This is a genomic window from Variovorax sp. GW823-FHT04B03 (genome assembly GCF_058796495.1).
On record NZ_JBXAIT010000004.1, the window covers coordinates 559,950 to 614,667 of the forward strand.

The 54,718-nt window shown below is 64.5% G+C and carries 57 protein-coding genes, 3 tRNA genes and 2 pseudogenes (2 of these 62 only partly in view); 34 read left to right on the forward strand and 28 right to left on the reverse strand.

Annotated features, from left to right (window positions below; translation table 11 throughout):
• The 4 genes and pseudogenes from AC1RAD_RS19860 to AC1RAD_RS19875 all read left to right on the forward strand — a co-directional run.
• Window positions 1–657, forward strand: the 3' portion of a protein-coding gene (locus tag AC1RAD_RS19860; RefSeq protein WP_070059271.1) for an alpha/beta fold hydrolase. 147 nt of this gene lie to the left of the window's left edge; 657 of the gene's 804 nt are visible here — the last part of the coding sequence; its start codon lies beyond the left edge, outside the window; it ends in the stop codon at window positions 655–657.
• Between the two features lie 227 nt (window positions 658–884).
• Entirely contained in the window at window positions 885–1,193 is a 309-nt protein-coding gene (locus AC1RAD_RS19865) for a hypothetical protein (RefSeq protein WP_492699159.1), read from the forward strand.
• Between the two features lie 10 nt (window positions 1,194–1,203).
• On the forward strand, window positions 1,204–1,476 hold the full coding sequence (locus tag AC1RAD_RS19870) for a hypothetical protein (RefSeq protein WP_095744407.1): 273 nt from the start codon (window positions 1,204–1,206) through the stop codon (window positions 1,474–1,476).
• Window positions 1,477–1,557: 81 nt separating this feature from the next.
• A pseudogene (locus AC1RAD_RS19875) lies at window positions 1,558–1,704 on the forward strand (IS3 family transposase); the annotation flags it as partial.
• 198 nt (window positions 1,705–1,902) lie between these two features.
• Here AC1RAD_RS19875 and AC1RAD_RS19880 read toward each other — a convergent pair.
• The 3 genes from AC1RAD_RS19880 to AC1RAD_RS19890 all read right to left on the reverse strand — a co-directional run bounded on the left by AC1RAD_RS19880 (window position 1,903) and on the right by AC1RAD_RS19890 (window position 3,152).
• Entirely contained in the window at window positions 1,903–2,265 is a 363-nt protein-coding gene (locus AC1RAD_RS19880) for an Hsp20/alpha crystallin family protein (RefSeq protein WP_070059545.1), read from the reverse strand.
• A 63-nt stretch (window positions 2,266–2,328) separates the two neighbouring features.
• Complete coding sequence (locus AC1RAD_RS19885) at window positions 2,329–2,766, reverse strand: Hsp20/alpha crystallin family protein (RefSeq protein ID WP_062472360.1); 438 nt, start codon at window positions 2,764–2,766, stop codon at window positions 2,329–2,331.
• A 50-nt stretch (window positions 2,767–2,816) separates the two neighbouring features.
• Window positions 2,817–3,152 (reverse strand): hypothetical protein, encoded by a 336-nt coding sequence (locus AC1RAD_RS19890; protein ID WP_095744406.1) that lies wholly within the window; start codon window positions 3,150–3,152, stop codon window positions 2,817–2,819.
• Window positions 3,153–3,943: 791 nt separating this feature from the next.
• On the opposite strand from AC1RAD_RS19890, the gene AC1RAD_RS19895 reads away from it, so the two are divergent.
• From AC1RAD_RS19895 to AC1RAD_RS19925, 7 genes are read left to right on the forward strand one after another with little or no spacing between them, the layout of a single operon-like run.
• A complete protein-coding gene (locus tag AC1RAD_RS19895; protein WP_062472365.1) occupies window positions 3,944–4,564 on the forward strand; it encodes a carboxymuconolactone decarboxylase family protein in 621 nt (206 codons plus the stop codon).
• Entirely contained in the window at window positions 4,561–5,613 is a 1,053-nt protein-coding gene (locus AC1RAD_RS19900; RefSeq protein ID WP_070059276.1) for a LacI family DNA-binding transcriptional regulator, read from the forward strand. The genes AC1RAD_RS19895 and AC1RAD_RS19900 overlap by 4 nt, the downstream gene beginning before the upstream one ends.
• Window positions 5,610–6,392 carry an SDR family NAD(P)-dependent oxidoreductase gene (locus tag AC1RAD_RS19905; protein ID WP_070059277.1) on the forward strand — a complete coding sequence of 261 codons (783 nt, stop codon included), beginning with the start codon at window positions 5,610–5,612 and terminating at the stop codon, window positions 6,390–6,392. Before AC1RAD_RS19900 ends, AC1RAD_RS19905 begins: the two co-directional genes overlap by 4 nt.
• A 37-nt stretch (window positions 6,393–6,429) precedes the next feature.
• Window positions 6,430–7,401, forward strand: a complete 972-nt coding sequence (locus AC1RAD_RS19910) for a Bug family tripartite tricarboxylate transporter substrate binding protein (protein ID WP_095744404.1) — start codon at window positions 6,430–6,432, stop codon at window positions 7,399–7,401.
• On the forward strand, window positions 7,394–8,161 hold the full coding sequence (locus AC1RAD_RS19915; RefSeq protein WP_095744403.1) for an SDR family NAD(P)-dependent oxidoreductase: 768 nt from the start codon (window positions 7,394–7,396) through the stop codon (window positions 8,159–8,161). The genes AC1RAD_RS19910 and AC1RAD_RS19915 overlap by 8 nt, the downstream gene beginning before the upstream one ends.
• A 23-nt stretch (window positions 8,162–8,184) precedes the next feature.
• Entirely contained in the window at window positions 8,185–8,739 is a 555-nt protein-coding gene (locus AC1RAD_RS19920) for a VOC family protein (protein ID WP_062472379.1), read from the forward strand.
• A gap of 41 nt (window positions 8,740–8,780) precedes the next feature.
• Window positions 8,781–9,218, forward strand: coding sequence for an ester cyclase (locus AC1RAD_RS19925; RefSeq protein WP_235926634.1), 438 nt, complete (start codon window positions 8,781–8,783; stop codon window positions 9,216–9,218).
• 142 nt (window positions 9,219–9,360) lie between these two features.
• Here the strand turns inward: AC1RAD_RS19925 and AC1RAD_RS19930 are convergent, their stop codons facing one another.
• Window positions 9,361–9,579 carry a hypothetical protein gene (locus AC1RAD_RS19930; protein ID WP_062472384.1) on the reverse strand — a complete coding sequence of 73 codons (219 nt, stop codon included), beginning with the start codon at window positions 9,577–9,579 and terminating at the stop codon, window positions 9,361–9,363.
• 233 nt (window positions 9,580–9,812) lie between these two features.
• Between AC1RAD_RS19930 and AC1RAD_RS19935 the strand changes: the two genes are divergently transcribed.
• The 3 genes and pseudogenes from AC1RAD_RS19935 to AC1RAD_RS19945 all read left to right on the forward strand — a co-directional run.
• Window positions 9,813–10,301 carry a hemerythrin domain-containing protein gene (locus AC1RAD_RS19935; RefSeq protein ID WP_139701815.1) on the forward strand — a complete coding sequence of 163 codons (489 nt, stop codon included), beginning with the start codon at window positions 9,813–9,815 and terminating at the stop codon, window positions 10,299–10,301.
• A gap of 684 nt (window positions 10,302–10,985) precedes the next feature.
• Window positions 10,986–11,267: an HU family DNA-binding protein gene (locus tag AC1RAD_RS19940; protein ID WP_492699153.1), complete on the forward strand. Its 282-nt coding sequence runs from the start codon at window positions 10,986–10,988 to the stop codon at window positions 11,265–11,267.
• A gap of 1,073 nt (window positions 11,268–12,340) precedes the next feature.
• Window positions 12,341–12,535, forward strand: a pseudogene (locus AC1RAD_RS19945) (class I SAM-dependent methyltransferase); the annotation flags it as partial.
• A 64-nt stretch (window positions 12,536–12,599) separates the two neighbouring features.
• Here AC1RAD_RS19945 and AC1RAD_RS19950 read toward each other — a convergent pair.
• Both AC1RAD_RS19950 and AC1RAD_RS19955 read right to left on the reverse strand, forming a co-directional pair.
• The gene (locus AC1RAD_RS19950; RefSeq protein WP_492699151.1) at window positions 12,600–13,199 is read right to left on the reverse strand and encodes an NADPH-dependent F420 reductase; all 600 of its coding nucleotides are present in this window, start codon (window positions 13,197–13,199) and stop codon (window positions 12,600–12,602) included.
• 32 nt (window positions 13,200–13,231) lie between these two features.
• On the reverse strand, window positions 13,232–14,017 hold the full coding sequence (locus AC1RAD_RS19955) for a 3-oxoacyl-ACP reductase family protein (protein WP_492699149.1): 786 nt from the start codon (window positions 14,015–14,017) through the stop codon (window positions 13,232–13,234).
• A gap of 115 nt (window positions 14,018–14,132) precedes the next feature.
• Here AC1RAD_RS19955 and AC1RAD_RS19960 point away from each other — a divergent pair, with 115 nt between their 5' ends.
• Window positions 14,133–15,056 (forward strand): LysR family transcriptional regulator, encoded by a 924-nt coding sequence (locus AC1RAD_RS19960; protein WP_159270757.1) that lies wholly within the window; start codon window positions 14,133–14,135, stop codon window positions 15,054–15,056.
• A gap of 902 nt (window positions 15,057–15,958) precedes the next feature.
• Here the strand turns inward: AC1RAD_RS19960 and AC1RAD_RS19965 are convergent.
• Window positions 15,959–16,231: a hypothetical protein gene (locus AC1RAD_RS19965; RefSeq protein ID WP_492699147.1), complete on the reverse strand. Its 273-nt coding sequence runs from the start codon at window positions 16,229–16,231 to the stop codon at window positions 15,959–15,961.
• Between the two features lie 218 nt (window positions 16,232–16,449).
• Between AC1RAD_RS19965 and AC1RAD_RS19970 the strand changes: the two genes are divergently transcribed.
• Window positions 16,450–18,189, forward strand: a complete 1,740-nt coding sequence (locus tag AC1RAD_RS19970) for an MORN repeat-containing protein (protein WP_492699145.1) — start codon at window positions 16,450–16,452, stop codon at window positions 18,187–18,189.
• A 429-nt stretch (window positions 18,190–18,618) separates the two neighbouring features.
• Here the strand turns inward: AC1RAD_RS19970 and AC1RAD_RS19975 are convergent, their stop codons facing one another.
• The gene (locus AC1RAD_RS19975; protein WP_159275339.1) at window positions 18,619–19,608 is read right to left on the reverse strand and encodes a Bug family tripartite tricarboxylate transporter substrate binding protein; all 990 of its coding nucleotides are present in this window, start codon (window positions 19,606–19,608) and stop codon (window positions 18,619–18,621) included.
• 148 nt (window positions 19,609–19,756) lie between these two features.
• On the opposite strand from AC1RAD_RS19975, the gene AC1RAD_RS19980 reads away from it, so the two are divergent.
• The 5 genes from AC1RAD_RS19980 to AC1RAD_RS20000 are packed head-to-tail and all read left to right on the forward strand — an operon-like array spanning window position 19,757 to window position 23,838.
• The gene (locus tag AC1RAD_RS19980) at window positions 19,757–20,314 is read left to right on the forward strand and encodes a VOC family protein (RefSeq protein WP_159275338.1); all 558 of its coding nucleotides are present in this window, start codon (window positions 19,757–19,759) and stop codon (window positions 20,312–20,314) included.
• Window positions 20,307–21,806: a bifunctional 3-(3-hydroxy-phenyl)propionate/3-hydroxycinnamic acid hydroxylase MhpA gene (gene mhpA, locus AC1RAD_RS19985; RefSeq protein WP_492699143.1), complete on the forward strand. Its 1,500-nt coding sequence runs from the start codon at window positions 20,307–20,309 to the stop codon at window positions 21,804–21,806. The genes AC1RAD_RS19980 and mhpA (AC1RAD_RS19985) overlap by 8 nt, the downstream gene beginning before the upstream one ends.
• A gap of 21 nt (window positions 21,807–21,827) precedes the next feature.
• Window positions 21,828–22,580: an IclR family transcriptional regulator gene (locus tag AC1RAD_RS19990; RefSeq protein ID WP_235944342.1), complete on the forward strand. Its 753-nt coding sequence runs from the start codon at window positions 21,828–21,830 to the stop codon at window positions 22,578–22,580.
• A gap of 31 nt (window positions 22,581–22,611) precedes the next feature.
• A complete protein-coding gene (locus AC1RAD_RS19995) occupies window positions 22,612–23,460 on the forward strand; it encodes a fumarylacetoacetate hydrolase family protein (protein ID WP_159275336.1) in 849 nt (282 codons plus the stop codon).
• Window positions 23,461–23,463: 3 nt separating this feature from the next.
• The gene (locus AC1RAD_RS20000) at window positions 23,464–23,838 is read left to right on the forward strand and encodes a nuclear transport factor 2 family protein (RefSeq protein ID WP_159275335.1); all 375 of its coding nucleotides are present in this window, start codon (window positions 23,464–23,466) and stop codon (window positions 23,836–23,838) included.
• 368 nt (window positions 23,839–24,206) lie between these two features.
• Here AC1RAD_RS20000 and AC1RAD_RS20005 read toward each other — a convergent pair whose 3' ends face one another.
• Window positions 24,207–27,170: an NACHT domain-containing protein gene (locus tag AC1RAD_RS20005; protein ID WP_492699139.1), complete on the reverse strand. Its 2,964-nt coding sequence runs from the start codon at window positions 27,168–27,170 to the stop codon at window positions 24,207–24,209.
• Window positions 27,171–27,747: 577 nt separating this feature from the next.
• Window positions 27,748–28,680, reverse strand: coding sequence for a LysR family transcriptional regulator (locus AC1RAD_RS20010; RefSeq protein WP_492699137.1), 933 nt, complete (start codon window positions 28,678–28,680; stop codon window positions 27,748–27,750).
• 122 nt (window positions 28,681–28,802) lie between these two features.
• Between AC1RAD_RS20010 and AC1RAD_RS20015 the strand changes: the two genes are divergently transcribed.
• The 6 genes from AC1RAD_RS20015 to AC1RAD_RS20040 all read left to right on the forward strand — a co-directional run bounded on the left by AC1RAD_RS20015 (window position 28,803) and on the right by AC1RAD_RS20040 (window position 34,452).
• Window positions 28,803–29,687, forward strand: coding sequence for an intradiol ring-cleavage dioxygenase (locus AC1RAD_RS20015; RefSeq protein WP_492736768.1), 885 nt, complete (start codon window positions 28,803–28,805; stop codon window positions 29,685–29,687).
• Window positions 29,684–29,983: a Dabb family protein gene (locus AC1RAD_RS20020; protein WP_492736770.1), complete on the forward strand. Its 300-nt coding sequence runs from the start codon at window positions 29,684–29,686 to the stop codon at window positions 29,981–29,983. Before AC1RAD_RS20015 ends, AC1RAD_RS20020 begins: the two co-directional genes overlap by 4 nt.
• Before the next feature lie 14 nt (window positions 29,984–29,997).
• Window positions 29,998–31,062: a maleylacetate reductase gene (locus AC1RAD_RS20025; protein ID WP_492736772.1), complete on the forward strand. Its 1,065-nt coding sequence runs from the start codon at window positions 29,998–30,000 to the stop codon at window positions 31,060–31,062.
• A 79-nt stretch (window positions 31,063–31,141) separates the two neighbouring features.
• The gene (mhpA, locus tag AC1RAD_RS20030) at window positions 31,142–32,824 is read left to right on the forward strand and encodes a bifunctional 3-(3-hydroxy-phenyl)propionate/3-hydroxycinnamic acid hydroxylase MhpA (protein ID WP_492736774.1); all 1,683 of its coding nucleotides are present in this window, start codon (window positions 31,142–31,144) and stop codon (window positions 32,822–32,824) included.
• Window positions 32,821–33,903, forward strand: coding sequence for an alpha/beta hydrolase family protein (locus AC1RAD_RS20035; RefSeq protein WP_492699127.1), 1,083 nt, complete (start codon window positions 32,821–32,823; stop codon window positions 33,901–33,903). Before mhpA (AC1RAD_RS20030) ends, AC1RAD_RS20035 begins: the two co-directional genes overlap by 4 nt.
• Before the next feature lie 276 nt (window positions 33,904–34,179).
• Complete coding sequence (locus tag AC1RAD_RS20040; protein ID WP_492699125.1) at window positions 34,180–34,452, forward strand: hypothetical protein; 273 nt, start codon at window positions 34,180–34,182, stop codon at window positions 34,450–34,452.
• 722 nt (window positions 34,453–35,174) lie between these two features.
• Here AC1RAD_RS20040 and AC1RAD_RS20045 read toward each other — a convergent pair.
• From AC1RAD_RS20045 to AC1RAD_RS20055, 3 genes are all read right to left on the reverse strand, one after another.
• Window positions 35,175–36,170 (reverse strand): site-specific integrase, encoded by a 996-nt coding sequence (locus AC1RAD_RS20045; protein ID WP_492699123.1) that lies wholly within the window; start codon window positions 36,168–36,170, stop codon window positions 35,175–35,177.
• Window positions 36,171–36,293: 123 nt separating this feature from the next.
• A complete protein-coding gene (locus AC1RAD_RS20050; protein ID WP_492699121.1) occupies window positions 36,294–37,172 on the reverse strand; it encodes a hypothetical protein in 879 nt (292 codons plus the stop codon).
• 144 nt (window positions 37,173–37,316) lie between these two features.
• On the reverse strand, window positions 37,317–38,735 hold the full coding sequence (locus AC1RAD_RS20055) for a hypothetical protein (RefSeq protein ID WP_492699119.1): 1,419 nt from the start codon (window positions 38,733–38,735) through the stop codon (window positions 37,317–37,319).
• A 144-nt stretch (window positions 38,736–38,879) separates the two neighbouring features.
• On the opposite strand from AC1RAD_RS20055, the gene AC1RAD_RS20060 reads away from it, so the two are divergent.
• Window positions 38,880–39,125, forward strand: coding sequence for a helix-turn-helix domain-containing protein (locus tag AC1RAD_RS20060; protein ID WP_235944340.1), 246 nt, complete (start codon window positions 38,880–38,882; stop codon window positions 39,123–39,125).
• 19 nt (window positions 39,126–39,144) lie between these two features.
• Here the strand turns inward: AC1RAD_RS20060 and AC1RAD_RS20065 are convergent, their stop codons facing one another.
• The 10 genes from AC1RAD_RS20065 to folC all read right to left on the reverse strand — a co-directional run bounded on the left by AC1RAD_RS20065 (window position 39,145) and on the right by folC (window position 47,386).
• Window positions 39,145–39,510 carry a type I restriction endonuclease subunit M gene (locus AC1RAD_RS20065; protein ID WP_235944339.1) on the reverse strand — a complete coding sequence of 122 codons (366 nt, stop codon included), beginning with the start codon at window positions 39,508–39,510 and terminating at the stop codon, window positions 39,145–39,147.
• A 554-nt stretch (window positions 39,511–40,064) separates the two neighbouring features.
• A tRNA-Asp gene (locus AC1RAD_RS20070) sits at window positions 40,065–40,141 on the reverse strand.
• Window positions 40,142–40,210: 69 nt separating this feature from the next.
• Window positions 40,211–40,286 (reverse strand) — tRNA-Glu (locus tag AC1RAD_RS20075).
• A 51-nt stretch (window positions 40,287–40,337) separates the two neighbouring features.
• Window positions 40,338–40,413, reverse strand: a tRNA-Ala gene (locus AC1RAD_RS20080).
• A gap of 36 nt (window positions 40,414–40,449) precedes the next feature.
• Entirely contained in the window at window positions 40,450–41,838 is a 1,389-nt protein-coding gene (gene gltX, locus AC1RAD_RS20085; RefSeq protein WP_492736776.1) for a glutamate--tRNA ligase, read from the reverse strand.
• 11 nt (window positions 41,839–41,849) lie between these two features.
• Complete coding sequence (locus AC1RAD_RS20090; RefSeq protein WP_070062416.1) at window positions 41,850–43,073, reverse strand: O-succinylhomoserine sulfhydrylase; 1,224 nt, start codon at window positions 43,071–43,073, stop codon at window positions 41,850–41,852.
• A gap of 21 nt (window positions 43,074–43,094) precedes the next feature.
• Entirely contained in the window at window positions 43,095–44,597 is a 1,503-nt protein-coding gene (gene purF, locus AC1RAD_RS20095; RefSeq protein WP_062469951.1) for an amidophosphoribosyltransferase, read from the reverse strand.
• A gap of 12 nt (window positions 44,598–44,609) precedes the next feature.
• Window positions 44,610–45,095, reverse strand: a complete 486-nt coding sequence (locus AC1RAD_RS20100; protein ID WP_447777055.1) for a CvpA family protein — start codon at window positions 45,093–45,095, stop codon at window positions 44,610–44,612.
• A gap of 35 nt (window positions 45,096–45,130) precedes the next feature.
• A complete protein-coding gene (locus AC1RAD_RS20105) occupies window positions 45,131–46,006 on the reverse strand; it encodes an SPOR domain-containing protein (RefSeq protein ID WP_492736778.1) in 876 nt (291 codons plus the stop codon).
• Between the two features lie 72 nt (window positions 46,007–46,078).
• On the reverse strand, window positions 46,079–47,386 hold the full coding sequence (folC, locus tag AC1RAD_RS20110; RefSeq protein WP_492736780.1) for a bifunctional tetrahydrofolate synthase/dihydrofolate synthase: 1,308 nt from the start codon (window positions 47,384–47,386) through the stop codon (window positions 46,079–46,081).
• Between the two features lie 36 nt (window positions 47,387–47,422).
• Here folC and AC1RAD_RS20115 point away from each other — a divergent pair, with 36 nt between their 5' ends.
• The 4 genes from AC1RAD_RS20115 to argG all read left to right on the forward strand — a co-directional run bounded on the left by AC1RAD_RS20115 (window position 47,423) and on the right by argG (window position 50,289).
• Entirely contained in the window at window positions 47,423–47,776 is a 354-nt protein-coding gene (locus AC1RAD_RS20115) for an ArsC family reductase (protein WP_062469960.1), read from the forward strand.
• 58 nt (window positions 47,777–47,834) lie between these two features.
• Entirely contained in the window at window positions 47,835–48,482 is a 648-nt protein-coding gene (locus AC1RAD_RS20120) for a hypothetical protein (RefSeq protein WP_492736781.1), read from the forward strand.
• A gap of 127 nt (window positions 48,483–48,609) precedes the next feature.
• On the forward strand, window positions 48,610–48,933 hold the full coding sequence (gene ppnP / locus AC1RAD_RS20125) for a pyrimidine/purine nucleoside phosphorylase (protein ID WP_492736783.1): 324 nt from the start codon (window positions 48,610–48,612) through the stop codon (window positions 48,931–48,933).
• Window positions 48,934–48,948: 15 nt separating this feature from the next.
• Window positions 48,949–50,289 (forward strand): argininosuccinate synthase, encoded by a 1,341-nt coding sequence (argG, locus tag AC1RAD_RS20130; RefSeq protein ID WP_062469963.1) that lies wholly within the window; start codon window positions 48,949–48,951, stop codon window positions 50,287–50,289.
• A 93-nt stretch (window positions 50,290–50,382) separates the two neighbouring features.
• Here argG and AC1RAD_RS20135 read toward each other — a convergent pair whose 3' ends face one another.
• Together AC1RAD_RS20135 and murB are read right to left on the reverse strand one after the other, a co-directional pair.
• Window positions 50,383–51,216: a glycine-rich domain-containing protein gene (locus AC1RAD_RS20135; RefSeq protein ID WP_492736785.1), complete on the reverse strand. Its 834-nt coding sequence runs from the start codon at window positions 51,214–51,216 to the stop codon at window positions 50,383–50,385.
• Window positions 51,217–51,220: 4 nt separating this feature from the next.
• Window positions 51,221–52,273 (reverse strand): UDP-N-acetylmuramate dehydrogenase, encoded by a 1,053-nt coding sequence (murB, locus tag AC1RAD_RS20140; RefSeq protein WP_492736787.1) that lies wholly within the window; start codon window positions 52,271–52,273, stop codon window positions 51,221–51,223.
• 43 nt (window positions 52,274–52,316) lie between these two features.
• Here murB and AC1RAD_RS20145 point away from each other — a divergent pair, with 43 nt between their 5' ends.
• Both AC1RAD_RS20145 and AC1RAD_RS20150 read left to right on the forward strand, forming a co-directional pair.
• Window positions 52,317–52,802 carry a YajQ family cyclic di-GMP-binding protein gene (locus tag AC1RAD_RS20145; protein WP_492736789.1) on the forward strand — a complete coding sequence of 162 codons (486 nt, stop codon included), beginning with the start codon at window positions 52,317–52,319 and terminating at the stop codon, window positions 52,800–52,802.
• Between the two features lie 7 nt (window positions 52,803–52,809).
• A complete protein-coding gene (locus tag AC1RAD_RS20150; protein WP_062469972.1) occupies window positions 52,810–53,454 on the forward strand; it encodes a retropepsin-like aspartic protease family protein in 645 nt (214 codons plus the stop codon).
• Window positions 53,455–53,469: 15 nt separating this feature from the next.
• Here AC1RAD_RS20150 and AC1RAD_RS20155 read toward each other — a convergent pair whose 3' ends face one another.
• From AC1RAD_RS20155 to ybaK, 3 genes are all read right to left on the reverse strand, one after another.
• Complete coding sequence (locus tag AC1RAD_RS20155; protein WP_070062404.1) at window positions 53,470–53,823, reverse strand: RidA family protein; 354 nt, start codon at window positions 53,821–53,823, stop codon at window positions 53,470–53,472.
• A gap of 7 nt (window positions 53,824–53,830) precedes the next feature.
• Complete coding sequence (gene plsY / locus AC1RAD_RS20160) at window positions 53,831–54,466, reverse strand: glycerol-3-phosphate 1-O-acyltransferase PlsY (RefSeq protein ID WP_062469978.1); 636 nt, start codon at window positions 54,464–54,466, stop codon at window positions 53,831–53,833.
• 74 nt (window positions 54,467–54,540) lie between these two features.
• A protein-coding gene (gene ybaK, locus AC1RAD_RS20165) for a Cys-tRNA(Pro) deacylase (protein ID WP_139702042.1) crosses the window boundary here: on the reverse strand, window positions 54,541–54,718 show its final stretch. The gene runs 314 nt beyond the window's last position; only the last 178 of its 492 coding nucleotides appear in the window; its start codon lies beyond the right edge, outside the window — the gene reads right to left on this strand; its stop codon occupies window positions 54,541–54,543.

Sequence of the window (54,718 nt, forward strand, 5' to 3'; positions counted from 1 at the left end):
ACGATGGACATCCGCTGCTTCGGTCGTTCGGTGGCGCCGCCGGAGGAGTTCTCGCTGGAGCTCTTTGTCGGCGATGCCTTGGCGGTACTGGCGCGCGAAGGCATCGAGCGTGCGACGGTCGTCGGCCAATCGCTTGGCGGGATGATCGGGCTGCGGCTCGCGCTGCGCCATCCCGAGCGCGTCGCCGCGTTCGTCGCTTGCGACACGTCGCTGGCCATCGACCACCCGACGCTGGTCGACAGCATCGAGCGGCGCTTTAAGACAGTTTCCGCGGTAAGCATCGAGCAGCGCTCGCTGGGCGCCTGGTTCTTGAAGGCGCAGCCCGCGCTTGCAGCGCTTTACGCGCAGATCAACCACTTCAACCCGAGCGCTCACAGTATTGAGCCCGAAGCCTGGCGCGAGGCCGTACTGCGTCTGAACCAGCCCGAGAACCTGCTTGCCGTCGCTGAGATCGACCAGCTGGCTTGCCCGACGATGTTTCTCGTTGGCGCCGAAGACCCGATTGTTCCGCCGGCGGTCATGCGCGAACTCGGCCAGCGCCTGCCAGGAAGCGAGGTCGTTGTCGTCGAGGAGGCCGCGCATTCTGCGTACTTCGAGAAGCCGCTGGAGTTCAATCAGACGGTGTTCGACTTCTTGAGACGACGCGCCGACTCCTAGGTCTGCTGTGCAGCGACTTCTGAATCTCGGAGCTTGCCTCCATGCAAAAGCGCGCTCACGACCCGGCCCACGCTGGCGAGCAGCTCGGAGCTCTTCTCTCGCCTGTGCTCGAAAGCTCCGATACATTCTGTTGCCTTGCGCTCCGCAACCGCCCCTTGAAGACGCTGCTGAGACGTCCTATTTTTCTCCCGTTCCAAGTTGGTCGTAGAGAAATGGAGGACAAAGCCATGGCCATGGACATGCTCAAACAACTTGCCGGTTCCCCCTTGCCGGCGACCTTCCGGACCCGGGCGGAGATCGACCAGATCAAGCTGCTGCGGGCCGCCGGCCTCGTGATCGCGCTGACGCCCGCGCCGTCGGATCCCCCCACCCTCTCGGGCAGCCCCGACGCCGCCCAGGTGCTCGCCATCACCGAAAAAGGCCGCGCCGAACTCGAACGCATCCACTACCCCGTGGCCGCACAGGGCCCGTGGCGCGGTGCCGCGTCGCGGTGGCGCGCGAAGCTGCCCCACGCAATCCGCACCCGCCTGATGTAGGGAGGCCGCCATGCGTTCGAAGACGTCCAGCCGCATCCCCTACCGGGGCTTCAATATCGCGATCCAGGTCGACCGCGCCGGCGACCAGATCTTCGGCCACGCGGACTTGTTCGCCGACGACGAGTTCAAGGCCCGGCTCGCCGTCGGCACCCAGGGCCGCCGTACCAAGGAAGTCCGCGACCGGCTGAGACGCCTCGCAAAATCCAAGGTCGACGTGTGGGCGATCACGGGGTCCGCGCGGAGCGCTGCCGCGCCCGGCGATGCACGGCCGAGTCCGGGGTGATGCGCGGGTGAGCTACGGCCGGCGCGCAGCGCTGCTTAATTGAACAACTGGATTCCTTTGATTGGCGGTCGGCGCCGACCGTCCGCTGTTACCAGCGAGCACTTCCAGGAGCTGCTCAAGGAACCAAGTATTTCCTGCAGTATGAGCCGTGCGGGCGAGGTCTGGGGCAGCTCGGCCATGGAGAGCTTCTTCAGTTCACTGAAGACTAAGCGCACGGCCAGAAAGGTAACCGGGTCAGCGAGCAGGCTCGCGCCACCATGCCCGCTGTCGGGTCGGGGGCGGTCAGCAATCACGATGGAGCTGAACGGCGTCCGTCTGGACTGACGCTCCTTCGCGGGCGGCCGGCGAGCGCAAGCGCTGCACATTTGCCGCCCACGCGGGTTGACGCTCTCTTGAGGGCGCCCGCGGGCGCCCTCGCCTTACGACTCATCCGACCTCGACATTGATTCGCCGCGGCTTGGCATGCTCGGCCTTGGGGATACGCAGTTTCAACACGCCCTGCGCCAGCTCGGCGGACACCTTCTCGGTGTCCAGCTCCTTGCTGAGCGTGAAGACGCGGCGAAACCGGCCCAGGCCGACCTCGGTGTGGCTGGTCTTCAGGTCATCCGGCACGCTCAGGCCCGACTCCGCCTCGATGGTCAAGGTCTCCGCTTCGACATGAAGATTCAGCTTGTCGCGCGACACGCCGGGCAGATCGGCGTAGAGCGTGATGCCCCCGGCGTCTTCCACCACGTCGACAGGCGGTGTGAGGGCCGCGCCCTGATAGCGTGGCGCCTGCCCACGATCCATGGGTTCCGGCGCGCTGGGCGATGCGGTCTGTACGTCATTGCTCATGATGTTCACCTCCTTGTTTCACAGGACAGCGATGCGCCGCGGCTGTGCCGAGGCCCGGCGGCGGACCGTGATGCGCAGTACACCGTCGCGCAGCCGGGCCTCGACGGCCTCTGGATCGGCATCGTCCGGCAGAGTGAGGACGCGGCGAAACGGCCCCTCGAAGCGCTCGTTGATGTGCACGGCCGCCTTGGCCTGCGCATCGGGAAGCAGGCTCTTGCGCTCACCCGCGATGGTCATGAGACCACGCTCGAGGTTGATCTCCAGCGTGGCCGGGTCGACGCCGGGGGCGAACGCGAAGATCTCCAGCGCCTGCGGTGTGGCGCCCACGTTCAACGCGGGAAATCCGTTGCTGCCGTAACCGCGAATGGTGGGTGACAGATCGAACGCCTGCTGCATGTCCCGTTGCAGGCGATCCATCTCGGCCAGCATGTCGCGCGGGAAGAAAGATCGGTACATGGGAAACCTCCTGTCAAATCAATTGAACCTGAACAGAATCGAGCCGCCCCTCACTGGGGCAGGCCGTGCGTGCCCGTCGGCCGCGCAGCGCCATCGCTGTCCGCGCGGTGCCGTGCAAAGATCCTGGAGGGTCGCTGTCGCCAGCGCGCGGTGCGCGACTGCGGGTACGAGAATTTCGCCAACTCCTCGCGCCCCTTCTGCGTGATGGCCAGCACCTGGGCGGCCGAAGGGGAGCCAGACAGAGCGAGCGAGTTCGAGGGCGCGGGGATCAGGGCAACGACGAGCCCGGCGGCCCGAAGCACCCGCACCTGATCGATGTCCGCGGTGCGATAGAACGAGACAGGCAAGCGAGAGCCGGCAATTTGCTTGAGCAAGTTCATGGCCATTGAATACCTCCTTTTCGGTTGACCAATTTCCGACGCAAGCGAACATAGGAGCCTCCGAATCGATTTTCAAGAGGCGGTTTTCGACACCCGCGCGAGACGCAGGCCGACACGAAAAAAAGCCCGGCCGCACGCGACCGGGCTGAGGTTTACAGCAAGTCCGCGGTGGTGCCGCGGAGACAAAAATCTACCGCGCCGCGCCGACGCAGGCATGTCAGACAACTTCTGATTCTTGAACGCCAGCGCAATGGCCGGACCGACGCGCTAACGCGCCTGGGCGCGTCGATTCTGCAGGGCGTATTCGGGCAACATCCCTCTCAAGTTGAAGGCATCCTAGACCGTGCCGTTGCGAGAGGGTCAAGCACTTTCCAGGGGCCGCGGTCGCTGCGTCAGCCGTTTTTCGACGGGCACCCTCTGCCTGCAGCAGGCTGCGCCAGGTGTGCGGACATCAAGAGCTTCGGCCCAACCCGGAAAACGAAAGCGGTTGCTGGCCGGAGACTGACATGCGTCGCGTCCAGCGCAGCTCATCCGATGCTGGCCGAGCGCGCAACGGCCATCTGCAAACAGCTTGAGCCGGCCCTTGACGTCACGCGGCGTCGCAGGGATTCCCATCGCCGGACCACGTCTGCTTCCGGGACGAAGGCCATCCGGCTGAAGTCGATCCTAAGGTGGTGGAAAGATGTGGAACCGTTTTCATTCGTTCGGCACTTCTTTCTCCTTCGTAATTTCCTTCGTTTTGGGAATTCAGGGTTATCACTGTAGAAACGTTTCCACGCCCACCGCAAACTGCAGTCATGACCGGTTCTGCATCGCCCTTTCTCGCACCCTCCACACGCTTGCCACTGCGGCCGCCCCCCTACGAACCCGAGGTGGCAGCAGCCGTGCAGAGCACCGCCTTCAAGGGCCTGTCACCCCTGAACCTTCGACTGGCGCTCGCGAATCACAGCAAGCTCGGCCCGGCCTTCCAGGCCATGGCACATGTGGTGCTGTTCCAGTGCGCGCTGCCCGAACGGGACCGCGAGATCGCGATCATCCGCACCGGCGCGCTCACGCGGTCCGAGTACGAATGGGGCATGCACATCAGCATCTACGCGGACAGGTGCGGCCTGGATGCCGCGCAGGTGCGCGAGCTCACCGGCAGTGCCGACTGGCATGCGCTGTCGCCAGGCCTGTGGAGCGACAGGGAACGCCTGATCGTGCGCATGGTGGATGAGCTGCACCACCACTGCACGGTGTCCGATCAGACCTGGCAGTCCCTTGGCGCGGGCTGGCCGCAGGAGCAGGTGATCGAGCTGATCTTCGCGTCGAGCTTCTATCACATGGCCGCGCTGTTCCTGAACAGCGCGGCCGTGCCGCTCGAGCCCGGTGCCGAGCGTTTCCCTGCCCCGCTTGCACAGGCGAAAGTGCCGGCATGAAGGCCAAGATCACCATCCGCGAAGTGGCCAAGGCCGCCGGCGTTGCGATTGGAACGGCCTCGCGGGCCCTGAACCGCAGCGGGCGCGTTAGCGAGCAGGCCATCGCAGCGGTCACCAAGGCGGCGCGCGAGCTCGGCTACACGCCGGATTCGGTGGCGCAGAGCATGCGCACCCGCTCGACAGGCGTGGTCGGGTTACTGGTGTCGGATCTGGCCAACCCCTTGTACGCGCGGATCATCACGGCGGTCGAATCGCGCCTGCTGGCGGCGGGCTATGCGCTGCTGGTGGCCAGCACCCACAACGACGACCAGCGCGAGAAAACCCTGATCGACCTGTTCCGGCGCCGGCGCGTGGACGGGCTCATCCTCGGTCCCTGCCAGGCCGAGACCCCGGCCTACCTCGACCAGCTGGCGGCGCACGGCCCGGTGATCGCGCTCGATCGCGACTTCCAGGGCAACAACGCGGGCGTGCACGTTGACCACTACCACGGCGCGCTTCAGGCCACGCGCTACCTGCTGAACCTCGGTCACACGCGCATCGCACTGCTGACGCCCGGCAGCGTGTTGCGTCCGGGTCGCGAGCGCATCATGGGCTACAGGGACGCCTATCTGGAGCGTGGTCTGCAGCCTGACCCCAAGCTGATCCGCGCCGAGAAGTCGGCGATGGACTTCGCCTTCAGCGAGGCCCTCTCGCTGCTGGGCTCCCCCACGGCGCCCACGGCCTTCCTGTGCCTGGGCACCCGCATCCTGTCGGGCGTGCTGCAGGCACTGCGTCACTCGGGCCGTTTGGCGCCCGATGACGTCAGTGTCGTCAGCATCGGCGACACCGACCTGTCGCAGCTTTTCAGTCCCGCCATCACCTCGCTGACCTGGGACCTGGAAGCGGTCGGCACCGCCGTGGCCGAGCTGCTGCTGCGGCGGCTGGACAGCACAGCCCCCCTTGAGCAGGAGCGCATCCTGCTCACCACCCAGATGGTGCTGCGCGAATCCTGCGGTCCGGTCGCCAAGGCACCCGCTGCCGTCCGCAAGAAAACGAGAGCGGCCTCATGACGCAGCGTCTCAAGGACAAGGTGGCCATCGTGGTCGGCGCCGGCTCCATCGGCACCGACATCAGCAACGGCGCCGCCTGCGCCGTCACCTTCGCCCGCGAAGGCGCGACGGTGATCTGCGTCGACCGGTCGCCCGAAGCTGCGGCGACGTCGGTGCGTCGCATTCATGACATCGGCGGCATCGCCGAGGCCTTCGAGGCCGATGTGCGCAGCAGCGAGCAGATCGAGCGGATGGTGAACCACTGCCTGGCACGCTTCGGCCGCATCGACGTGCTGCACCACAACGTCGGCATCGAGGAATTCGGCGAGCTGATCGAAGTGACGGAGGAGTCCTGGGACCGCGTGCACGCCATCAACCTCAAGGGCCCCATGCTCACGGCGCGCGCCGTGGTGCCTCACATGATCCGACAAGGCGGCGGCGCCATCATCAACGTCTCCTCCATCGCGAGCCGCAAGTGGAGCCCGATGCAGTTCCTGTCGTACAGCACCTCCAAGGCGGCACTGAACCACATGACGCGCGTCGTGGCGCGCCAGTACGCGCAGCACCAGGTGCGCTGCAACGTGATCGTGCCGGGCCTGATCGACACGCCGCATGCCGCGGCCCTTTTCAAGAGCGAACAAGAGGCGCAGGCCGGCCGACAGGCACGCAACGCGCGCTGCCCCATGGGCCGCCAGGGCTCGGCCTGGGACGTGGCCAACGCGGCGCTGTTCCTCGCCTCCGACGAATCGAGCTACGTGACGGGCCTGGAGCTTGTGGTCGACGGCGGACTGTCCCTGTAGACGGGTATTCGAGCATCAACGACAAGGAGACAACACCATGCGCAAACTGTGGATTGCCGCGCTCGCGGGCCTCGCATTCGCCGCCCATGCCCAGGCGCCCTCGGACTATCCGTCGCGGCCGATCCGCTTCGTCCTGATCTCGGCCGCAGGCAGTGGCGGCGACGCGCTCGGCCGGCTCCTGGCCGACAAGATGGCGCCCCTGGTCAAGGGCGTGTTCGTGATGGACAACAAGCCGGGCGCCAGCGGTGCCATTGCCACCGACTTCGTCGCCAAGGCGCCGGCCGACGGCTACACGATCGGACTGGGCGGCGCGACCACGCACGTGCTGCTGCCCGCGAGCAATCCCAAGCTCTCGTACGACTCGGTCAAGGACTTCGCACCCATCGGGCAGGTCGGCACCGCCTCTATCCTGCTTATCGCGACCAACGACTTCCCGGCAAACAACGCCAAGGAGCTCATTGCGCTGGCCAGGAAGTCGCCCGGCAGCGTGCAATACGCGAGCTGGGGCATCGCCTCGACCGGTCACTTTTGCGGGGAGCTCTTCAATCTGCGCACGCAGGCACAGATGAGCCACATCCCCTACAAATCGGTGGTGCAGATCCAGACCGACATGCTGGGCGGCCACGTCAAGCTGGCCTACGTGGACATGGCATCGGGCTCGCCGATGGTCAAGTCCGGCAAGGTCAAGGCGATCACCGCCTGCACCTCGCGCTCGCCCAGTCTGCCCGACGTCTCGAGCTACGACGACGAAGGCATCGATTTCGCGGGCAAGCGCATGGGCGCGCTGCGCTGGGCGCTGTACGCACCCGCGGGCACCCCCAAGCCGATCGTCGCCAAGCTCTCCGCCGCGCTGAAGCAGGTCGTCGAGATGCCGGACGTGAAGGCGCGTCTTCTGGACCTGGGCATCACCGCCGCGTTCGTCGGTGGCGACGAACTGCGCGCCATGACCGCCGCAGACATCGAGGGCTGGCGGCAGATCGCCAAGGCCGCGAACATCAGCAATGAGTGACGCGGCCCTTCCCCTGCTGCAGGGCCGCGTGGCCTTGATCACCGGTGCGTCCCGTGCGCGCGGTATCGGCCTGGCGACCGCACGGCTGTTCGCCCGCCACGGTGCCCGGGTGGCGCTGCTCGACCTCGACGAAGGGCAGGCACAGGTCGCTGCCGAATCCCTCGGCGCCGAGCACATCGGCATCGGCTGCGATGTGCGCGATGCCGGCGCCTGCAAGGCGGCCGTGGCGCGCGTGCTGCAATGGGCGGGCCGCATCGACGTGCTGGTGAACAACGCTGCCATCACACAAAAACGCGGTGTGCTGGACGTGAGCGCCGAGGACTTCGAGCAGGTCGTGGGCATTACCCTTCGCGGCACCCTCCAAATGTCGCAGTGCGTGATCCCCACCATGATCGAACAACGCAGCGGCTCGATCATCTGCATCTCGTCGATGTCCGCGCAGCAAGGCGGTGGCGTGTTCGGCGGCAGCCACTACTGCGCCGCCAAGGCCGGCGTGCTGGGCCTCATGCGCGCCATGGCCAAGGAACTGGGCCCCCAAGGCATTCGCGCCAACGCCATCACGCCGGGCTTGATCATGACGGACTTCTCGCGCGGCGCGAACTCCGACGACAACAAGCACGCGCTGGGCAAGACCTTTCCACTGAGCCGTGTCGGCCAGCCCGAAGACATCGCGGGCGCGTGCCTGTACCTGGCAAGCGACCTGTCGTCCTTCGTGACCGGCGCAACGCTCGACGTCAACGGCGGCGCGTACATGCGCTGACCACGCCCCAAGGAGTCCATTCAATGAGCATGCTGTTCGGCGGCGCCCGCCAGGTCGGCTATGTCGTTCACGACATCGAGAAGGCGATGGCCCACTGGTCGCGCACGCTGGGCGTGGGCCCATGGTTCTACAAGGAAGAGGTCGGCACGACCGAGTTCAACTACTACGGCAAGCCGTCGCGCCTGCCTCGGCTGTCCATCGCGCTGGCCAACTCCGGCAACCTGCAGATCGAGCTGATCCAGCAGCGCGACGACGCCCCCTCGCTCTACCTCGATTCGCTGCGCCGCGGCGGCGAGGGCGCCCAGCACCTGGCCTACTGGAGCGACGATGGCTTCGACGACGCCGTGCGACACCTGCGCTCGACGGGTTACGTCGAGGGCCACAGTGGCCGCATGGGCATGCGCGGGCGCTTCGCCTACTTCGTGCATCCCGACCTGCCCAGCGGCATGTTCGAGATCTCCGAGATGGCCGGCGGCAAGGGCGAGTACTTCCGCGACATCCGGCACGCGGCCGAAGGATGGGACGGCAAGGACCCGATCCGCCGCATGGGCGCGAACGCCATCGCCCCGGTGCCATGACGGCTCCCGACCACCCCGTTCACCAACCAGCAGGAGATTCCGTGCAGACCACAACCCTTCAAGCGGCACGCATCAAGACGGTACGCGATCACATGGCGCTCGAGTGCACGCAGGAGTGGGATGCGGTGATCGACACCTTCGAGCATCCCCGCTACGAGATGCACGGCAGCGGCGTGGTGTTCGACGGCGAGGAAGAAGTGCGCGGCTATTTCCGCAGCTCGCGCACGCCCTTTCCCGACCTGGCCAACGAGATCATCGCCATCGCCGCCGACCAGGACACGGTACTGGTCGAGTTCTGGCTCAGCGGAACGCACCTCGGGCCGCTGCATGCCAACGACAAGGTGTTCGATGCCACAGGCCGGAAATTCCGGATCCGCCTGGCGGCAAGTTTCGAGTTCGCACCAGGCTCCGACAAGATCGTGTGCGAGCGGCCCTACTCCGCACCCGATGCGAAGCTGCGCGCGCTCGGGTTGATCTGACGACCCTCCCGCGCTTCGCCTCGGCTGCGCGCGTCGAGAGGAGGCGGGAAGCTACCCAACCTCCTGCTCACTGGCTGTGCGCTATCGTCTTGGCGGCTTGCACTCAACACCGAGTGATGTTTCTCCTGCGCTGCGCAGGCTCTCACAGCGGCCTGTCGCGCATCCGCTCAAGCTCGCCCCGGCCATGAGGCGTGATTCGCAGAACAACCGCTGGCAGGTCATGGGCTTCAGCCTCTTCTGGAAGGATCGCCTCGACAAGCCCCGCGGCAACCAGCACCGCGACGTTGCGGATGTCCATGGGGTCGGTCACGGTCAGCGGCAACGTTTCGTGTTCGACCTTCTTGAGGAAATCCATCGGCATGAAGCGCTCCCTTTCTCGAAGCGGCTCAGTTTAGGTCAAAGGACCTCCCTCAATCCCCGCAAGGCCCTTCTCTCTTCCATGAGCAGAACGGACTTCTCCCGCTCCTGGGGCTGAGCCCACAGTTCACGCACCGGAGAGCCTCAGCACATTGACGGCTTCCCGCAGCGACGCCGTCCTACGCCCACAAGCACCCACCCCTGAGATGTTGGGGACCCACCGACCAGGAGACCCCGATGACAGCCAAGCGCCATGAACCCGATGCATGCTCGCTACTCGACACCGATCACAAGAACGTCAAGAAGATGTTCGCCGCCTACGAGGAGCTTGCCAGCTCAAAAGCTGCCAGCGCCTCGGAGAAGAAGCGAGATCTTGCACTGCAGATCTGCATGGAGTTGACCGTTCACACGCAACTCGAAGAAGAGATCCTCTATCCAGCAGTGCGCGAAGCCATCAAGGAAACTGAACTGCTCGACGAAGCCGAGGTTGAACATGCGAGCGCCAAAGACTTAATTGCGCAGATCCAGGATTCGACCGAAGTCGATGAGATGTTCGATGCGAAGGTGAAGGTCCTGGGCGAGTACATCGACCACCACGTCAAGGAAGAGCGCAACGAGATGTTCCCCAAAGCGCGTGCCGCGCGGGGACTCGACCTGGTTGCCATGCGCGAGCAACTCACCACTCGCAAAGAAGAATTGATGGCGGACATGGCCCTCACGGCCTAGACTGCCCCTAGGCCCCTTCCTGGAAGCGTTCCGCCGCCCCTTCGCAAAGACGCAGCCGTCAATGCTGGCCCTCACCAAGCCGCAACTTCGCAATTCCGCAGGAATGTTGCGCCCACCCGGTATCGCGATGAAGCTTCCGTACTTTGCATGCTCGTGCAACATCAAGCATCTGGAAAATGTCCCGGGGCAGGCATGGCTTCGCCTGTTACCCCGGGTTCAGATGTATCGCTGCATGAACTGCGGGCAATCGCAAGTGTTTTCGCGGCGCTCCATCGATCGAGCCCTGGCCCTTCAAGACTCTCAACTGGCCAGCTCCAAGGAGCCGGATAGGACGCGCCATAGTCCACCGCACTGATGCTCCGGGCGCCTCGAAGGACCGAGACCGAAGGGAACGATCGGTGTCTTGCTCAGTACGTTGACCCTGTTCGACCTGTCTTTTTCGTATCGGGCGCTCTGCATCCACCAAATGCGCATCGCACGAGTTCGGCAGCCGCTTCAGCAACGCCTTGCCGGATGGCAACGAGCCCTTCGTCTATTGAATCAAGCACACGCGAGATTGATCACGATGTTTCAAGTTTGAATCACTTCGATCACGTGACTTGGTCCTCGCGGACCGTAGACTGAATCCGGCGCGCATTCGCACCGCCGATCACCCGTTCACATCCCATTGAAAGAGTTCCTACTTTGAACAAGACCGACCTCGTCGCGGCCATCGCTGCAGATACCGACCTCAGCAAGGCAGATGTTGCTCGAGCACTCGATTCCGTCATCGAAAATCTCTCACGCGCGCTGGCACGCGGTGACGCCGTTCAGTTGACTGGCTTTGGCACGTTCTCGGTGTCGAATCGCTCAGAACGCACTGGCCGAAACCCGTCGACTGGCGAACCAATCCTCATCAAGGCCAGCAAGGCGCCCAAGTTTTCTCCAGGCAAGGCCTTGAAGGACGCAGTCAATGCCGTGAGCTGAGAGAGCTCTCTACGCCGGGTCGGGCACGCACCGAAATCAGATCGAACTCGACACGGTGCAGCGGGCCAGTTCAATCGACGCTCGGTTGATCCAATTCGTACTCATCACGATCGTCAGCCACATTGACCAAGTCGTTTCGTTGCTTGCATCCGGAGCACAAAAAGAAGACGCCATCGCCATCGATCTTGGGCTCCGCGGATCGAGGCATGACCTCGAGACTGCAGTTTCTGCATTTCCACATGGTCACGCTCCTAAAACGTAGCCCGTCGCGCCGGGCAGCGAGCCGCGTCCGCGCGTCGGACGAATGACATCAATTTGTACTGATGGCACATGTGACAGCGGTTTTCACCGCCCAAAGAAAACGTCCTCAGCCTTGGACGTTGCGCTTTCGGCCTGCTGAATCCAAGCGAGGCATCTCTGCTTGAGCGATTCGACGCCCGCGCTATCCGTCGAATCGGGAAGATTCAATGCAAGCTTGCATTGCTGCTCCCCCCTAAAACTTATGTCCGCAGTTGCATAGAACGCGCCGTCAACGCGGGTCCGGCAAATGGTGTAAACCCAAAGGCCCGACCTCCCACTGTATAGGAATGCTTCGCCATCCATGTGGAACCCCGCGGTACTCAGTACAAGCGTGGTACCAGGATCGATGATTGGCGCGAGCAACAAGCGTTTTCACCGTAGCACGAACAGGCTACTCTCACAATCGGACCAGAGACCGCCTTAGGGCCATGTTGAGCTGGATGCCAGGTCGACTTCTTTCCCGCTTTGCCGACCTGCCGAGTCCCAAAAACCCCATGTGCTTTTCTGGCATTCGTACCGATGTCAATCTTCCCCCGACTGCCAGGCTGCGGCTCGCGAGGCCGCCGAGCAGGCAACGCTCGCGGCGGAGCCCGAGAACGGGCGAAAGCGCGCGGACGCTGCACGCGCAAAGCAGCAGTCCCAGGCCAGACTTCAGCCTAGGAACGCCCAACAGTTGTTCGCAGGCGCCGACGAACTGATGGCCCAAGGAAGCCCCCCCCGTGCCCGTGAAGTGCAGAGCGCCTTGACGAGCCGCTTCCCGCTGCTTCGGCAAGGACTACGCGCGAACCCTGGCAGAGTGGCGTCGCCGGTTCCTCGCCGCCTGGCCGCAGACCGAGCCACTCGGCTTCGACGCCGCGTTCAAGCGCTTGTGGACCTACTACCTCTCCTACTGCGAGGCCGGTTTCCGCGCGGGGCTCGTCGACGTCGGCCTCTACCGGTTGCGCGTGGCTGAAGTCGGACCCGCCTGATCGGTCGACATAGCCTGAGCCGCACGCTTGGCGCCCGGAGATCCTGGGCATCATTCCCGTCCGGCTACGCTTGCCTGACAAGGTTCAGCGCTGGTAGAGGTCCGCCCGGGAACTGCTGCATCGCGCCGCCCGTAGCGAGCCCGCCCAAATCCACCACCGCAAAGCCCAGCGATTCGAAGAGCCTCACCACTTCGGCTTTGGCCTGCGCGTCGTCGCCCGACATGAAGAGCACACGGCGCCCGCCGTTCGTGCGCGGATCGGCCGCGAGCAGGGGCGGCGGTAGCGTGTTTGCGATCTTCACCACGCGCGCACCCGGCACGTGGTCGGCCACCACCTGGCTCGACGTGCGGCCGCCGAGTTCGGCGAGGCGAAAGCCTGGCATCTCGACCGGGTTCATGGTGTCGATCACGATGCGGCCGTCCAGTGGGGGCAGACCAGCAGTGGCGCTTCCCAAGTGCTGCCAGGGCACCGAGAGAACGAGCATGTCGGCCTGCGCCGCTTCGGCGCGCGTGCCGGCGCGGGTCTTGCCGCCGGTGCTGCGTACCGGGTCGGCGAGCGATTCGGGGCCTCGGCTGTTCGACAGCACGATGTCGTGGCCGGCGTTGGAGAACTGCTTGGCGAGCGCGAGGCCGATGCTGCCGGCGCCGATGAATCCGATCTTCATGGTGAAGCTCCTTGTGTGGATGAACGAGGGGGTCAGGCCGAATAGCCGCCGTCAACCGCGATGCTCGCGCCGGTCACGAAGCTCGCTGCGGGGCTGGCGAGCCAGGCCACCGCGTTGGCGATCTCGTCCACGTGTGCGTAGCGGCCCAGCGCGATGTAGGTGCGCGCCTGCTGCGCGAAGTCGCTGGTCGCGGGATTCATGTCGGTATCGGTCGGGCCGGGCATCACGTTGTTGACCGTGATGCCACGCGGGCCGAGGTCGCGAGCCAGCGCCTTGGTCAGACCGGCCACGGCGGCCTTGGTCATCACGTAGAGAGCCCCGCCGGCGTAAGGCACGTACTGGCTGTTGATGCTGCCGATGTTCACCACCCGGCCGCCCTCGCTCATGTGCTTGAGCGCTTCCTGCGTGGCAACGAACAGGCCCTTGAGGTTGACGTCCACCATGCGGTCGAAGTCGTCAAGGCCGATGTCCTGCACGGGCTTGCCGATAGCGATGGCGGCGTTGTTCACGAGGATGTCCAGGCGCCCGAAGGTAGCGACGGCCTGCGCCACCGCAGCACGCACTTCGTCGGGCCGGCTGGCATCGGCGGCGATGGCGAGCGCCTTGCCGCCCGCGGCTTCGATGGCGGCGACCACGGCTTGCGCCGGTTCGGGTGAGGCGACATAGGTGATGGCGACCGCTGCACCGTCGGCGGCCAGCCGGCGGGCGATGCCGGCGCCCATGCCGCGCGAGGCGCCGGTCACGAGAGCCACCTTGCCGGACAGCGGCAGCGTGGCGGTGGAAAGAGAAGAGACGGAAGAAGAAGACGAGGAGGTCATGGTGTTTCCTTGGTGGAAGGGGTTGGACATGGCGCAATGGTCGGCCCGGGACTCATTTCGCGGTAGCCGGTAATGGTTGGAATCTTTTTCAAGCAATGCTTGAAAATAAGAGGCCATGGAAACACTCGCCAATCTCGAATCCTTCGTTCGCAGCGCCGAGTCGGGCAGCTTCTCCGAGGCGGCGCGCCGGCTGGGTCTGACGCCCGCAGCCGTGAGCCGCAACGTGGCGAGGCTTGAGGCCAACCTCGGCGTGCGGCTGTTTCAGCGCAGCACACGACGCCTCACCCTCACCGAGGCGGGCGAGCGCTTCTTGCAGTCGGTGTCGGGCGGACTGGAGGACATTCAGACCGCCATTGCGGGCGTCTCGACCGAGGCCGGGCAGCCGGCCGGCGTCCTCAAGGTGAGCATGGCGCCAGGCTTCGGCGTGGACTATGTGGTGCCGCTGCTGCCGGCATTCATGCAGCGCCACCCGGCCGTGCGCCCCGACTGGCATTTCGACAACCGGCACGTGGACCTGATCGCGGAGGGCTACGACGCGGCCATTGGCGGCGGTACCGAACTCACGCCCGGCGTCGTGGCGCGTGAATTGGCACGTGCGCACATTGTCGCGGTGGCATCGCCAACCTACATGGCGGGGCGCAAGGCACCACGCGAGCCGGCCGACCTAGCGACGCTCGACGGCATCGTGATGCGCTCGGTACACAGCGGCCGGCTGCGCGACCGCATGATGCGGGACAGTGCCGGCGCACAGGCTCCTGTCGAGCTGCAACCGCGTATCGTGCTCAGTGACCCAGACGCGTTGTGTCGGGCAGCGCTGCTCGGCCTGGGCGTCGCATTGGTTGCGATGCCGCATGCGCTGCCACATCTCGAAAGCGGCGCGCTGCTGCGCGTGCTGCCACGCTGGTATGCCGACGGCGGGCCCATCTCGCTCTACTTCGCTGGCGGGCGGCTGCTACCGGCCAAGACTCGGGCCTTCGTCGACTTCGTGGTCGAGGCCTTCGAGCGGGAAAGGTTGGCGGAGCGCTTCTCGGCAGTCTGAAAACGTCGTGAGCTGGGGAGGCGGCATCCTTGGCTCACGATCGCAGATTCGGTGCCCGCACTGATCGACTCGCAGCTGCTCGCCAGAACCAGCCAGCACTCAACCGCCAATAACGGGGCATTTAAGAGGGCTAGCTTTTGGCGCACAGACGGGGCTGCCCCACGCCGCCGACGGATACTTGCGCAGCTTACGGCAACAACAGCCCCAGAGCACCCAACGGACCGTCATCGTCGTCTGGCCTGCATCGACCTCTGTAGCTTGCGTGGCATGGCCGTCTAGACCTTCATGTAGATTTGTTCCTCACGCCTGCGCTCCTCAATCGCTTTGCCGCATTGGGCCATCGCATAGAGGCTTAGACCCCAGCCTTCGATCATCCCTGTCGTCTGAGGATTTCGCGTTGGGGACTGTACTTTTTCCTCACGGTGATCATAGGCAGGGAGCGTTGTTGCGACTCGGCTCGGCACTGTAGACCGAGGGCTGGTCGATGTGAAATTGCACATGAGCAGAAAGCGAGAAGTAGCATCCGCCCATGTGGAAGCCTGCCAACCTCATCGTGATCGCCGGCCGCACCCTGACCGATCAGGAGGCGTGGTGGCACGAATTTAAGAAAGAGCTGCACGACCAGTGCAACGGCAAGCTCGACGGTGACTGGCTCACCATGGTGTGCCGCGTTGTCTACTCCATCGCCTTCAACGATGACCCGCGCCACATCGCGAGACTGGCGCATGCTGTCTTTAGGCTCCAGAGGCCAAAACTCGGCGGTGCGGCGCACAGAATACATATGCGCCGGCCACGGTCAAATCAGTGCAGGGGCGCTTCTCGGCCTCGGCGATAGAGGTCGCTTCGCATCGGCGCTGCTTGTCATTCAACACTGACCTCGTGAACGAAGTCCAGAGCGATCGCTAAACGCCGCTTGCCACCCTATCCATGTGCGGCGGAAATGTCCAAATCACCGCCCCTAGGCTCAGAATCGTTTCGACGTTGGACTCGTAGCAGCTACTGCTCGGGTTCAGTTCACCGATCATCTGCAAGACTTGCGAAACGGCATCGTCCGGCAGTTTGGCCAGGTCCAGGTCAGTCAACTCGGAGAGACGCAGCGCCACATCCGTGCGGGTCATCTCTGCACCCGATGCGGTCGGAGGAAACAGCCGGCGGCTTCGCACATCGTCGAACATTAGTAATTTGCATTACTCTTGTCAACAATTAGCTCCTTGGACTTCGTCTAGCTCCCCATCTGAACCGCCTCCCGAGGCGCCCTTGCCCGCCTTCGTGCGGGCTTTTTCTTGACCCGAGCACTGTGGTCACCGGGTTCCGTGGGCTCCCACAAATGCGGTATTTGGTCTACAAATTGCACGACTAGACTTTTGGCCGTCCGGATCGAGGAGACGCCCCAATGATGAAGACAACCGCGCTGGGCCTTGCCTTCTGGGCAAGCGTTCTGGCCATCCCCCTAAGCGCCCACGCACAGCCCCTGCCTGAGTTGAAGTGCGAGGAGTTGAAGGAAGAGACCGTTGCGCCCATTGCGGCGCTCTGCAAAGCGCATATTGGCTGCGGCTATGTCCTGAACAGCCATCGCCGCTGCGCCGATGCCAAAGGTTATCTGGAGCGCTTGCAGCCGCTTATCGGCGAGGGAACGAAAACGCTTTTTGGCATCCGCAAGGAGGTCACGCCGGACGCAGTGTTCACCGCCGTTTTGGGAGGCGAGGCCTACGCGAACGCGCGCGACTTGGAGGAGCGCTCCCCAGAAGCCAGAGAAACGATCCGAAAAATCGGCGACGTGGTTCGCGCGGTCGGAGCAGGCGAGGTGTTGACCGGCCGGTGGAAAACCAACGTCCAGTGGGTCTATTACGGACAGGTACGCGACGGCAAAAGCCAAGGCGTTGGCACGTTGATCTCGGAGTATGGCTCGATCGAGCGCGGAACATTCGGCGATAACGGCCTGAAGGGCGACGGAGACGCACCAAGGAAGACGACGCCCAACCCGATGACCGGGAGAAAGTCCATCGACGGGCCTGCCCGCACGGTCGGAAGATTTATCGATGGACACTTTTTTCGGGGGCAAATCCTCAGTATCAGCGGCGACGAGTTGTACCTGCTCGATGGAGCTTGGTCTTACGACAACGGCAAACAAACTTTCACCGGAATCAAGACTTATGCCGACGGCCGGCGCTTTGAAGGACGTATCGTCAGCAGTCTGCATGACGCGGGGCGGTTGTTGCGTGCAGACGGCACATTGGCGGAAGCGGGCAACTACGAAAAAGGCAAGCTATCGGTGGGCAGACAATACGACGGATCAGGCAAGACCGTTATCGCTGAGATTGATCTTCCGGCCGAACGCAAGGCTGCCGAGGCGAAGGCGGAGCAAGACAAGCTGTTGCAGGCACAAGAGCAGGAACGACGTAAGCAGGAGGTTGCCGCACAGGCCGAGCAGCAATTCCGTGCCAGCTTGCAGGCGATGAATGCCGGCCAACTCTTCGCGCGAGCCGACGAACTGAACGTTCAGGGCGACCGCACCCGCGCCCGGGAAGTGCAGCGCGTACTGATGAGCCGCTTCCCCGACCATCCGCTGACGGCCACGACGGCGCGGCAGATAACAGGTGAGTCCGGTGGCAGCACGGCAGCGGGCGGAGGTTCGTCGCCAGCGGGTACGGCAAACGCAGCCGGCCGCCCCGCAGGAACGCGCCTTTCCAGCCAGACCTGCGAAGCCATGAAGCAAACTGTCATGACGACCAGGGTGCCGCCCAATGCATCGGTGACCGCTAGGACGGAAACGGTGATGTTCATGACAAAGACGGTGCTGGACATGATTGCCGGCGGCTGTCCGACGGACGGCACCACACCGGCACAGATCGAGGCGGAGCGACAAGAGCGCCAACGACAGTACGCAGCGGCCGAAAGCGCCTGCAACCAAGTGCAGTCTGGCGGGCGTCGCTGCGTGCCGCAGGCTCATTCATCAGCAGGAGCGGTGAGCAAACCTCCAGTCGCATCAGCAGCAAACAATGCGCGGCAGTCCGCGGTCGGCTATGACCCTGTGACTGGTCGTTGCTTGCCGATTGATTCGTGTGAATGCCAGCAGACCTGTGGCGTGCCCCGCAGTTCTTCAGGCGGCGGGGGTATCCGAACGGCGCGCTGACCAGGCAGGTTTTTAATCTCGCCTCAAAGAGGTGCGCCAACGGTGATCTGCTTTTGGGCCACCTGTCAGCACGCTAGCAGCCCGCTCTAGTGCCGTAAGCGTCGCTTTTTTTTTTGGGGGGGCGCATCCACCTTGCTCACCGGAGATAGCGACGGCTGCCCACCTGTCATCCCCGCGGCGTGCAGCCGTCACCACGACACAGTGGTCGCCCCATCTGAAGCAAGGCCCACTTTCGATCCCTGTCATGCTGGCTCTCCTTTGATCACGAACCGATTGCGATCTTCCGAAGGCAGCCCATCGAGGGCAACTCCAAACAATGATAGGTTGACGGCGCGATGCCTTGGAGCGCTCAGCATCGCGAAGGGCTTGAGAGTGCGTTATCCGCAGGTGCAAAGTTGAGGGTGAGGGTCGATTTGATGCGTGACGCGATCAGTCAAGCTTCACGCCTGCCTCGCGAATCACCTTGCCCCACATGGCGCGGTCCGCGTTGATGAACGCCGTGAACTCGGCCGGCGTGTTGCAGCGCAGTTCGCCGCCGTAGTCGCGCCACTTCTTCGCCAGCTCAGGCGACTGGCAAACCTTGCGCATGGCCGCGCTGAGTTTCTCCAGGACGGCCGGCGGCGTGCCCGCGGGCGCAAGCACGCCTTGCCAGGCGATGGGCGCGTAGTCGGGCAAGCCCTGTTCCGCGAAGGTCGGCACGTTCGGAAAGCTGGGGTGGCGCTCCTTGCCGGTGATGGCCAGCAGCTTGAGCTTGCCCGCCTGCACGTTGCTCGCAGCGGCCGGCAAGCCATCGAACATCAACTGGATCTGGCCCGCCAGCAGGTCGGTGTACGGGCTGTTGCTGTTGTACGGAATGAGGTTGGCCTTCACGCCCGCGACGTTGTTGAACCACACGGCCGACAGGTGCGAATAGCTCCCGATGCCTTGCGTGGCAACCGACGCGAAGTCGGGTCTGGCCTTGAATTGGGCAATGAGCCCGCGCGCGTCGCTGGCCTGCACGCCCGGGTGGGCGATCAGCCCGGTGTTGAGCACGCCCAGCAGGCTGATCGGCGCGAAGTCGCGCTCCGCATTGAACGGCAGCTTGTTGTACAGGTGCGGCACCACCGACAGCGAGCTGGTGGTGCCGATGTACAGCGAGTAGCCGTCCGCAGGCGCCCTGGCCGCCGCCTCGGTGCCGATGATGTTCGAGGCGCCCGGCCGGTTCTCGACGAAGAACGACTGCCCCAGGATCTTGGTGAGCTCGGCCGCGAGTTCCCGGGCGTTGGCGTCGGGGCCGCTGCCTGCCGGGAAGGGGGCAATGATGCGCACCGGCTTGGTGGGGTACTCGGCCTGAGGGGCAGCAGTGGCGGCACAGGCGAAGCCCGCGGCGAGCGCCAGGGCGGCCAACGAATGGACGGCGAGCCTCTTGAGGAAGGTCATGAATTTGTCTCCATCTGCGAATCCGTGCCAATTGCACGAGATCGGATCATACAAAAATCACTTACATTATCAAAATACGATAATATTCTAAACATTCATCCAATCGACGCCCTGCTGATGCCGCCCGTTCTCAAATGGAGACAAATTGATGCAACCTTCCCCAACATCGAATCTGCAGTTCAGCCACATCGGCCTGTACGTCACCGACCTGCCGCGCATGGCGGGCTTCTACAAGCAGGCGCTTCGCTTCACGCAGACGGATGCGGGCGACCTAGGCACGGTGCAGCTGGTGTTCTTGAGCCGCGATCCCACCGAGCACCACCAGCTGGTGCTCGCCACGGGACGGCCCGCGGACATGACCTTCAACGTTGTGAACCAGATTTCCTTCCGGGTACCCGATCTGGCCACGTTGCGCGGCTTTCATGACCGGCTGCTGGCAGAAGGCGCCACCGAAATGCACCCGGTGACCCATGGCAACGCGGTGTCGGTGTATTGCCGCGATCCGGAAGGCAATCGGCTCGAGCTGTTCATGGACACGCCGTGGTACTGCGACCAGCCGCTGCGCGAGAGCATTGACCTGGCGCAGACAGACGAGGCCATCCTTATGCAGGCCGAGGCCATCGCCAAGCGCTTTCCCAAATTCATGAGCCGCGCGCAATGGCAGGCCGACATCGCGTGCCGCATGCAGGAAGACCAGAATGCCTGAGTGCTCGCACGTCTACGACGTGGCCATCGTGGGTTTGGGGCCGACCGGCGCCATGCTCGCCAACCTGCTGGGCGCAGCAGGCCGGTCCGTGCTTGTGCTGGAAAAAGAGGCCGGCATCTTTTCACTGCCGCGTGCCATCCACTTCGACGGCGAGGTGCTTCGCACCTTTCAGGCGGCCGGTCTTCGCGAGCAGGTGCTGGCGATCTCCCGCCCCGGCACGCAGGGCATGCACTTCGTCAACGGCGCGGGCGAGACGATGCTCATCCGCGGCGGCACGGCCGCGCTCGGCCCTCACGGATGCGCCAACAACTACTACTTCCACCAGCCGCAGCTCGAGGCGGTGCTGCGAGATGGCATCGCGCGTTTCGCGCAGGTCGAAGTCAAGCGGCGGCATGAGTTCATCGATATCCGGCAGGACGCCGATGTCGCCACGCTGAGCTATCGCGCGATGGACAGCGGCCAGATGCATTCGGCGCAGGCCCGCTTTGTCGTCGGCTGCGATGGTGCCCGCTCCCCCATCCGCCAGCACATCGGAAGTCCCATGGTCGACCTGGGCTTGCGCCAGCCCTGGCTGGTTTTCGACGTGGTGCTGACGCAGCCGGTGGACCTGCCCGATCACACGGTGCAGCACTGTGATCCGCGCCGGCCCATGACCTACTGCCACGTGGTGGGCGCGCGCCGGCGCTGGGAGATCATGGTGCTGCCCGACGACGACCGCGAGGCGCTCGTCCAGCCAGACCATCTCTGGGGGATGGTGGCGCCTTGGGTGCGCCGCGACCAGGCGACGCTGGAGCGTGCAGCGATCTACACCTTCCACTCGGTGATCGCTGACGGATGGCGCGAGCGTCGCCTGTTCCTCGCCGGCGACGCGTGCCACCAGACGCCGCCCTTTCTCGGACAGGGCATGTGCGCAGGCATCCGCGATGCCTCGAACCTGGCCTGGAAGCTCGATGCGGTGCTTGCCGGCCGCGCGCCGCACACCTTGCTGGACACTTACGAGTCCGAGCGCAAGCCGCACGTGCGCGCGCTGATCGAACTCGCCGTGCGCCTGGGCAGCATCATCCAGACCACCGACTTGCAGCAGGCCGCCGAGCGCGATGCGAAGTTCAAGGCCGGTCAGCCGGAGATCTTCGAGCTGCCGCCGCAGCTGCTCGGCGCAGGCGCTTTCGACGCCGCGGCGGACGGCCCCGCCGGCCGGCCTTTTCCGCAGCCGCGACTCGCGGACGGACGCCTGCTCGATGAACTGCTCGGCCGCCGAAGTGCGGTCATCGGACACAGGAACACGCTCTCGGCGGCCGCGCCGGCGACGGTGCAGCGCTGGCTGCACAGCGATGCCGTGGTGATCGACCGCCCCGATCCACGCCTGGACGCCTGGCTGCAGGCGCATGACGCCAATGCCGTGATACTGCGGCCCGACCGATATATCGTCGGCGTGGCGCGATCAGGGGCTGATCTGGATCGCATTTCGCAATACCTCCCCGTCGCGCCATGAACTATTCATTGGGGAACTGCCGTGTCCGAATCTTCCACGTCGAGCCTGGAACGCATGCTGGGCGTGCTCGACCTCTTCGACGACACCCATCTGACACGCACGGCGGAAGACATCGCCACGACGCTGGACGTTTCGCTGCCCACGAGCTACCGCTACGTGCGCCTGCTGCTGCAGGCGGGCCTGCTGCAGCGCGTGGAGGATTCGCATTACGCCCTGGGGCCGCGCATCATCCTGCTGGACCACTACATCCGCCGCGCCGATCCGGTGCTGAAGGTCGGCTTGCCGATCCTTCGCGAGCTGGTCGCGGCCACGGGCTTCGACTGCGTGGTGACGGGCGTGTTCGGCATGCAGGTGCTCGACACGCACCGCGAGATGGGCGGCATGCCGGCCGAGCTGGCCTACGGGCGGGGCCGCCCGCGGCCGCTGTTCCTCGGTGGTGCGCCGAAGGTGCTGCTGTCCACCTTCGGTCCCGCCCAGCTCAAGAAGGTCTTCGAGTCGCGGCACGAGGAGCTTGTGCGTTGCGGGCTGCCCGCGGAGTGGCCGGAGTTTCGCCGCTACTACGCGGCCATCCGCAAGGCGGGCTACTACGTATCCAACGGCGAGCTGGAGCCGCAGCTGGCGGCCGTGGCCGCACCCATCCCGAAGTCGGATGGCGGCGCCTGGGCTGCCATTTCCCTCGTATTCGATACCTCGCGCCTGGCGATCGTCGACCTTGAAAAGTTGGTCCGACTGATCACCGAGGCCACGACGCGCATCGGAGGTCGGTTGGCCTAGATCCACCCCAACCCTCCCCAAGGAAATTCCCATGAAACTCATCAGCTATCACCACAACGGCCAGGACGGCTACGGTGCCGTAGTGGGCAACCGCGTGGTCGATCTGCGCGCGATCTTTGCCGATCGTGCGCCGGATCTGAAGGCGTTCATCGCCGCGGACCTCGTCTCGCAGGCAGCCGCCAAGGTGGCCGCCGCAACGGCCACACTGTCCCTGGCCGACGTCAGGCTGCTGCCGGTGATTCCCAACCCAGACAAGATCTTCTGCATCGGCCTGAACTACGCCGAGCACATTCGCGAGACCGGCAAGGAGGTGACGGAAAAGCCCGTGATCTTCCTGCGCGTGGCCGACTCGCAGCTGGCCCACGGCGAAGACATCGTGCGCCCGCGCGCCTCCGAACGCCTGGACTACGAAGGCGAGATCGCGATCGTCATCGGCAAGGGCGGCCGCCATATCTCCGAAGCCGATGCCTGGTCGCACATCGCCGGCTACAGCTGCTACAACGACGGCAGCGTGCGCGACTGGCAGCTTCACACCTCGCAGTGGACGCCGGGCAAGAACTTCTGGCGCACTGGCAGCTTCGGCCCCTGGATGGTGACGGCCGACGAGATCGCCGCCGACCAGAAGATGACGCTGGTCACGCGGCTGAATGGCCAGGAGATGCAGCGGGCCACCACCGATATGATGGTGCACAGCATTCCGCGCCAGATCGCCTACATCTCCACGTTCGTCCCGCTTGCGCCCGGTGACGTCATCGTGACCGGCACGCCGGGTGGCGTCGGCAACAAGCGCACGCCGCAGGTCTTCATGAAGCCCGGTGATGTCTGCGAGATCGAGGTGGACGCGATCGGTGTGCTGCGCAACGGCATCTGCGACGAGTGAGCCTTGGACCAGGCCGTGCGGATCCTCCTACTGGAGGAAGAACGACGTGCAGCGATGCTCGCCGGCGACGAGCACGCTTTGCGCAGATTGCTGGCGCCCGATCTGCGCTACGTGCATTCCACCGGCAGCGCCGATTCGCGTGAGAGCCTGATTGCCAGGCTGACCTCGGGACACGTCGTCTACCAGCGCCTTTGCTTCGACCGGCTGGCGGTAACGCACATGCCGGATTGCGCCCTGGTCTCCGGCGAAATGCACGCACAGGTGCACCGAGACGGTGAACTGCGCGACATCACGACTTGCTACCTGGCGGTGTGGCTGCGGCGCGAAGACGCATGGCAACTCGCCGCGTTCCAAGGTACGACCCTGCCAGCACATTGAGCGCGGAAGTCACGCCCCGCATCACCGCTTCATGATTTCGGGGGGCCGTCACGAATAACCTCTTGCCCGGCCTGCTGATGGTCGCCGCGCCTCGCAATGCCGAGGTCAACGCTCGGCCCATGACTGCTTGGGCCTGTCAGCGTTAGTAGACCTTGGACGGCGACCGGCAGGACTCGCGGCAAGGCGGCCTCGCGCTAGAAAGCAACCAATGTCGGCTTCGCAGCGGTTGCTGTCCTTCAATCAAGTAGGCGTCCGAAAGCGGCCGTTGCGTTGAACTTGAGCCGCTAGCGGTGGCCTGCCGACGCGAGTCGGCTCAAGCGAGGGTTAGGCCTCAGCGCGCTGCAAGAGATGGGTATGCGGGTACAGCGCTAGCGGTGCTCTCTCAGAAACTCTGCAACTGATTCAGGCAGTTCATCATGAGCGACAAGACGAGGCAAGTCCTTGCGACCTTTCGACGTGGCGGAAACCAGACTGTTTCCGTCAATCTCAACTAAGTCTGCCCTGACAAGGCAATTCATGAACTCGCGAGCAAACGGTGGGTCTGCTTGGGCGGCACCTCGTTGCGTGAGGCCGCGCAATTGGCTATTTCGTTGCTCAGAGATTCGCTCGCAAATTTTCTGAACAATAGAAAAACGAGGGTGATGTCGCAGCTCGTGGTACGGACTTACATCGTCGGTTTTGGCGCCGTGATACCTAAAAAATCCCACGGCCCCTCGACCAGAAAGAATAATCGGCTCCCCCTCAGAGTTGGCGGCCACAATGTTGGAGTCGTTATCCATCAAAGTGAAGTCGCACTCCTCGACCTCGACCTGATTGAAGTTGCTCTCGAATAGAAGGGTCGATTTCAAGTTAGAAGAAGTCAGTATGCAATCAATGAAAGAGCAGCGATCAAATGTTGCTCCTTCAAAATTGCTTTCCCTCATATCCAGACCACGAAAAATCACTTCCGTCAAGGTGGCTCCATTGCAAATAAATTGGGCGCGCTGTCCAATTTCGACGCTAGTGAACTCGATGTCTTTAAGCGACACATCGCTGAACTCCAGCCTCCCTTCAGGCGCGCGCATCAGTCTGGCCAAGCTCAGTCGAAGACCTTCCGGCCGGGTACGTAGAAGATCGAATGCCGCTGAAAAGTAGGTTCCCAGGTTTTGCTGCGAACGCTTTGTCCATGAGCTTTCCATCGCCTGCAGGTACTTTGTCGCCAACTCTCCTGGCAGTGCTGCCACGAATCCTCGCATGGCGCGTGTAATCGGCAAGGTCAGGTCGATCGGACTACCGGCGTACATCGATCCGACGATTACTTCGGCAACAAGATACTCGCGAAGCGAGTTGTGGGAGAACTGCCAGACGGACGATGAACTTCGTTCAGATCTGGTCAGTGTCGTTGAACTGCGAAGGTCCTGGAAGAGTTCATCTTTTCTAGTTCGCTGCTCCTCGGGGCTAAGGCGCCGAAGTTCTGTTCGAAAGAGATCGTCAATCACTGCGTAAAAGTGTGCTTCAGTCGCTCCCGGTGTAGATTTTGACGATAACTGTATTGCCAATCGCTGCAGTGCTTCCCGTCTCTTTTCGGGTGGCGTAGTCGGTGACCTTTGTAGGTCGCGCAGCATGAGTCGATCAACAATCAGTTTATAGATCTGCCATTCACTTAGAGACGCCGCCTTTTCGTCACCCGTGCCTCCCGACAGATATTCAACAAGCTCAAGGAGATAGGAAATAATTACAGGCTTGCCGCCGAGTGATTGGCGCCGCCCTTCGGTTTCATCGCGGAAGACCTTCTCCAGCAGATCCAAAACCACTTTCTGTCCGGCAGGATTTCCTGCGAGCTTCCTTCGGACCAGCGAATTCGTTTGCTCGGTAGTCAAGTCGCGAAGGTAACGCTCGTTCTTGTTTATAAGGTATCGTTCTAGCAGGGAATCAACGGACTGTTCTTGCGCAAAGAACAGTTTGTCCATTTGCCCGACGAAGTAGCCGCTTTGCTCCAGTGATACGTAAAGTGCATCGAAAACGTGAAGTTCTTCTGCCTCAGTAAAGTAGTTGGGGCGACTAGTAAGAATTCCTTTTGCCCCTTCTCCAGCCAGTTCCGCAAGTGCCGCCAGACAAGCGCGACGCTCTCTGGCATTCAGGAACTGCGCCATCTCGTCGTAGCCATCCAGCAGAAGAATCACTCGACGCTTGCGAATTAAATGCAGCAAAAAATCTACTGGAATGTGGCCCAGCTGGTTTGAGTCGAGAAAGTGATGAAGAAGAGAGCGACTATCAAATTGACGAACAAAGTTGCGCAGTTCAATTCGAACTGTTATTGGGTGGTTTGGAGCACGTTGGTAGCTCAGCAGCCAATCGTGCTGCAGTTTTAGGGTCAGCGCGGTTTTTCCGGTTCCATATTCCCCAAGTACCACGAGCCAATTGGAGGAAGTACCGGAGCCAAGCATCCATTCGCTGAGCCATTCTGGAGCAAGATGTTCGCCTCGATCATCTCGGAAGTATGGTTCCTCATATGAAGCCGCAAGTGCCGAAATTTCCCTATTACCCAAGACCCCGTCAACGTATGCAGAGAATTTTTCGAATTGAGCAAAAATTTCTGAGTAGGTACGAAGAGTGATGCCGGTCTTTCCTGCGCGCTCCCGAACGTCTGGTGTGAAACCAGCTGTCGAAACACTGATGCAGACACAACTCTTGTCCATCTCTCGAACGAGGGAAAATTTGGTTAAGTCTTTGCCGTACTTTGTATTTTCGACGTACTGAACAGTTACTTCTAAATAAATGGTGGACCCAAATCCGCCACCTTTGGGGGTTGCAACAATGTCAACTTCGGCGCCATGAATCTTTTTTGAATACTGGACGTCATAGTTGTTCAGGGCAAAGAGTTCCCCGACCGCCAATGGCAGGGTGGTGGCGGTGAGCTCTGCAGAATTGCCCCCTGCATTTTCGGCTTTGGAGGGCGTGCCGATCTCTGTCTTGGTTGACTTGCGTTCGACGGGCTTCTTTGAGGATGGGGCGGGCTTCGCCTCAGCTGTGCGGGCCCGGGCGGGTGCTGCTGGGGGCAACGCTGGTTCAACCGACGGCGCGCTCACGGGGCCGAGTGGATCCTGATGTGGTCCAGCTGATGGAGCAAGGGTTGGCTTGGATCGACTTGAGACTTCGCTTGGCTCCGGAGCTGGTCTAGACGGCAGGGCGAGAACGACTTTGACGGGTTTAATCGCTGGGGTGGCGTTGCGTCCGCCAGCCCCCTTGCTCTGAATGTCAGCGAGGCGAATGGTCCGCCCAGCGCTTGGGACTCCATTGGACTGCCCGGGGCCGGGCTTGGACAATGAGCTTTTTCGATCTTGATTGGACATCACGCTCCTCATAACGTTGTGCCTTCCCTGGCTGGGCGCAGAACGGCGCCCATGGATGAGCAGATGTTACGGCGAACTGCAATCGGCAAGATCGGACACCTCCCCGGCCCACAGGCAATGCCATTGCTGGATCCCCGAGCAATGGCATAGAAATTTGTGCAGCATAAAGATGCCGACAAATCCTGCGCGCCACAAGCTTCGCCGCCGAAAACCTACGAAAGGGCTATCAAAGAGTTGCCCTCTCATGCCAAGTAAGAGGCAGGGATACTGTCCCCGTCTACGGCACCGCACACTGCGGAGTCAACGGCTCCAGTTAACGACCTGCCTCCGCTGCAGTCCAAGCGGCTGACCGCTCGATCTAAAGGTCTACCGCATGACAACAGCCATCCTCCATGCGGTCATTCGTGGCTGACTGCTCGCAGTCTGAAGCGGGCATACCCGAAGGACCGCGAGGCAGCAAAAGCGGACGTCACCGTGCGAGGCGAACGACATTGCAACGTCGCGCTTTCTCCCTTGGTGTCAGAACGATGACATTCATTTTCAACAGTTCAAGAGCGCTCAGGGCACCCGAAGCGATTCATCCTGACGCCTTCGCCCACGAGGCCCACTTTCTCTCGAGGTCGAGCTTCTCGAATCGCTCGACCAGGAACTCGGTGAAGACCTTCAGCTTCGCAGGCTGGTGCCGGCGACTCTGGTAGGCGATGTTGATCGTCAGCTGCGGCAGCTCCCAGTCCCGGAGCACGGGGATCAGCCGGCCCGCCACGATGTCGTCGTGAATGATGTACTGCGGCTGGATCAGGATGCCCAGGCCCGCCAGGGCCGCGGCCCGGATGACCTGGCCTTCGTTGGCGTCCAGGGTCGGCGCGATGCCGATCGCCTGCGCCTCCTTGCCGCGCTTGAAGTGCAGCACGTACGGGTCGTTCGCCAGCGAGTACACGAGCATCCTGTGAGCGGGCAGCTCCCGGGGCGAGGCCGGCTGGCCGCGCGCGGAAAGGTAGGCCGGCGATGCGGCCAGCACGCGCCGCATCTGCGCGAGGCGGCGCACGGTGATGCCCGAGTCGCCCTCGTGCTCCCGGGTGCGGATGGCCGCATCGATGCCCGCCTCGATGAAGCCGGGATAACGGTTGGCCGCGGTGATCTGCACGGTGAGCTTGGGATAGCGCCGGTGGAACTCCGGCAGCGCCGGCGCCAGGTGGATCATCGCGAACGACACGGAGCTCGTGATGCGCAGCACCCCGCTGGGGTTGGTGCTGGCCGAATTGACCTCGGCCTCGGCCTCCGCCATCTCGGCCAGCATCCCGCTGCAGCGCTGGTGGTAGCTGCGCCCCGCGTCGGTCAGCCACATGCGGCGCGTGGTGCGCTCCACCAGCCGCGCGCCCAGCCGCTCCTCGAGCCCCGTCAGGTAGCGGCTTGCCGCCGCGTTCGACAGGCCGAGCCGCTCGGCCGCCTTGGTGAGGCTGCCCAGCTCCGCGACCTGCACGAAAAGTTCAATCTGCGCCCAGCGGTCCATGCTCAAGTGATTCTTCCATTTTTAGGAAATGACATTTCGTATTTAGCTCTTTTTTTCCATTCTTTGACGGTACATCATTCGCCCATCGAGGGCCAGGGTTGGTTCACCAGGAGCAAAGCACCGTGCGCAACATCAATGAAGACACCATCACCCAGGCCGTGATCGCCGCGATGTGCCGCTGCGAGAATCCGCGGCTGCTGACGGTCATGACGAGCCTCGTGCAGCACCTGCATTCCTTTGCACGCGAGGTCCGGCTGACGGAGGCCGAGTGGATGGAAGCGATCCGCTTCCTCACCGACGTCGGACACATCACGGACGACAAGCGCCAGGAGTTCATCCTGCTGTCGGACACCCTGGGTCTCTCCACGCTCGTCACGGCGCAGAACAACGCCAAGCCGCCGGCCTGCACCGAGGCCACGGTCTTCGGCCCCTTCTTTGTCGAAGACGCGCCGGTGTACGAGCACGGCGCCGACATCGCCAATGGCGCGCACGGCGAGCCCTGCCACGTCAGCGGCCAGGTGCGCGACCTGGAAGGTCGCCCCATCGCCGGCGCGTGGATCGATGTGTGGCAATCGGACGAGGACGGCCTCTACGACGTGCAGCTTCCCGATGCTTCGGGCACCCACGAGCACCGGGCGCGGGGTCGACTGCGCAGCGGGGTCGATGGGCGCTTTCACTTCCGCTCGATCCTGGCGGTGCCCTACCCCATTCCGCACGACGGCCCGGTGGGTCGCATGCTGTCGGGGCTGGGCCGGCATCCCTGGCGCCCGGCGCACCTGCATTTCATGATCGACGCGCCCGGCTGCGAGCGGCTGATCACCCACATCTTCCGCGAGGGCGACAGCTACCTCGATTCGGATGCGGTCTTCGGCGTGCGCTCGACGCTGGTGGCCGATTGGGTGCGCCACGAGGCCGGCCCGGCGCCGGACGGGACGCACTCCGACGTGCCGTTCCACACGCTGCAGTACGACTTCGTGCTCAACCCCAAGGCCGAGGTGCGGGCGTGATCCGGCACATCGTCATGTGGCGCGTCGCCGGCGAGTCGCCGGAAGAAAGGATGCATGCACGCAAACGCGTCAAGCTGGCCTTCGAAAGCCTCGTCGGACGCATTCCCGGCCTGCACCACATCGAGGTGGGCATCGACCGCAGCGACGTGGACCATGCCTGCGACGCCGTGCTGGTGGCCGACTTCGAGTCGCAGCAGGCACTGGACGCGTACGCGGCCCACCCCGAGCACCTGCGGGTGCGCCAGGAACTCGGTGCGCTGCGCACGTCGCGCCACCAGGTCGACTACCAGCGCTGAGACAGGAGCCTCGCATGCCTTCATCCTTTGTCTACCAGTCGCTGCCGGGCCGCGTCGTCTTCGGCGCAGGCGCCCTGCTGCAACTCGAATCCGAACTCGACGCACTCGGCGTCCGGCGCGCGCTGGTGCTGTGCACGCCCGACCAGCGGCACGCGGCCGAAGCGATCGCCGCGCGCCTCGGCGCCCGTGCCGCCGGCGTGTTCGACCGGGCCACCATGCACGTTCCGCTCAAGGTGGCGCGCGAGGCGCGCGAGGTGGCCCGCGAGCGCAACGCCGACTGCGCCATCGCCATCGGCGGCGGCTCCACCATAGGCCTGGGCAAGGCGATCGCACTCGACAGCGGCCTGCCGATCCTGGCGATCCCGACCACCTACGCCGGCAGTGAGATGACGCCCATCTACGGCATCACGCAGGACGGCGAGAAACGCACCGGCACCGATGCGCGGGTGCTGCCCCGCACCGTCATCTACGACCCGCAACTGACGCTGACGCTGCCGGTGGGCCTGTCCGTCACCAGCGGCATCAACGCCATCGCGCACGCGGCCGAAGGCCTGTATGCCGCCAACGGCAATCCGGTCACCCGCCTGATGGCGCAGGAAGGCATCCGCGCGCTGGCCGCCGGGCTGCCGGCCATCCACGCCGACCCAGCGGACCTCGAGGCGCGCGGCTCGGCCCTGTACGGCGCCTGGCTGTGCGGCACGGTGCTGGCCCACGGCGGCATGGCGCTGCACCACAAGCTGTGCCACACGCTGGGCGGCAGCTTCAACCTGCCGCATGCGCCGACCCACACGGTCGTGCTGCCGTATGTGCTGGCGTTCAACGCCTCGCATGCCGAAGAAGCGATGCGCCACATGGCGCAGGCGCTGGGCACGCACGGCAGTGCCGCCGCCGGCGTGTGGGAGCTGGCCCATCGCAACGGCGCGCCGACCTCGCTGCGCGAGCTGGGCATGGCCGAGGGTGATCTCGACCGCGCCGCCGACATCGCCACCGAGCGCCCGTACTGGAACCCGCGGCCCATCGATCGGGCGGCCGTGCGCGCCGTGCTGCAGGCGGCTTTCGATGGCGTCAGGCCGGACTGAATTTTCCGTTTTTTCTTTCGCTCGTTCGTTCATGGCGCAGCCCGGTTGCGTCCCCCCGAAAATTCCCAGGAGACAAACAATGAATCCCCCTCAAGCGAATCCGCAACCCGACGCCCACGCGTCCTACGACGTGGCCGTGATCGGTTACGGCCCCACCGGCCTGGTGGCGGCCTCGCTGCTGGGCCAGGCCGGCCACCGGGTCGTGGTCGTCGAACGCTGGCCCACCATGTACGGCCTGCCGCGCCTGACGCACATCGACGGCGAGGCTGCGCGCATCGTCCAGGCCTGCGGCAATGTCGACCAGGCCATGCGCGATTCCCTTCCGCTGCACACCTACCACTACGTCAATGCCACCGGCGAACTGCTGCTGGAGCTCGGGTGGAAGGGCAAGCAGTGCGGCTACGCGGCGCACAACTCGATCTACCAACCCGACATCGAGGACGCCATTCACGACCGCGTGGCCACGCTGCCCAATGTCGAGCTGCTGCGCGGCTGGGAGGCCGTGTTCCTCAAGCAGGGCGCCGACGGGGTGACGGTGGCCATCCAGCGCACGAACAGCGGAAAGGACGGCGCGCCCGAGGCCCGCGAGGAGCAATGGGCCGAGCCTGCGCGCACGTTCAATGCCCGCTACGTGATCGGTGCCGACGGTGCCAACAGCTTCGTGCGCCGCGCGCTGGGCATCGAGCGCAACGACTACGGCCACAAGCACCGCTGGCTGAACCTCGATTCCGAGAACCTGTCGGACGCCGCCGAGCGCTTCAAGCGGCTGACCATCTTCTGTGACCCGGCACGCGGCCACATGTACATGCCCATCGGCGACAACCGCACGCGCTTCGAAGTGCGCCTGCTGGACGGCGAAAGCATCGAGGCGTGGGAAGACCCGGCCCACGGCTGGCGCTGGCTGGGCGAGAAGTACGGCGTCGGGCCGAGCGACTTCAAGTTTCTGCGCCACGTGGTCTACACGTTCCAGACGCGCATGGCCGAACGCTGGCGCGAAGGCAACGTGCTGCTGGGCGGCGACGCGGTTCACGCCATGATGCCCTACATGGGACAGGGCGCCTGCTCGGGCATGCGCGACGGCATCAACCTGGCCTGGAAGCTCGACCTGGTGCTCAGCGGCCGCGCGTCGCCCGCGCTGCTGGACAGCTACGAAGCCGAGCGCCGCCCGCACGCCCAGCAGATCATGGAGATGTCGCTGTTCCTCGGCCAGGTCACCAACGAAGACGACGTGGCGAAAGCCGCCGCGCGCGACGAAGCCTTCCGCACCCACACCATGCCGCCGATGCCGCCCTTCCCGAAGGTGGAAAACGGCGTGCTGCACCGCGAAGCCGACGGCAGCCTGCTGGCGTCCACGGGCGTACCGGGGCCGCAGGCGCTCGTGCGCCGTGGCGAGGCCGAAGGCCTGCTGGATGATGTCGTGGGCCATGGTTTCCTGCTGGTGGCGCACGAGGACCCGACGCCGTTCCTGGGCGCCGGCCAGAAAGCGTTCCTGGATCAACTCGGCTGCCACGTCGTGGTGCTGACCCAGGACGAGCGAGTGCCCGGTGCGGTGGTCGAGCTGGACGGCGAGATGTCCGGGTTCATGGCCGAGCACGGCCTCCAGGCCTACATCGGCCGACCGGACTTCATCGTCTTCGGCTCCGTGCCCCGCATGGATGCGCTCGCGGCCCTGGTGGACGACCTGCGCCGCAAGCTGCACTGGCTCGACAGCGACGACACCGGCGCACGGGCCGCCCCGCTCGCCGCGGAGCAGGCCACATGAGCAGCGCGCCCTCTTCTCCCTCTTCTTCCGCCACGTTGGCTTTCCAGCGGGCCATGCCGATGACCCGGCTGCTGGACTGCGGCATGGACTTCGCCGACGCCCAGGCCCTGTTCCAGCGCACCAGCGCCGGCGAGGCATGGGACCAGGTGGCCGAGGCACTGGCGCAGGCGCAGCTGGAGCGCGCCCGCCAGGCCGAGGCTGCCGGCCATCGCGTGACGGCGGCCGAGGCGCAGGCAGCGGCGTTGGCCGACCTGTTGTTCGCCCAGATGGCCTTCAACCACGACACCCCGCGCAAGCGCGCCCTCTACCACCAGCTGGCCATGGCGACGCGCCAGTTGTGCGCAGGGTCCGAAGGCCGCATGACGCGGGTCGAGGTGCCCTTCGGCCCGAGCCATCTCGTCGGCTGGCTGGTGCGACCGCACGCAGCGCCCGCGCGCGGCACGGTGCTGGTGTTCGGCGGCCAGAGTGGCTGGGGCGTGGCCTACCTGCCCATCGCCCGCGCGCTCGCGCGACGCGGCCTGGCCACCCTGCTGGCCGAAGGGCCGGGCCAGGGCGAGACGCGCATGAACCAGGGCATCCATGTCGATGTGGACATGGAGGCGGCCTACAGCCAGTTCGTCACCTTCATCGCAAACGACGCCTCGCTCGGTACGCCCGGCATCTGGGGCAACAGCGTCGGGGGCCTGTGGGCCGCGCGCACGGCCGCGGCCGATGCGCGCATTCGCGCCTGCTGCATCAACAGCAGCCTGGCCGCACCGACGCTGCTGCCCTTCCGGACCTTCGCGGAGCAGGCCGCGGCCATGCTGGGCACCGACGACGAACAGGCCATCCAGCAGAACTTCGAGCGCATGCGCTTTCGCCCCGGGCGGGACCGCATCGACTGCCCCTTGCTCGTGCTGCACGGCGGTGCCGATCCACTGGTTCGAATGGAAGACCAGCAGCCCTTCCTGGACGCCGCGACGAATTCCGACGTCACCTTGCGCGTGTGGGACGACGGCGAGCACACGATCTACAACCATGCGGCGCAGCGGACCGCCTTCGTGGCGGACTGGTTTGCCCGGCGGCTCGCGCCAAGTTGACTTCGTGGCACCGCTGGTTCAGCGCAGCGGTACAGAACGACGTCTTGACCCGAGCTCATTCGGTAACGGGGCAACTTCGGGATTGGAAGCAAGCTCATGCAAGGCCACTGGCGTCCGATCTTGCTAGTAACGCCTGTCAGACAAGCGACTACCGCCAGCCTGAACCAGCCGTCGACGTAAGGCGGTTATGCAGCGTTTGCCGACATCCCTTGGCCTCGCACGAATGGGTACTATCGGCCACAACCGGACCTTCACAAGCAGGTTAGATTGGCGTCCATGACACGCTCGCGAACACCACTTGAGGCCGCCGCAGGCAAACTCATTGCGGCAATTCAAAAGGAGTGGGGCATCGAAGCTGGGGGGCCGGAGGCGGCCGCGAGCGAGGAGGCAATGCATGCGGCCCACGGTCTGCTGCAGGCCGCTTCGAAATTCGGGGCAATCGAGAGCGTCATCGGATCGAGTTCCGTAGCGACGTACTTGGGCGAGCAGTGGGTTCAGGCTCATCCACAGGTGCTGCCATACATCGAGGCCCTTGAAGGCGCTCAATGAGCAACCGACATCAAGCGGCCAAGAGCAGCCATCGCATTTCAACTACTAGTTGTCATCACCAGGTAACGCTTGACACTAAGGCTTCCACTCGCGGATGCATTCCTCGTTTGCATACTGCGACGGACATAGAAATCATTCGTTTGTCACCGCGTACACCTATCAAAAGATCGTGATGAAAATCAGAAGTAGGCATTCCCTCCTTGAATTTATCCTTCTACTCTTGGGCTGTGGTGTGGCGCCTCTGTCACTCGCGGCCCCCGGACTCTGCTGGATTGAGAAAATTGAATCGATGCAGGATGAGGTGCGTGTCTCCCTAAAAGAGGAGTACCGTTTTGCACTATGGGGAATTGAACGGCTCGGCGGCGCCGAGGAACTCGTGAGGCCAGCGCCTCCCTCCGCTCCATTCTTCACCTTGAGAGAGGGTGATAGAGCACGGCTGCGCGCGGGAAATCATGACTGGTGCGAAATTGTCGGTGCGCGAAGAGACGGGGCTCTGGGCGTTGAGATAACCGCGTTCAATCGACAAGTGGGCTTACCGTTGAGCCAGATCACCCGGTTTGCCTCAGATTGAGGATGTGTGTTCGCTGAGGACCGCGCCCGGCCAATTCCAGACCTGCAGTACTGTGGCACGATTTGGGCCCGAAGGCGACGGTCAGACGTCATGACTGAAAGACAGCTCGCAGTCTGAAGCAGTCGTTGTTGGACCTTGAAACGTGCCTGCACTACGCCCTTGTCAATGCATCGAAGGCATTTCGCTCGAACGCCGAAAGCCCCCTAATGTAGCGATGCACCGTGCTCTCCGAGCGGTGCCCCGTCTGCCGCTGAATTGCCCACGTCGGAACACCAGCTTTGGCGGCCGTGGTGACCAATCCCGAACGGAGGCTGTGTGCAGAGAAGCCGCTCGGGTCAAGGCCGCAGTCATGCATGCGCCGCCGCAACACACCTCCGACCGCTGCTCCACTCAACGCACCTGCTAGCTGCCCGTGCCGATTCACCCCGCGAAACAAGGGCAGCGACGGCTCCCCTTCCACGGTCGCCCCGCGCAGTAGCCGAATCCAAGCCTTCAGCAGCTTGACCGGGCACAACCGCCCCGGCCCAGGCGGCAACGCCACTACCCTACCCTTGCCCTGCTGATCGGTTTTTGAGCGCGCCAGTGTCACCGTCACACCTTGAGCGCCGAATGCCAGACTCTCAAGCTTCAGCTTAGCAAGCTCCGATCTTCGAAAACCTCCTGCAAATCCCACCACCAGCAAGGCCCTGTCCCGCAGATCTCGCACCGGGTCTAGGTGCTTCAGCGGCTTGGCAAGCAAGCGCAGCATCTCAATGCTGATGGGTTGGGCCTGCTTCTGCGCCGTGCCATGCACCCGCCGAATCCCGCGCATCGTCGCTTGCACCAGCTCCGACCGCGTTGGCGAAGGCTTGCCCAGCGCCGTGTGCGCGTTCGAGATCGCAGCCAGACGACGGTTGAGCGTGCTGGCCTTGACCTTGCCTGCGTAGGCTGCTAGGTACCGCGCCACCATCGCTGGCGTGGCCGGCACCCTGCCGCCCCAGTCCCGGAAATGCCGCAGATCGCCCTCGTAGGCGCGACGCGTGCTGTCGGCTACGGCGTGAGCGACATAGTGTTCGAACTCGACTTGGGCTCTTGCTGGCCTGATTGCCCGAGATGGCTTGTGCGTGACGGGTGCGCGCCTTGATGAATCGCTGCGAACTCTTTTCATGATCTTGCTCGCTATGTGAATGCTGAGGGGATGGGCTCTTGTGAATGAGCAACGCCCGCAAACGCGGGCGCTGGATCGAAGTGCTATGCCATGGCGAATGCCGTGGACACCTTTCGCAGCGGTCTACCTACGGGCCGTCGTTGTTCGCGGCAAGCTCAGCACCAGCGTCAGATACGCGGTCTGCTCACCCACTGCAGGTCGACTGCGTAGCCGGATGGTGAGGTGCAACGCCCCCTCCCCCAGCGCCTCGCCCAAGGTTCTCCCCAGGCCGCGTACCGTGCGCACCGTGAGTTGGTATTCGGAGGGCGCCCACAGCACCAAGACCGCGCCCAGCGCCTGCTCAAGCCAGATCCCCCGCTCGCTCAGGTCCTCCAAGACAGCCACCATCGCTGCGTCCAGCTGTGCGGGTTCGTCCAGCGGTTGCGTAAAAAGCTCGAACTGCACCTGGCCGAAGTCCAAGGTTTCAACGACATCCGAGTGGTCCCAGGCCGGGCCCAGAATCGAAAGCCCCTCCAACACCGAGCGTTGCAGTCCGACATATAACCATTGCAATGGCGCGAGCTGGGCGGCATCTGTTGGCTCGGCAATGTCGATGCGCGCGTCGATCGAATCGCAGAGGATGCCGAGCATCGAGCCATCGTGCGGCAACGGATGATTGTTCGCACCGAGCACGATGCCGATGGCATGCGCATCTCGACCCCACATGCGCCAGACCAAGAGCATGGCTGCTTCGATTTCAGCGGATGTCATGTCAAAGCCAAAGGCCAAGCAGAGGATGCACGCGTTCTCGAGGTCGACTTGCTCGACCACATGAACCGCTTCGCCTGCATCGATCTCGATGTAACTCGGCTTTTGGTCCAGCAGATCTGCCAACGGCGTGTGCAGTGGTGTATCGATGTGACTGTGAAAGCGTTGAACCAAGCGCCGGCCCGAAGCACCGATGCCGATCAAGCGGACAGCACCGCTCGGCCCGCTGTCGGCGGGAGTGTGAAGAATATTCATGGAATTTACCTTCGATGCCACTCGCACAGGGCGGTGGCAGTGAAATGAAGACGGAAAAGCAAAAGCGCCGCACCAGCCTCTCGGCCAGCACGGCGCCTTCGCAAAGGGCTGTATCAGCGACGCGGGGTCGCTACGGCACTGCCCTCAGCACGCGCTGTCCAGGCCATCGGCCGCGAAGTTCTTGGCGTCAGTGCGTGTCACGTCGCGCAGGCACACCGGCGTCTTGCTACTGATCGCCTTGTCGAGCAACGCGTAGTCCATGCGGCGCATCTGCCCAGCCTGCATCCAGACGACGTTGCCTTTGACGGTATGCAGGCACACGGCCTCCTCGCCACAAGGCTCGTACTTGGTGACCAGAGACATCAAGCTCTCAGGACCTGTGCTGGGGGCAGAAGCCAAAGGTTGCGCCGCAGTAGCTGGGGCACCGGAACCGGATGCGGCAGCCGATTCTTCTTTCTTTGTCTGCGCCACCAATGCAGCCCAGTTCTCCTTCTCCGCGCCCGGCAAGCAGTCCACGGCCTCGCCCTTGTCGTTGCGGACGGTGGAGTAACCTCGCGCCCGAAAGACATTTGGATTCTGCGTTTTCTGCACGCCCACCAGACAAACCGGCTTGCGCGCCCGCAAAGCCTCTGACATTGAATCGCGACCACGTTGATCGACGATCTTCTGGTCGAGTTCGTAGTAGGCGACGTCGTCGCCCTTTTCGTCCCGACCGTGAATGCAGTAGAGGTTGTTTTTGAAACAGTAGGACGGGTCGTTGTGGCCGGTGCCGTAATCCATGATGTAGACAGACTTGCGCCAGTTGCCGCTCGCCGAGAGCTGATCGATCTCCGCTTGCCGTGCCAGCTGCGCTTTCTTCGCTTCGGCTTGCGCCTCGGTGCGCTGCTGGGCGACGGCAGCAACCCGCAGGTACTGGACGGTGCCATCCACGCTCACGTTGGTGGTGGTGACGAACTCGTTTCGCCCTTCCTGCTTCACGATCTGGTAGACCAGCGACTTTCGCATGGGAGTCTGTGGGACTGGGCCGTTGTTGTTGCGCGACCGGATGTAGGCGACCTCGCCGCGCACTTCGGCGGGGTACAGCTGCGAGGTCTGGCCTGACATGGCGACGAGTGCACCGATCAGGTTTGGCATCGGGTTGAGGATGAGTTCGTTCATCTGCGCCAGCTTGTCGGGCTTGATGGTCATCACGATCGTGGTCTTGCAGCTGCGCAACTTGAGCTTATCGTCATACGAAGTGACAGTGGGCGTCTCCAGCGCGAAGGTGGCAAGGTCAGCGCTCTTGGCTGGATAGCCTTGCAAGTGTGCGTCGTTGGCATCGCTGACCATTCCAAGAACGGTTTCGGTGACCTCAGCGTCATTGCAAGGCGGCGCTTCAGGGCCGCAGGCGGTTAGAACTACGGCAGCCGCGATCATCAGCATTGCTCGCGACGATCGTTCGCCTCCGTCCCGGAACGCCGTTCGGATCGCATCAATCCCCTCTGAAATCAAACCGTTGAACATGAATCCTCCAATTGGTCGAACTGCACAAGTAAAAAAACACACTTTACGTTTGGTTTTCATTTAGTTTGCCAGATACCGCTTCGGAACAAAACGGATAGTTTGTGTACTCTTAGTGTTGGAGACAGAAAACTCAGGCGCATGCCTCGAGTCGTTGTCAACAAGCCTCAGCCGCTGGACCCCGTATCCAGCAAGGAGCTCGAGCGCTTGCAGCAAGCCTTCGGGGAGCACTTGCGCTCTATGCGTCACGAACGTCTGATCACGATCGAGCAACTTGCCGAGCTAGCCGGCTTGCACCCGAACTACGTGGGCTCGGTGGAGCGAGGCGAGCGCAATTTGTCGCTTTTCAATATTTGGCGACTCGCCGGCGGCCTCGACGTCACGGTGGGCCAGTTGACGGATCCCCTCCCGAAGCGAGTGCTGAAGCTCGCGAAGCGAAAGACGTCGAGCTAGCTGGGCGCACCCTACGTCGTCAATACTCCTCCGGCAGCAGCAGCGTCGTCACGCTCCGGTCGCCCTCGGTGATGAGCCAGATGCGGTTGTCGAACTCATCTATTGACTCAGACTCGGAAGCAGACGCGGCGCAGGCACCGGTTTGAAGCGGCAATCGGTAGACCGACAGCACACGCAACCCCTGCTCGACAGCGTCCTCGTTGGTTTGCACGTCCCCTGGGTCGATTTCTCCCCAGTCACCAGTCACATGCTTGGCGAGCAGCACGAAGGGATTGCTGTTGGTGGCGTGTATGAGCGCCAAAGCGCCCGGAGTCGCAACAACCCGGCCCAGTGCGAAGCGCAGTGAGGCATCTGGTGTGAGGAAGGCGCTTAGAAAGTCTTTCACTTGAAATCTCCATGGAAAAGAAACGCCCATGCAGCAGCCGCACCAAGCCCCAAGGGGCAAGGCGCAGCAGTCGAAAAAGGCGCGGGGGATGGAAACGAAAACGGCCGCCAAAACCAGCGTCAAAAAAGCGCTGGCTCGGCGGCCATCAGGGGCTACAGGCGGCGGTGCGCCTGCATACGGGCAAGGTCTTGCCTAGCTTTCGCCGGCAGGTTTTCTACCCGTGGGTATATTTTAGCACAAAAACAACACTTTTGTATTCAGTTCTCGACTTTTCTCGGGAGTCGAAAAAGCCCCTGTTTTGAAGGCTTTTTGGCACGCCGTGCAGGGGGTGCCAAAGGTAGCTTACGCGGCCTTCAGCGGGCTCGGGCGGGCCGCTAGCCAGCGCGGCAACCAAGCCGCTTGCCCAGCAAAGGCCACTGCCGACCAGTAGCGCCCAGCGCTTGGGGGCAAACCAAAACATGGGCAAAACCATGGCATGCGGCCCAACAGCCCACGCCAAGCCCCGGAGCAAAACAAAAAGCCCCAGTAGCAAAACTGCTACTGGGGCTTGTGTTTGGCGGAGTGGACGGGACTCGAACCCGCGACCCCCGGCGTGACAGGCCGGTATTCTAACCAACTGAACTACCACTCCTGGTAGACAACGTTCGTTCCTTGCGGAACCGAGTGTTGACGACTCGTGCCGACTTCACCGAAGTGAAACTGGCGACCCTACGGGGATTCGAACCCCGGTAGCCACCGTGAAAGGGTGGTGTCCTAGGCCTCTAGACGATAGGGTCAAAACCTTGGACGTGCTGCGATCAGCATCTCTAACCTACTCGACACTTTGATGGTGGAGGTAAACGGGATCGAACCGATGACCTCTTGCATGCCATGCAAGCGCTCTCCCAGCTGAGCTATACCCCCGTGTGGGTGTCGAGCCTCGAATTATAGCCCGATTTTTCAGGCCTTTTTCAATCGCTCGATAACTTTTTCGCGGGAAAAAATTTCGAGCACTGAATCGAGGGACGGTGTCTGCGATGTTCCCATCACAAGCACTCGTACTGGCATCGCTAACACGGGCATTTTCAGCGCGTGTGTCGCGAGGACTTCCTTGATCATAACTGCGATTTCGGCCCTCTCCCAGGCGACCGTCATCAATTTTTCAACGAGTGTTGCGATCGCGGGCTTCACTGCATCGGTGATGTGCTGCGCGCGGTCTGCATCGCTCACTTCGATGTCCGAATAGAACGCTGCGGCCCAACCAGCGAGCGCCACAGTCGTATCGCAACGGTCCTTGAAGAGCGCGCAGATCGCAGGCAAACGTGCGTCGGCGACGATGCCGCGCTTTTGCAACTGGGCTGCAACAAGCGGTGCAAGCTCCTCGCCGCTCTTGGCCTTGATGTACTGCGCATTCACCCATGCGAGCTTGGCCGCGTCCCACTGCGCGGGGCTCTTCGACAGGTGCGATCCGTCGAACCAGCTCACCATCTGCTCGCGCGTGAAGAGCTCGTCGTCGCCGTGGCTCCAGCCCAGGCGCGCGAGGTAGTTGAGCATGGCTTCGGGCAGGTAGCCGTTGTCTTCGTAGGCCGTGACGCTCACCGCGCCGCGGCGCTTCGAGAGCTTCTGCCCGTCGTCACCGAGGATCACGGGCACATGGCCGAACTGCGGCAGCGGTGCGCCGAGCGCGCGGAAGATGTTGATCTGCCACGGAGTGTTGTTGATGTGCTCGTCGCCGCGGAACACGTGCGTGATGGCCATGTCCCAGTCGTCGACCACCACCGCGAAGTTGTAGGTGGGCACACCGTCGGGCCGCAGGATGATCAGGTCGTCGATCTCGCGGTTGTTGATCGTGATCTCGCCCTTGACGAGGTCGTTCCACGTCACGTCGCCTTCGGGCGGATTGCAGAAGCGCACCACGGGCGGCACGCCTTCGGGCACGGGCGGCAGCACCTTGCCGGGCGTCGGACGCCAGCGGCGGTCGTACAGCGTCTTCTCGCCGCGCGCGCGTTGCGCTTCGCGCATCTCGTCGAGCTCGGCCGGTGTGCAGTAGCAGTGATAGGCGGTGCCGGCCGCGAGCATCTGCGCGATGACCTCGCGGTAACGCTCGAGGCGCTGCATCTGATAGATCGGGCCTTCGTCGTAGTCGAGGCCGAGCCAGTGCATCGACGCGAGGATCTGGTCGGTCGAGTCCTGCGTGGAACGGGCCACGTCGGTGTCCTCGATGCGCAGCACGAACTCGCCGCCGTGGTGGCGCGCGTAGGCCCACGAATAGAGTGCGGTGCGCGCCGTGCCCAGGTGCAGGAAGCCGGTGGGAGACGGTGCGATGCGGGTGCGAACTTTGCCGGTCATGAAATGAAAAATCAGGAAGTCAGGGTGCTCAGGCCGCGCGAAAGGTCGGCCGTGATGTCGTCGATGTATTCGAGGCCGACCGCGAGGCGGATCAACCCCTGGCTGATGCCCGCGGCCTGGCGCTGCACTTCGGTGAGGCGGCCGTGCGAGGTCGTGCCGGGGTGCGTGATGATGGTCTTGGTGTCGCCGAGGTTGGTGGCGATGCTCACGACGCGCGTGCTGTTGATCACGTGGAAGGCGTTGGCGCGCGCGGCGTCGGGCGTGTCGCCGACCACGTCGAACGACACCACCGCCCCGCCCTGCCCCGACTGCTGGCGCATCGCGAGTTCGTGCTGTCCATGCGAGGCAAGACCGGGGTAGTACACGCGCGCAATGCCGGGCTGCTGCTCGAGCCACTGCGCCACGGCCAGCGCATTCGCGCATTGCGCCTTCATGCGAATGCCGAGCGTTTCCATGCCCTTGAGCACGACCCACGCATTGAATGGCGACAGCGCCATGCCGGCGGTGCGCACCACGGGGCCGAAGACATCGACGATGAGCTTCGACGGACCGCAGATCGCGCCAGCCATCACACGGCCCTGGCCGTCGAGGTACTTGGTGCCCGAATGGATGATGAGGTCTGCGCCCAGCTCAGCCGGCCGCTGCAGGATCGGCGTGCAGAAGCAGTTGTCGACCGCGAGCAACGCGCCCACGCCGTGGGCCAGGTCGGCCAATGCCTGGATGTCGCAGACCTCCGTCAGCGGGTTGGTCGGCGTTTCTGCGAAGAGCAGCTTGGTGTTGGGCTTGAGCGCAGCGCGCCATTCGGCCACGTCGGTCTGCGAGACGAAGGTGGTCTCGACACCGAACTTGGCGAACTCCTTGCCGAACAGGTTCAGCGTGGAGCCGAACACCGAACGCGAGCAGATCACGTGGTCGCCGGCCTTGAGCAGGCCCATGCACATCATGAGGATCGCGCCCATGCCGGTCGAGGCGCCGATGGCGGCCTCGGTGCCTTCGAGCGCGGCCAGGCGCTGCTCGAAGCTGGCGACCGTCGGGTTCGAGGTGCGCGAGTAGGTGAAGCCGGCCTCGGTGCCGGCGAAGCGGCGGGCCGAGGTCTCGGCGTCGGGCTGCACGAAGCCGCTCGTGAGGAACAGGGCCTCCGAGTGCTCGCCGTGCTGGCTGGGCGCCAGGCCGGTGCGCAGCGCGAGGGTGTCGCGGTGCAGGCCGGGTGGCAAGGTGCGTTCGTCTTGGCTCACGTCGGCCCTCTCTTCTTTCTCTTACTCGCTGGGGTTCGGCAGGGCGAGGCGCGAAGCGTCTTCTTCGTTTTCCTCGATGCGCGGACGGTTGCCGTTCATGCGCGAGATGGCTTCGGTGTCGATGTCACCGGTCACGTACACGCCGTCGAAGCACGAGGCGTCGAAACCGGCGAGCTTCGGGTTGAGCGAGCCGATGGCGCGCTTCATGGCATCGACGTCCTGGTAGATCAGCGCATCGCAGCCGATGAGCTCGCGGATTTCCTCGACGGTGCGGTCGTGCGCCACGAGTTCGTCCTTGGTCGGCATGTCGATGCCGTAGACGTTGGGGTAGCGCACCGGCGGCGCGGCGCTGGCCAGGTAGACCTTGCGGGCGCCGGCGTCGCGCGCCATCTGCACGATCTCGCGGCTGGTGGTGCCGCGCACGATGGAGTCGTCGACCAGCAGCACGTTGCGGCCCTTGAACTCGCTGCCGATCACGTTGAGCTTCTGGCGCACCGACTTCTTGCGAACGCCCTGCCCCGGCATGATGAAGGTGCGGCCCACGTAGCGGTTCTTCACGAAGCCTTCGCGGTACGGAATGCCCAGGAGGTGCGCGAGTTGCGTGGCGCTCGGGCGGCTCGATTCGGGAATCGGGATGATCACGTCGATCTGGTTCGGCGGCACGGTCGAGACCACGCGCTTGGCCAGCGTTTCGCCCAGGTTCAGGCGTGCCTGGTACACCGAGATGCCGTCGAGCACCGAGTCGGGACGCGCGAGGTACACGAACTCGAAGATGCACGGGTTGAGCGACGCACCTTCGGCGCACTGCATCGAGTGCACGTTGCCTTCGAGGTCGATGAACACGGCCTCGCCCGGCTCGATGTTGCGCTCGAACACGTGGCCCGAGCCTTCGAGTGCGACCGATTCGCTGGCCACCATGACGGTGCCGTCGGCGCTGCGGCCCATGCACAGCGGGCGGATGCCGTAGGGGTCGCGGAAGGCCAGCAGGCCGTGGCCGGCGATCAGCGAGACCACGGCGTACGAACCGCGCAGGCGCTTGTAGACGTTCTTGACGGCGGCGAACACCTCGGCCGGGTGCAGCGGCACGCCGCGCGAAGAGCGCTCGACTTCGTGGGCCAGCACGTTGAGCAGCACTTCGGAGTCGCTCTCGGTGTTGGTATGGCGGTGGTCGGTGGAGAACAGCTCGGCGCGCAGGGCGTGCGCATTGGTCAGGTTGCCGTTGTGCACCAGCACGATGCCGAAGGGCGCGTTCACGTAGAAGGGCTGCGCCTCTTCCTCGCTGTAGGCGTTGCCCGCGGTCGGGTAGCGCACCTGGCCCAGGCCCACGTTGCCCGGCAGCGCGCGCATGTTGCGGGTGCGGAACACGTCGCGCACCATGCCCTTGGCCTTGTGCATGAAGAACTTGCGTTCCAGCAAGGTCACGATGCCGGCCGCATCCTGGCCGCGGTGCTGCAGCAGCAGCAGCGCGTCATAGAGCAGCTGGTTGACGGGTGCGTTGCTGACAACGCCGACGATTCCACACATGAACGATTCCTCTCAGGGCAGGTAGCTTGCCAACTTTTCAGGCAGCGAGGGTTTGAGGCCCTGCAATGCCGCATCGAGAACAATGGCGCTGCGCGATTCGTGCCACCAGGCACTGTCGCTCAACGCCAGCAAATGAACAACGACCGCCAGCACGAGCAGGGCCACCGCCCCCCGTGCCGCGCCGAACGCTGCTCCCAAAATCCGGTCCACCGGCCGCAGGCCGACCGCGGCGATCAGCTTGCGCGTGAGGGCTGCCGCCAGCCCCACGCCGAACGCCACCGCCACGAACACCCCCACGAAGGCCAGCGGGTAACGCCAGGTGGCCTGCGGGTCGCCGAACGGCAGCCAGGCCGCCACGTCGGAGGCCACCCACTGGGCCACGATGAAGGCGGCCACCCAGCCGATCAGCGAAATCACTTCGAACACCAGGCCGCGCACCAGCCCGAACAGCATCGACAGCACGATGAGCGCGATGGCGATCCAGTCGAGCAGGGCCACGGCAATGAACTACAGGCAGCGGGCGACGGCGGTGCTTACAACGTGAGGATGGCTGCGGCCAAAGACAAGCCCTTGACCCGGTCCGCGGCCTTCTCGGCCTCGGCACGCGAGGCGAACGGCCCGACGCGCACACGCGTGCGTTCGCCGTCGGTCGTCTTGGCGACGTGTACGTAGGTCTTGAGGCCGGCGCGCTCGAGCTTCTGGCGCACTTCGCGCGCCTTGTCGGCATCGGCGAAGGCGCCGACCTGCACGACGAAGCGACCGTTGTCGTCGGCGGCCGGCTTGGGTGCGGCGGCGGGCGGCTTGCCTTCGAGCAGCGCGCGGGCGCGGGCGCCGTCGTCGGCGTTCGCGGCGGGCTTGGCGGGGTCCGGCTTCGGCTTGGGCTCGGGCTTCGGTTCGGGCTTTTTCGGCTCCGGCTTGGGCTCCGGTTTGGGTTCAGGCTTCGGCTCGGGTTTGGGTTCCGGCTTGGGTTCGGGCTTCTTCGGCTCCACGGCAGGCTTGGGCGCCGCCGGGGTGGCGGGCACGGTCGTGCCGGGCTCGATCACGGTGCCGTCGGCGGTCTCGGTGATCATGCCGCCGGCCGACGAGGCTGCCGCCACGCGGGAGCTGCCGTCGGACGACGACGAAGGCGCGCTGCTCGTCGCGGGCGCCGGCGTGGCGGGCACGGGCAACGGCTTGGCCTTGTTGCGATCAGGAATCTCGATCGGAATGTCGACCGGCACGGGGCGCGGCTGGGTGTCGAACAGCAGCGGGAAGCCGATCACGCCGACCAGCACCAGCACCGCTGCGCCGAGCAGCCGATGGCGCGCACGTCGGCGCATGGATTCGACACTTTCCGCCGGCACCGCCGCGGGGGCGCTGCGTCCTTCGTTGCCTTGTGGGCCGCGCGCGCGGAACTTGAAAAACGCCATGAAGTTCGATCCCTGGAGGAGTGCAGCGAGGTGGTGCCCGATGGTGCCGGATGGGTGTGGACAGCCCGACGATCAGCCGCCTGGCAGCAGGTGTTTGGCTTGCAGCCGGGGGGTGCCGTTTTCGAGGACGCCACCCACGGTGAAGAACGATCCGAAGACCACGATTCTATCAGTGGCACCTGCCTGCTCGATCGCCGCGCGCAGGGCGTCCATCGGGCTCGCGTGCACGCTGCCCGAGGCGTCTTTGCGCGTGTTCTGGGCCTGCCATGCGGCCAGCAGATCGGCGGCCTTGGCGGCGCGCGGCGTGGGCAGGTCGGTGAAGTACCAGCGGTCGATCAGCGGCCCGATGCGCGCCAGGATGGGCGCGAGGTCCTTGTCGGCCATGACGCCGAACACGCCGTGCGTGGTGGGCGAAAAACCCATGGCGTCGAGGTTCTCGGCCAGCGCCGCGACGGCGTGGGCGTTGTGCGCCACGTCGAGCACCAGCGTGGGCTCGCCCGGCACGATCTGGAAGCGGCCCGGCAGCTCGACCATCGCGAGCCCGTTGCGCACCGCCTGCGCCGTGATCGGCAGCTGCGGGCGCAGCGCCTCGAGCGCCGCAAGCACACCCGCCGCGTTGAGCAGCTGGTTGGCGCCGCGCAGCGCCGGATAGGCCAGCCCGCTGTAGCGCCGCCCCCGGCCCGACCAGCCCCACTGCTGCTTGTCGCCCGAGACGTTGAAGTCGTGCCCGAAGCGCCACAGGTCGGCGCCGATGGCGTTGGCGTGGTCGATGACGCTTTGCGGCGGCACCGGGTCGCTCACGATGGCGGGCTTGCCGGCGCGCAGGATGCCGGCCTTCTCGAAGCCGATACTTTCGCGGTCGGGGCCGAGGTACTCCATGTGGTCCAGGTCGATGCTGGTGATGACCGCGCAGTCGGCGTCGATGATGTTCACCGCGTCGAGCCGGCCGCCCAGGCCGACCTCGAGGATCGCCACGTCGGGCGTCTCCTGGATCATGCAATGCAGGATGCCGAGCGTGGTGAACTCGAAGTAGGTCAGGGCCAGGTCGCCACGGGCCTTTTCCACCACCTCGAAGCTTGCTATCAGTTTGGAAGCATCGACCGCCTCGCCCTTGAGCCGCAGCCGCTCCTCGAAGCGCACCAGGTGCGGCGAGGTGAACACGGCCGTGCGGTAGCCCGCGTGCGTGAGGATCGACTCGAGCATGGCGCAGGTCGAACCCTTGCCGTTGGTGCCCGCCACCGTGATGACGGGGCAGTCGAAACGCAGGCCCAGACGCTGCGCCATTTCTTTGGCGCGATCGAGCCCGAGTTCGATCTTGTCGGGATGAAGGTGCTCGGCGCGCGCGAGCCAGTCGTTCAGGGTTTCCATGGAGGCCGGCATTGTCGCCGACCCGCCGCTCGCGGCATCATGGCGGCCATGACAACCCTATACGGCATTCCGAACTGCGACACCGTCAAGCGCGCCCGCGCCTGGCTCGACGACCATGGCGTGGCCTACGCCTTCCACGATTTCAAGAAACAGGGCGTGCCCGAGGCTGAGCTCGACCGCTGGCTCCAGGCCCCCGGCTGGGAGGCGCTGGTCAACCGCAAGGGCACCACCTGGCGCAAGCTGGACGAGGCCACGCGCGACGCGGTGGTCGACGCCGCCTCGGCCCGCCCCGTGCTGCTCGGCAACCCCAGCCTGATCAAGCGGCCGGTGGTCGATTGGGGCCCGAAGACGGGCGTAACGACTGGTTTCGATGCCGATAGCTGGGCTGTGAACGCCGTGTAAACCCCGGAACCCCGTCCCGCCTGCCGGCCTCCAACCCCGATCTGCAGGAGAGAACACCATGAACAGACACGTTTTTCGCATCCTCACGGGGCTGTCGGCGACCGGCCTGCTGGCCACGGGCGCCAGCGTCGTGCAGGCCCAGCAAGTGGTCCAGGCGCGCGTGATTTCCGCCACGCCGATCCGCGAAACGACCGGCAGCGACGTCAGCTACAACGTCACCTACGAATACCAGGGCCGCCAGTACACGACCCGCACCACCAGCCGGCCGGGCGCCACCATCCCGATCCAGGCCAGCGGCTACGGGGTGACCACGTCGGGCGTGACCACCGCGCCGGTCCAGCCCCAGTCGCAATTGCAGCCCTACCCGGTCGAGGCCAACAACGGCCCGCAGTACCAGGAGCAGTACCAGCCGTACCCGCAACAGGGGCAGTACCAACAAGGTGCCAACTCCCCCTGGGACAGCGTCGTGCCCGAACCCGGCGTGGTGGTGTCCAACGCGCCCGCGCCGGTCTACGTGCAGCCGGCCCCGGTGTACGCCCCGCCCGTCTACGTGCAGCCCGCCTACACCTACCCGTATGCACAGCCCTACGCCTACCCGCCGGTCGGCATCTCGCTGAACCTGGGCTATTCGCGCGGCTGGGGCGGTGGCGGCTACTACCGTGGCTATCGCGGATGGGGCGGCCATCGCCACGGCTGGCGCTACTGAGTTCCCCCAACGACGGGCCGGCTCTGCCGAGCCCCTAAAATCGAGGGCTTCTCCAACCCCGGGGGTGCTGCTGCCGCGGCGCGTCCCTCGATCCGCCGAACGCGCAGGCGCCGGCGCCATCCATCCAATGACGACTACCGACACCATCAACAGCGCCGCAGTGGCCACCAAGGCCAATGTGTATTTCGACGGCAAGTGCGTGAGCCACAACCTCACGCTGGCGGACGGCACCAAGAAATCGGTCGGCGTGATCCTGCCGTCCACCCTCACCTTCAACACCGGCGCGCCTGAAATCATGGAAGGCGCCGGCGGCAGCTGCGAATACCAGCTCGCAGGCACCAGCGAATGGATCGCCTCGGGTCCCGGCCAGAAGTTCAGCATTCCCGGCAATTCGAGCTTCCAGATCCGCGTGAGCGGCGAGCCCTACAGCTACATCTGCCACTTCGGTTGAAACGGAACCCCTGACATGTCGACCATTCTCCAAAACGTTCCCGCCGGCCAGAAGGTCGGCATCGCCTTCTCCGGCGGCCTGGACACCAGCGCGGCGCTGCACTGGATGAAGCTCAAGGGCGCTGTCCCCTACGCCTACACCGCCAACCTCGGCCAGCCCGACGAGCCCGACTACGACGAGATCCCGCGCAAGGCAATGCTCTACGGCGCCGAGAACGCCCGCCTGATCGACTGCCGCGCGCAGCTGGCCAACGAAGGCATCGCCGCCCTGCAGGCCGGCGCCTTCCACGTGACCACCGCCGGCGTGACCTACTTCAACACCACGCCGCTGGGCCGCGCGGTGACGGGCACCATGCTGGTGTCGGCCATGAAGGAAGACGACGTCCACATCTGGGGCGACGGCAGCACCTACAAGGGCAACGACATCGAGCGCTTCTACCGCTACGGCCTGCTCACCAACCCCGCGCTGAAGATCTACAAGCCCTGGCTCGACCAGGTCTTCATCGACGAGCTGGGCGGCCGCGCCGAAATGTCGGCGTTCATGCAGAAGGCCGGCTTCGCCTACAAGATGTCGTCCGAGAAGGCCTACTCGACCGACTCGAACATGCTGGGCGCCACGCACGAGGCGAAAGACCTCGAGCACCTGAACAGCGGCATGCAGATCGTGCAGCCCATCATGGGCGTGGCCTTCTGGAAGGACGAAGTCGAAGTCAAGCGCGAAACCGTCTCGGTGCGCTTCGAGGAAGGCGTGCCCGTCGCGCTGAACGGCGTGCGCTACACGAACCTGGTCGAGCTGATCCTCGAAGCCAACCGCATCGGCGGACGCCACGGCCTGGGCATGAGCGACCAGATCGAGAACCGCATCATCGAGGCCAAGAGCCGCGGCATCTACGAGGCCCCGGGCCTCGCGCTGCTGTTCATCGCCTACGAGCGCCTGGTCACCGGCATCCACAACGAAGACACCATCGAGCAGTACCGCGACAACGGCCGCCGCCTGGGCCGCCTGCTGTACCAGGGCCGCTGGTTCGACCCGCAGGCCATCATGCTGCGTGAAACGGCCCAGCGCTGGGTGGCGCGCGCCATCACCGGCGAAGTGACGGTCGAGCTGCGCCGCGGCAACGACTACTCGATCCTGAACACCGAATCGGCCAACCTCACCTACAAGCCCGAGCGCCTGAGCATGGAAAAGGTCGAAGGCGCGTTCACGCCGCTGGACCGCATCGGCCAGCTCACGATGCGCAACCTGGACATCGTCGACACGCGCGAAAAGCTCGCCATCTACACGCAGGTCGGCCTGCTGTCGTCGGGCGAAGGCGCCTCGCTGCCGAAGCTGGCGAACGACGGCGACGCGAGCTGATCGATCGATCCCCCTGCCCTTGCCACGCGCAAGGGCGGCAATGACAAACGGGCCCTCGCGGCCCGTTTTTCATTGGAAGGTGCGCCAGCAGCGTCAGTCGCCGCCGCCTCCGCACCCGCCGCCGCATCCACCACCGCCATCGGACGCACCACCGCCGTCGCTGGAGCCGCCATCGCCGCTCCCGCTCGACTCGCTGCCGCCGAAGCCCCCGGCATCGCCCGAGCTGCCGCCGTCGGACGACGAATCGCCGAAGCTCGAGCCGCAGTGCGCGTCGGTGCCCGTTGCGCGCTCGACCGCCCGGCAATCGGGGATGTAGTGAAAGCCGTCCGCAATCGCAAACTTGATGTCCAGCGCGAACAGCAGCGGCAGCCGCGCCGGATTGCGCGGGTCGATGCTTTCTTCCTTGCAGGCCCAGTACCAGGTGCGGCGCAGGCCGTCGTTGCGCCGCGCGTCCTGGCCCAGCACCTCGGCCGGGCTGTGGTGCAGCAGGCGCCCGAAGGCCGCCTGGCACCAGGTCTGGTAGCCCTGCGTGTGCAGGATGAACTCGTGCCAGGCCGTGTCGACCACCCGCGAAGGCATGGCGACGAACTTGAGGTTGCTGCGCAGGTGCGCCATGAAGAACTGCCGCAGCCCGCGCAGCACCAGCTCGGCGTCGCGTCGGCTCAGTTGCGGGTGCGCCGCGCGCAGCTTGCCGATCAGGAACGGCGGCAGCCGGGCCTCGCGGATGAACTGGCGGCGCAGGCTGAGTTCGATCTGGCTCAGGAGCACCGCGAAGCAGAGGGCCGCGAGGATCAGCAGCACCGACCCCCACCAGCCCGCCCGCACCAGGAACACCGAGGCGATGCCCGCCACGATGACGGCAAGCTGCGCCCAGCCCAGCACGGCGATGCGCCGGCGGTAGTTCAGGTGCAGGAAGTCGAGATCCACCGCGTCAGACCACCACCGGCTCCGGCTCCAATCGGATGCCGAAGCGCTCGTACACGCTGGTCTGGATCGCCTTGGCCAGCGTCATCACCTCGCCGCCGGTCACCGGGTTGGTCGAGCCGCCGCGGTTGACCAGCACCAGCGCCTGCTTTTCGTAGACGCCGGCGTTGCCGACCGACTTGCCCTTCCAGCCGCAGGCGTCGATGAGCCAGCCGGCCGCGAGCTTGATGCTGCCGTCGTCCATCGGGTAATGCACGATCTTGGGGTCGCGCGCGATGATGTCGGCGCACTGCTCGGGCGTGACCGTCGGGTTCTTGAAGAAGCTGCCGGCGTTGCCCAGCACGCGCCAATCGGGCAGCTTGGCGCGGCGGATGGCGCAGATCCACTCGAAGATGTCGACCGCGCTCGGCGTGAAGTTGGCGGTTTCTTCCATCTTGCGCTCGAGGTCGAGGTAGCCGACCACCGGCTTCCAGGGCTTGGGCAGCCGAAAACGCACTCGTGTGATGACCGCCCGCCCCGCCAGGCCGAAATCGTTCGGGCCGCTGCGCACGTGCTTGAAGACCGAGTCGCGGTAGCCGAAGGCGCACTGCGCCGCGTCGAGCGTGAAGGCGCGGCCGGTTTCGAGGTCGAAGGCGTCGAGCGAATCGAAGCGGTCCTGCAGCTCGACGCCGTACGCGCCGATGTTCTGCACCGGCGCGCCGCCCACCGTGCCGGGAATGAGCGCCAGGTTTTCCAGCCCCGGGTAGCCGCTGCGCACCATCCATTCGACGGTGTCGTGCCAGGTTTCGCCAGCGCCGGCCTCGACGATCCAGGCGCGCGGCGTCTCTTCGACCAGCCGCCGGCCCTTGATCTCGACCTTCAGCACCAGCGGCTTGACGTCGCCCGTGAGCACGATGTTGCTGCCGCCGCCGAGCACGAAACGGGGTTCGTCGCGCCAGGCGGGGTCGGCGTGCAGCGCGGCCAGGTCGGCCTCGCTGGCGATGCGCGCCAGGTGCTGCGCACGCGCGACGATGCCGAAGCTGTTGTAGGGCTGCAGCGGGACATTGGACTCCACGATCATGGGAGAATTGTCGCATTCAGTCCCCGTGCGTCCAGGAGAGCCTATGCCGTCTTTCGATACCGTCTGCGAGCCCAATTTGCCCGAAGTGAAGAATGCGGTCGAAAACACCGCCAAGGAAATCGCCACGCGCTTCGATTTCAAGGGCACCGCCGCCGCCGTCGAGCTCAAGGACAAGGAGATCACCATGATCGGCGACGCCGAGTTCCAGCTCGTGCAGGTCGAGGACATCCTTCGCAACAAGCTCACCAAGCGCAACGTCGACGTGCGCTTTCTCGACAAGGGCGACGTCCAGAAGATGGGCGGCGACAAGGTCAAGCAGGTCATCAAGATCAAGAACGGCATCGAGGCCGAGCAGGCCAAGAAGATCACCCGCATCATCAAGGACAGCAAGCTCAAGGTGCAGGCCGCGATCCAGGGCGATGCCGTGCGCATCACCGGTGCCAAGCGCGACGACCTGCAGGCCGCCATGGCCCTCATCAAGAAGGACGTGCCCGACATGCCGCTGTCCTTCAACAACTTCCGCGACTGACCCGCGCATGAAGGCGCTCCTCGTCGCGGCGCTATGGGCGGCCGCGGCCATGGCGGCGCACGCCGCCGACTCGGTCACGCTGACCGGCTCCATCGGCAGCCGCGCCATCCTCATCGTAAACGGCGCGCCGCCCAAGACGGTGGCGGTCGGGGAGACCTTCCAGGGCGTCAAGCTGGTGTCGCTGCAGGCCGACCAGGCGGTGGTCGAATCGGCGGGCAAGCGCTTCTCGCTGCGCATGGATTCGCCCGTGAGCATCGGCCGGGGCGGTATTGCCGGCAGCGGCGGCAACCGCATCGTGTTGCAGGCCGACAGCCGGGGCCACTACATGACGCAGGGCCAGATCAACGGCCGCGCCGTCACCTTCATGCTCGACACCGGTGCGACCACCATCGCACTGTCGGCGGTCGATGCCCAGCGCATCGGGCTCGACTACAGCAAGGGGCAGTTGGTGCAGATGCGCACGGCCAACGGCAACGCTGCGGGCTACAGGCTGCGGCTGCAAAGCGTGCGCGTGGGCGACGTCGAGGTCTACGACATCGACGCCATCGTCTCGCAGCAACCCATGCCCTTCGTGCTGCTGGGCAACAGCTTTCTCAATCGCTTCTCGATGCGGCGCGACGCCGACGAGATGATTCTCGAGAAGCGGTACTGACCTGACCGTTGGTGGTCAGGCCTGCGCGGCCGTCACCACGATCTCGATCTTGTAGGCCGCGTTGGCCATCTTGGCCTCCACGGTGGCGCGCGGCGGCGTGTTGCCGGCCGGAATCCACGCGTCCCACACCTCGTTCATGGCGCCGATGTCGCCGATGTCGGCCAGGAAGATCTGCGTCATGAGGATGCGCGACTTGTCGCTGCCGGCCTCGGCCAGCAGGCGGTCGACCATGCCGAGCACCTGCGCGGTCTGGCCGCGGATGTCCTGCGTGGTGTCGTCGGGCACCTGGCCCGCGAGGTAGATGGTGCCGTTGTGCACCGCGGTCTCGGACAGACGCGGGCCGACGTGGAAGCGGGTGATGGATGCCATGGTGAGTTCAAGCCTTTTTCTTCGAGCCGAGTTTCGACTCCGTGCCGGCCGCGAGCCGGCGGATGTTTTCGCGGTGCCGCCAGATCAGCAGCAGACTCATGATGATGATCGCAATCAGCACCGTGCGGTCGAGTGGCCACGCAATGTTGCCACCCAGCAGGTAGTAGGCCGGCGCGAAGAACGCCGCCACCAGCGACGACAGCGACGAGTAGCGGAAGAAGATCGCGATGATCAGCCAGGTCGCGCCCGTGGCCAGCCCCAGCCAGGGTGCGATGCCCACCAGCACGCCGGCGGCCGTGGCCACGCCCTTGCCGCCCTGGAAGCCGAAGAACACCGGGTACAGGTGGCCCAGGAAGGCCGCCAGGCCCGCCAGCGCCGCCACGCCCTCGCCCAACCCCCACTGCGCGCCGAACTGGCGGATCAGGAACACCGGCAGCCAGCCCTTCGCCGCGTCGAGCAGCAAGGTGGCCAGCGCCGCGCCCTTGTTGCCCGAGCGCAGCACGTTGGTGGCGCCGGGGTTGCCGCTGCCGTAGCTGCGCGGGTCGGCCATGCCGAGCGACTTGCTCACGATGACCGCAAACGACAGCGAACCGATCAGGTACGACGCCACGATGGCAAGGAGGGAAGGCAGATCGAAACTCAAGGCGGGTCTCCGGGGAACGGATTGTTGTTGTGCGCCGCCGGCCTGCATGCCCGGCGGGAAAAAGCAAACGCCGGCTATTCTGCCAGCGCGCACTGCACGGGCTTGGCGCCCAGGAGCGTCACGCACACCTGCGGATCGATGCCCACGAGGTAGCCGCGCCGCCCGCCGTTGATCGCGATCTTCGGCAGTTCGAGCACGCTCGACTCGATGTAGACCGGCATCTCGCGCCGCGTGCCGAAGGGCGAGGTGCCG

Coding starts and splice junctions, on each gene's coding strand:
- AC1RAD_RS19865 (WP_492699159.1), top strand. CDS start 885: ATGGCCATGGACATGCTCAAACAACTTGCCGGTTCCCCCTTGCCGGCG.
- AC1RAD_RS19870 (WP_095744407.1), top strand. CDS start 1,204: ATGCGTTCGAAGACGTCCAGCCGCATCCCCTACCGGGGCTTCAATATC.
- AC1RAD_RS19880 (WP_070059545.1), bottom strand. CDS start 2,265: ATGGATCGTGGGCAGGCGCCACGCTATCAGGGCGCGGCCCTCACACCG.
- AC1RAD_RS19885 (WP_062472360.1), bottom strand. CDS start 2,766: ATGTACCGATCTTTCTTCCCGCGCGACATGCTGGCCGAGATGGATCGC.
- AC1RAD_RS19890 (WP_095744406.1), bottom strand. CDS start 3,152: ATGGCCATGAACTTGCTCAAGCAAATTGCCGGCTCTCGCTTGCCTGTC.
- AC1RAD_RS19895 (WP_062472365.1), top strand. CDS start 3,944: ATGACCGGTTCTGCATCGCCCTTTCTCGCACCCTCCACACGCTTGCCA.
- AC1RAD_RS19900 (WP_070059276.1), top strand. CDS start 4,561: ATGAAGGCCAAGATCACCATCCGCGAAGTGGCCAAGGCCGCCGGCGTT.
- AC1RAD_RS19905 (WP_070059277.1), top strand. CDS start 5,610: ATGACGCAGCGTCTCAAGGACAAGGTGGCCATCGTGGTCGGCGCCGGC.
- AC1RAD_RS19910 (WP_095744404.1), top strand. CDS start 6,430: ATGCGCAAACTGTGGATTGCCGCGCTCGCGGGCCTCGCATTCGCCGCC.
- AC1RAD_RS19915 (WP_095744403.1), top strand. CDS start 7,394: ATGAGTGACGCGGCCCTTCCCCTGCTGCAGGGCCGCGTGGCCTTGATC.
- AC1RAD_RS19920 (WP_062472379.1), top strand. CDS start 8,185: ATGAGCATGCTGTTCGGCGGCGCCCGCCAGGTCGGCTATGTCGTTCAC.
- AC1RAD_RS19930 (WP_062472384.1), bottom strand. CDS start 9,579: ATGCCGATGGATTTCCTCAAGAAGGTCGAACACGAAACGTTGCCGCTG.
- AC1RAD_RS19935 (WP_139701815.1), top strand. CDS start 9,813: ATGACAGCCAAGCGCCATGAACCCGATGCATGCTCGCTACTCGACACC.
- AC1RAD_RS19950 (WP_492699151.1), bottom strand. CDS start 13,199: ATGAAGATCGGATTCATCGGCGCCGGCAGCATCGGCCTCGCGCTCGCC.
- AC1RAD_RS19955 (WP_492699149.1), bottom strand. CDS start 14,017: ATGACCTCCTCGTCTTCTTCTTCCGTCTCTTCTCTTTCCACCGCCACG.
- AC1RAD_RS19960 (WP_159270757.1), top strand. CDS start 14,133: ATGGAAACACTCGCCAATCTCGAATCCTTCGTTCGCAGCGCCGAGTCG.
- AC1RAD_RS19965 (WP_492699147.1), bottom strand. CDS start 16,231: ATGTTCGACGATGTGCGAAGCCGCCGGCTGTTTCCTCCGACCGCATCG.
- AC1RAD_RS19970 (WP_492699145.1), top strand. CDS start 16,450: ATGATGAAGACAACCGCGCTGGGCCTTGCCTTCTGGGCAAGCGTTCTG.
- AC1RAD_RS19975 (WP_159275339.1), bottom strand. CDS start 19,608: ATGACCTTCCTCAAGAGGCTCGCCGTCCATTCGTTGGCCGCCCTGGCG.
- AC1RAD_RS19980 (WP_159275338.1), top strand. CDS start 19,757: ATGCAACCTTCCCCAACATCGAATCTGCAGTTCAGCCACATCGGCCTG.
- mhpA (WP_492699143.1), top strand. CDS start 20,307: ATGCCTGAGTGCTCGCACGTCTACGACGTGGCCATCGTGGGTTTGGGG.
- AC1RAD_RS19995 (WP_159275336.1), top strand. CDS start 22,612: ATGAAACTCATCAGCTATCACCACAACGGCCAGGACGGCTACGGTGCC.
- AC1RAD_RS20005 (WP_492699139.1), bottom strand. CDS start 27,170: ATGTCCAATCAAGATCGAAAAAGCTCATTGTCCAAGCCCGGCCCCGGG.
- AC1RAD_RS20010 (WP_492699137.1), bottom strand. CDS start 28,680: ATGGACCGCTGGGCGCAGATTGAACTTTTCGTGCAGGTCGCGGAGCTG.
- AC1RAD_RS20025 (WP_492736772.1), top strand. CDS start 29,998: ATGCCTTCATCCTTTGTCTACCAGTCGCTGCCGGGCCGCGTCGTCTTC.
- mhpA (WP_492736774.1), top strand. CDS start 31,142: ATGAATCCCCCTCAAGCGAATCCGCAACCCGACGCCCACGCGTCCTAC.
- AC1RAD_RS20035 (WP_492699127.1), top strand. CDS start 32,821: ATGAGCAGCGCGCCCTCTTCTCCCTCTTCTTCCGCCACGTTGGCTTTC.
- AC1RAD_RS20040 (WP_492699125.1), top strand. CDS start 34,180: ATGACACGCTCGCGAACACCACTTGAGGCCGCCGCAGGCAAACTCATT.
- AC1RAD_RS20045 (WP_492699123.1), bottom strand. CDS start 36,170: ATGAAAAGAGTTCGCAGCGATTCATCAAGGCGCGCACCCGTCACGCAC.
- AC1RAD_RS20050 (WP_492699121.1), bottom strand. CDS start 37,172: ATGAATATTCTTCACACTCCCGCCGACAGCGGGCCGAGCGGTGCTGTC.
- AC1RAD_RS20055 (WP_492699119.1), bottom strand. CDS start 38,735: ATGAAAACCAAACGTAAAGTGTGTTTTTTTACTTGTGCAGTTCGACCA.
- gltX (WP_492736776.1), bottom strand. CDS start 41,838: ATGACCGGCAAAGTTCGCACCCGCATCGCACCGTCTCCCACCGGCTTC.
- purF (WP_062469951.1), bottom strand. CDS start 44,597: ATGTGTGGAATCGTCGGCGTTGTCAGCAACGCACCCGTCAACCAGCTG.
- AC1RAD_RS20105 (WP_492736778.1), bottom strand. CDS start 46,006: ATGGCGTTTTTCAAGTTCCGCGCGCGCGGCCCACAAGGCAACGAAGGA.
- folC (WP_492736780.1), bottom strand. CDS start 47,386: ATGCCGGCCTCCATGGAAACCCTGAACGACTGGCTCGCGCGCGCCGAG.
- AC1RAD_RS20115 (WP_062469960.1), top strand. CDS start 47,423: ATGACAACCCTATACGGCATTCCGAACTGCGACACCGTCAAGCGCGCC.
- AC1RAD_RS20120 (WP_492736781.1), top strand. CDS start 47,835: ATGAACAGACACGTTTTTCGCATCCTCACGGGGCTGTCGGCGACCGGC.
- ppnP (WP_492736783.1), top strand. CDS start 48,610: ATGACGACTACCGACACCATCAACAGCGCCGCAGTGGCCACCAAGGCC.
- argG (WP_062469963.1), top strand. CDS start 48,949: ATGTCGACCATTCTCCAAAACGTTCCCGCCGGCCAGAAGGTCGGCATC.
- murB (WP_492736787.1), bottom strand. CDS start 52,273: ATGATCGTGGAGTCCAATGTCCCGCTGCAGCCCTACAACAGCTTCGGC.
- AC1RAD_RS20145 (WP_492736789.1), top strand. CDS start 52,317: ATGCCGTCTTTCGATACCGTCTGCGAGCCCAATTTGCCCGAAGTGAAG.
- AC1RAD_RS20150 (WP_062469972.1), top strand. CDS start 52,810: ATGAAGGCGCTCCTCGTCGCGGCGCTATGGGCGGCCGCGGCCATGGCG.
- AC1RAD_RS20155 (WP_070062404.1), bottom strand. CDS start 53,823: ATGGCATCCATCACCCGCTTCCACGTCGGCCCGCGTCTGTCCGAGACC.